Origin of the sequence: Pseudoalteromonas sp. H71, from assembly GCF_001468485.1 — a bacterium.
Classification (GTDB): domain Bacteria; phylum Pseudomonadota; class Gammaproteobacteria; order Enterobacterales; family Alteromonadaceae; genus Pseudoalteromonas.
Map to the genome: position 1 here is coordinate 1 of NZ_LODI01000013.1, position 57671 is coordinate 57671.

General features: G+C 39.1%; 52 protein-coding genes and 2 pseudogenes. 36 read left to right on the forward strand and 18 right to left on the reverse strand.

Annotated elements, in window-relative coordinates:
• Positions 1–11 precede the first annotated feature (11 nt).
• Both ATS71_RS07540 and ATS71_RS07545 read left to right on the forward strand, forming a co-directional pair.
• The gene (locus tag ATS71_RS07540; RefSeq protein ID WP_058404467.1) at positions 12–539 is read left to right on the forward strand and encodes a VC2046/SO_2500 family protein; all 528 of its coding nucleotides are present in this window, start codon (positions 12–14) and stop codon (positions 537–539) included.
• A gap of 194 nt (positions 540–733) precedes the next feature.
• Positions 734–1036: a DUF6172 family protein gene (locus tag ATS71_RS07545; RefSeq protein WP_058404273.1), complete on the forward strand. Its 303-nt coding sequence runs from the start codon at positions 734–736 to the stop codon at positions 1034–1036.
• A 316-nt stretch (positions 1037–1352) separates the two neighbouring features.
• Here the strand turns inward: ATS71_RS07545 and ATS71_RS07550 are convergent, their stop codons facing one another.
• The 3 genes from ATS71_RS07550 to ATS71_RS07560 all read right to left on the reverse strand — a co-directional run bounded on the left by ATS71_RS07550 (position 1353) and on the right by ATS71_RS07560 (position 3050).
• Positions 1353–1832 carry a YchJ family protein gene (locus ATS71_RS07550; RefSeq protein ID WP_058404274.1) on the reverse strand — a complete coding sequence of 160 codons (480 nt, stop codon included), beginning with the start codon at positions 1830–1832 and terminating at the stop codon, positions 1353–1355.
• 30 nt (positions 1833–1862) lie between these two features.
• Positions 1863–2306: a SulA-like leucine-rich domain-containing protein gene (locus ATS71_RS07555; protein ID WP_058404275.1), complete on the reverse strand. Its 444-nt coding sequence runs from the start codon at positions 2304–2306 to the stop codon at positions 1863–1865.
• 288 nt (positions 2307–2594) lie between these two features.
• Complete coding sequence (locus ATS71_RS07560; RefSeq protein WP_058404276.1) at positions 2595–3050, reverse strand: tetratricopeptide repeat protein; 456 nt, start codon at positions 3048–3050, stop codon at positions 2595–2597.
• A 119-nt stretch (positions 3051–3169) separates the two neighbouring features.
• Between ATS71_RS07560 and ATS71_RS07565 the strand changes: the two genes are divergently transcribed.
• Positions 3170–4462: an NCS2 family permease gene (locus tag ATS71_RS07565; protein WP_171034634.1), complete on the forward strand. Its 1293-nt coding sequence runs from the start codon at positions 3170–3172 to the stop codon at positions 4460–4462.
• A 151-nt stretch (positions 4463–4613) separates the two neighbouring features.
• On the opposite strand, the gene ATS71_RS07570 is transcribed toward ATS71_RS07565, so the two are convergent.
• Positions 4614–5372, reverse strand: coding sequence for a hypothetical protein (locus tag ATS71_RS07570; protein WP_058404277.1), 759 nt, complete (start codon positions 5370–5372; stop codon positions 4614–4616).
• A 293-nt stretch (positions 5373–5665) separates the two neighbouring features.
• Here ATS71_RS07570 and cysB point away from each other — a divergent pair, with 293 nt between their 5' ends.
• Positions 5666–6643, forward strand: coding sequence for an HTH-type transcriptional regulator CysB (gene cysB, locus ATS71_RS07575; protein WP_006792362.1), 978 nt, complete (start codon positions 5666–5668; stop codon positions 6641–6643).
• A 65-nt stretch (positions 6644–6708) separates the two neighbouring features.
• Here cysB and ATS71_RS07580 read toward each other — a convergent pair whose 3' ends face one another.
• The 3 genes from ATS71_RS07580 to pabB all read right to left on the reverse strand — a co-directional run bounded on the left by ATS71_RS07580 (position 6709) and on the right by pabB (position 10114).
• Positions 6709–8085: an L-serine ammonia-lyase gene (locus ATS71_RS07580; RefSeq protein WP_058404278.1), complete on the reverse strand. Its 1377-nt coding sequence runs from the start codon at positions 8083–8085 to the stop codon at positions 6709–6711.
• A gap of 101 nt (positions 8086–8186) precedes the next feature.
• Positions 8187–8762, reverse strand: a complete 576-nt coding sequence (locus ATS71_RS07585) for an NUDIX hydrolase (protein WP_058404279.1) — start codon at positions 8760–8762, stop codon at positions 8187–8189.
• Positions 8763–8764: 2 nt separating this feature from the next.
• Positions 8765–10114, reverse strand: a complete 1350-nt coding sequence (pabB, locus tag ATS71_RS07590) for an aminodeoxychorismate synthase component I (protein ID WP_058404280.1) — start codon at positions 10112–10114, stop codon at positions 8765–8767.
• 169 nt (positions 10115–10283) lie between these two features.
• Here pabB and ATS71_RS07595 point away from each other — a divergent pair, with 169 nt between their 5' ends.
• The 5 genes from ATS71_RS07595 to ATS71_RS07615 all read left to right on the forward strand — a co-directional run bounded on the left by ATS71_RS07595 (position 10284) and on the right by ATS71_RS07615 (position 18256).
• Positions 10284–11810, forward strand: a complete 1527-nt coding sequence (locus tag ATS71_RS07595) for a fumarate hydratase (protein WP_058404281.1) — start codon at positions 10284–10286, stop codon at positions 11808–11810.
• A gap of 424 nt (positions 11811–12234) precedes the next feature.
• Positions 12235–13275, forward strand: a complete 1041-nt coding sequence (locus ATS71_RS07600) for a Leu/Phe/Val dehydrogenase (protein WP_058404282.1) — start codon at positions 12235–12237, stop codon at positions 13273–13275.
• A 128-nt stretch (positions 13276–13403) separates the two neighbouring features.
• Entirely contained in the window at positions 13404–14042 is a 639-nt protein-coding gene (locus ATS71_RS07605) for a CatA-like O-acetyltransferase (RefSeq protein WP_082653609.1), read from the forward strand.
• 104 nt (positions 14043–14146) lie between these two features.
• The gene (locus tag ATS71_RS07610) at positions 14147–14971 is read left to right on the forward strand and encodes a M90 family metallopeptidase (RefSeq protein ID WP_058404284.1); all 825 of its coding nucleotides are present in this window, start codon (positions 14147–14149) and stop codon (positions 14969–14971) included.
• A gap of 99 nt (positions 14972–15070) precedes the next feature.
• On the forward strand, positions 15071–18256 hold the full coding sequence (locus ATS71_RS07615) for an amidohydrolase family protein (RefSeq protein WP_058404285.1): 3186 nt from the start codon (positions 15071–15073) through the stop codon (positions 18254–18256).
• A 279-nt stretch (positions 18257–18535) separates the two neighbouring features.
• Here the strand turns inward: ATS71_RS07615 and ATS71_RS07620 are convergent, their stop codons facing one another.
• Positions 18536–18904, reverse strand: a complete 369-nt coding sequence (locus ATS71_RS07620) for a hypothetical protein (protein ID WP_058404286.1) — start codon at positions 18902–18904, stop codon at positions 18536–18538.
• Between the two features lie 150 nt (positions 18905–19054).
• Between ATS71_RS07620 and ATS71_RS07625 the strand changes: the two genes are divergently transcribed.
• Both ATS71_RS07625 and ATS71_RS07630 read left to right on the forward strand, forming a co-directional pair.
• On the forward strand, positions 19055–19807 hold the full coding sequence (locus tag ATS71_RS07625) for a Nif3-like dinuclear metal center hexameric protein (RefSeq protein WP_058404287.1): 753 nt from the start codon (positions 19055–19057) through the stop codon (positions 19805–19807).
• Positions 19808–20051: 244 nt separating this feature from the next.
• On the forward strand, positions 20052–20630 hold the full coding sequence (locus ATS71_RS07630) for a DedA family protein (protein WP_058404288.1): 579 nt from the start codon (positions 20052–20054) through the stop codon (positions 20628–20630).
• Between the two features lie 143 nt (positions 20631–20773).
• Here ATS71_RS07630 and ATS71_RS07635 read toward each other — a convergent pair whose 3' ends face one another.
• The 3 genes from ATS71_RS07635 to ATS71_RS07645 form a co-directional block, all read right to left on the reverse strand.
• Positions 20774–21538: a YdcF family protein gene (locus ATS71_RS07635; protein WP_235591440.1), complete on the reverse strand. Its 765-nt coding sequence runs from the start codon at positions 21536–21538 to the stop codon at positions 20774–20776.
• 53 nt (positions 21539–21591) lie between these two features.
• Complete coding sequence (locus ATS71_RS07640) at positions 21592–22479, reverse strand: LysR substrate-binding domain-containing protein (RefSeq protein ID WP_058404289.1); 888 nt, start codon at positions 22477–22479, stop codon at positions 21592–21594.
• 630 nt (positions 22480–23109) lie between these two features.
• Positions 23110–25479, reverse strand: coding sequence for a bifunctional diguanylate cyclase/phosphodiesterase (locus ATS71_RS07645; protein WP_058404290.1), 2370 nt, complete (start codon positions 25477–25479; stop codon positions 23110–23112).
• A 198-nt stretch (positions 25480–25677) separates the two neighbouring features.
• Between ATS71_RS07645 and pyrC the strand changes: the two genes are divergently transcribed.
• From pyrC to ATS71_RS07690, 9 genes are all read left to right on the forward strand, one after another.
• Positions 25678–26733 (forward strand): dihydroorotase, encoded by a 1056-nt coding sequence (gene pyrC / locus ATS71_RS07650; protein WP_058404291.1) that lies wholly within the window; start codon positions 25678–25680, stop codon positions 26731–26733.
• 489 nt (positions 26734–27222) lie between these two features.
• Entirely contained in the window at positions 27223–27426 is a 204-nt protein-coding gene (locus ATS71_RS07655) for a cold-shock protein (protein ID WP_006792379.1), read from the forward strand.
• Positions 27427–28446: 1020 nt separating this feature from the next.
• Complete coding sequence (locus tag ATS71_RS07660) at positions 28447–29217, forward strand: DUF3450 domain-containing protein (RefSeq protein WP_058404292.1); 771 nt, start codon at positions 28447–28449, stop codon at positions 29215–29217.
• A 6-nt stretch (positions 29218–29223) separates the two neighbouring features.
• Complete coding sequence (locus tag ATS71_RS07665; protein ID WP_006792382.1) at positions 29224–30588, forward strand: MotA/TolQ/ExbB proton channel family protein; 1365 nt, start codon at positions 29224–29226, stop codon at positions 30586–30588.
• Positions 30588–31112 (forward strand): MotA/TolQ/ExbB proton channel family protein, encoded by a 525-nt coding sequence (locus ATS71_RS07670; RefSeq protein WP_004588135.1) that lies wholly within the window; start codon positions 30588–30590, stop codon positions 31110–31112. The genes ATS71_RS07665 and ATS71_RS07670 overlap by 1 nt, the downstream gene beginning before the upstream one ends.
• Before the next feature lie 14 nt (positions 31113–31126).
• Positions 31127–31531, forward strand: coding sequence for an ExbD/TolR family protein (locus tag ATS71_RS07675; RefSeq protein WP_006792384.1), 405 nt, complete (start codon positions 31127–31129; stop codon positions 31529–31531).
• Positions 31531–32142: an energy transducer TonB gene (locus ATS71_RS07680; RefSeq protein ID WP_010557583.1), complete on the forward strand. Its 612-nt coding sequence runs from the start codon at positions 31531–31533 to the stop codon at positions 32140–32142. Before ATS71_RS07675 ends, ATS71_RS07680 begins: the two co-directional genes overlap by 1 nt.
• An 11-nt stretch (positions 32143–32153) precedes the next feature.
• Positions 32154–33413 carry a tetratricopeptide repeat protein gene (locus ATS71_RS07685; protein WP_006792386.1) on the forward strand — a complete coding sequence of 420 codons (1260 nt, stop codon included), beginning with the start codon at positions 32154–32156 and terminating at the stop codon, positions 33411–33413.
• 61 nt (positions 33414–33474) lie between these two features.
• On the forward strand, positions 33475–34521 hold the full coding sequence (locus ATS71_RS07690) for a hypothetical protein (protein ID WP_058404293.1): 1047 nt from the start codon (positions 33475–33477) through the stop codon (positions 34519–34521).
• Positions 34522–34823: 302 nt separating this feature from the next.
• On the opposite strand, the gene ATS71_RS07695 is transcribed toward ATS71_RS07690, so the two are convergent.
• Together ATS71_RS07695 and ATS71_RS07700 are read right to left on the reverse strand one after the other, a co-directional pair.
• Positions 34824–35165 carry a TraR/DksA C4-type zinc finger protein gene (locus tag ATS71_RS07695; protein ID WP_058404294.1) on the reverse strand — a complete coding sequence of 114 codons (342 nt, stop codon included), beginning with the start codon at positions 35163–35165 and terminating at the stop codon, positions 34824–34826.
• 61 nt (positions 35166–35226) lie between these two features.
• Entirely contained in the window at positions 35227–36207 is a 981-nt protein-coding gene (locus ATS71_RS07700) for a tRNA-dihydrouridine synthase (RefSeq protein WP_058404470.1), read from the reverse strand.
• A 234-nt stretch (positions 36208–36441) separates the two neighbouring features.
• Here ATS71_RS07700 and ATS71_RS18935 point away from each other — a divergent pair.
• The 13 genes and pseudogenes from ATS71_RS18935 to adk form a co-directional block, all read left to right on the forward strand.
• A pseudogene (locus ATS71_RS18935) lies at positions 36442–36638 on the forward strand (hypothetical protein); the annotation flags it as partial.
• A 1-nt stretch (position 36639) separates the two neighbouring features.
• Positions 36640–36768: pseudogene (locus ATS71_RS19415) on the forward strand (HvfA family oxazolone/thioamide-modified RiPP metallophore); the annotation flags it as partial.
• A 72-nt stretch (positions 36769–36840) separates the two neighbouring features.
• Positions 36841–37698, forward strand: coding sequence for an HvfB family MNIO-type RiPP peptide maturase (locus tag ATS71_RS07710; protein WP_058404296.1), 858 nt, complete (start codon positions 36841–36843; stop codon positions 37696–37698).
• Positions 37699–37731: 33 nt separating this feature from the next.
• A complete protein-coding gene (locus tag ATS71_RS07715) occupies positions 37732–38484 on the forward strand; it encodes an HvfC family RiPP maturation protein (protein ID WP_058404297.1) in 753 nt (250 codons plus the stop codon).
• 71 nt (positions 38485–38555) lie between these two features.
• Positions 38556–38678 (forward strand): hypothetical protein, encoded by a 123-nt coding sequence (locus ATS71_RS19330; protein ID WP_008132255.1) that lies wholly within the window; start codon positions 38556–38558, stop codon positions 38676–38678.
• 168 nt (positions 38679–38846) lie between these two features.
• Complete coding sequence (gene apt, locus ATS71_RS07725) at positions 38847–39392, forward strand: adenine phosphoribosyltransferase (RefSeq protein ID WP_058404298.1); 546 nt, start codon at positions 38847–38849, stop codon at positions 39390–39392.
• 3 nt (positions 39393–39395) lie between these two features.
• Positions 39396–41924 (forward strand): DNA polymerase III subunit gamma/tau, encoded by a 2529-nt coding sequence (gene dnaX / locus ATS71_RS07730; RefSeq protein WP_058404299.1) that lies wholly within the window; start codon positions 39396–39398, stop codon positions 41922–41924.
• 59 nt (positions 41925–41983) lie between these two features.
• Complete coding sequence (locus ATS71_RS07735) at positions 41984–42310, forward strand: YbaB/EbfC family nucleoid-associated protein (RefSeq protein WP_006792396.1); 327 nt, start codon at positions 41984–41986, stop codon at positions 42308–42310.
• A 6-nt stretch (positions 42311–42316) separates the two neighbouring features.
• Positions 42317–42925, forward strand: a complete 609-nt coding sequence (gene recR / locus ATS71_RS07740; RefSeq protein WP_058404300.1) for a recombination mediator RecR — start codon at positions 42317–42319, stop codon at positions 42923–42925.
• Positions 42926–43098: 173 nt separating this feature from the next.
• A complete protein-coding gene (locus tag ATS71_RS07745) occupies positions 43099–45000 on the forward strand; it encodes an MFS transporter (RefSeq protein WP_058404301.1) in 1902 nt (633 codons plus the stop codon).
• A gap of 5 nt (positions 45001–45005) precedes the next feature.
• A complete protein-coding gene (locus tag ATS71_RS07750; RefSeq protein WP_058404302.1) occupies positions 45006–45713 on the forward strand; it encodes an RluA family pseudouridine synthase in 708 nt (235 codons plus the stop codon).
• A gap of 109 nt (positions 45714–45822) precedes the next feature.
• Entirely contained in the window at positions 45823–47736 is a 1914-nt protein-coding gene (gene htpG, locus ATS71_RS07755) for a molecular chaperone HtpG (protein ID WP_058404303.1), read from the forward strand.
• 154 nt (positions 47737–47890) lie between these two features.
• On the forward strand, positions 47891–48535 hold the full coding sequence (gene adk / locus ATS71_RS07760; protein WP_058404304.1) for an adenylate kinase: 645 nt from the start codon (positions 47891–47893) through the stop codon (positions 48533–48535).
• A 47-nt stretch (positions 48536–48582) separates the two neighbouring features.
• On the opposite strand, the gene tpx is transcribed toward adk, so the two are convergent.
• On the reverse strand, positions 48583–49164 hold the full coding sequence (tpx, locus tag ATS71_RS07765; RefSeq protein WP_058404305.1) for a thiol peroxidase: 582 nt from the start codon (positions 49162–49164) through the stop codon (positions 48583–48585).
• A 229-nt stretch (positions 49165–49393) separates the two neighbouring features.
• Between tpx and ATS71_RS07770 the strand changes: the two genes are divergently transcribed.
• Entirely contained in the window at positions 49394–50398 is a 1005-nt protein-coding gene (locus ATS71_RS07770; RefSeq protein WP_058404306.1) for a response regulator, read from the forward strand.
• A 3-nt stretch (positions 50399–50401) separates the two neighbouring features.
• Complete coding sequence (locus ATS71_RS07775; RefSeq protein ID WP_058404307.1) at positions 50402–51373, forward strand: sensor domain-containing diguanylate cyclase; 972 nt, start codon at positions 50402–50404, stop codon at positions 51371–51373.
• A gap of 46 nt (positions 51374–51419) precedes the next feature.
• Here the strand turns inward: ATS71_RS07775 and ATS71_RS07780 are convergent, their stop codons facing one another.
• The 4 genes from ATS71_RS07780 to ATS71_RS07795 form a co-directional block, all read right to left on the reverse strand.
• The gene (locus ATS71_RS07780; RefSeq protein ID WP_058404308.1) at positions 51420–52934 is read right to left on the reverse strand and encodes a SpoVR family protein; all 1515 of its coding nucleotides are present in this window, start codon (positions 52932–52934) and stop codon (positions 51420–51422) included.
• Between the two features lie 17 nt (positions 52935–52951).
• On the reverse strand, positions 52952–54235 hold the full coding sequence (locus ATS71_RS07785; RefSeq protein ID WP_058404309.1) for a YeaH/YhbH family protein: 1284 nt from the start codon (positions 54233–54235) through the stop codon (positions 52952–52954).
• Between the two features lie 30 nt (positions 54236–54265).
• Positions 54266–56188, reverse strand: a complete 1923-nt coding sequence (locus ATS71_RS07790; RefSeq protein WP_058404310.1) for a PrkA family serine protein kinase — start codon at positions 56186–56188, stop codon at positions 54266–54268.
• A 208-nt stretch (positions 56189–56396) separates the two neighbouring features.
• Positions 56397–56978, reverse strand: a complete 582-nt coding sequence (locus tag ATS71_RS07795) for a superoxide dismutase (protein WP_058404311.1) — start codon at positions 56976–56978, stop codon at positions 56397–56399.
• Between the two features lie 265 nt (positions 56979–57243).
• Here ATS71_RS07795 and ATS71_RS07800 point away from each other — a divergent pair, with 265 nt between their 5' ends.
• On the forward strand, positions 57244–57582 hold the full coding sequence (locus ATS71_RS07800; protein ID WP_006792409.1) for a Grx4 family monothiol glutaredoxin: 339 nt from the start codon (positions 57244–57246) through the stop codon (positions 57580–57582).
• Positions 57583–57671: the final 89 nt, after the last annotated feature.

The following is a 57671-nucleotide window of genomic DNA, read 5'->3' on the forward strand; positions in this document are numbered from 1 at the left end:
GGCTAAAGTCTATGCAAATCGATGATTTGTTAATCACAGAGCGGCAATTAAGTACTCGGTTAAACCAAAGTGTACATGCAGACCGCCGTGGTGAATTTTCATTGCTGCTGGCAATGCTTTCACAAGATGCTTTAGATTTTAGTCAATTTCATTTACCCAAAACTGAAACTGAAGATACAACCGCAGATGAAGCGCAGTTAAGAGATCAATTAGGGGCAGGACCAAAGCAACCATTAGCGCCCAGTGAATTTAATATGCTAATAGGCCAACTTAATGCACATCGCTTGAGCTTGGTAGGTGAAAATAAAGGTATGGCCGATATAAAACTAAACCAGTGTTTAAACCCCGAGCCTTTTTCGATTAGAGATGACGTAAATCACATACCCCTGACCATTATAGATAATTGTGAACTTGCTGTGCGCAGGCGAATACAAAAAAACGAAATTGAAATAGATAATCCGAAGATGGATGTAGCAGGCTTTTATAATGTATTAACAGACGTAAATCAGCGAGAACCATTACATTTGACGATGGCATAATTTACGTTGCCATAAATAATTTCCAACCATTATCGCCATCATTGATAAGATTTTATGGTGACACCAAAGCCCAATTGACTAAAATTTGATTTAATGTAAAAAAAGCATCCAAAAATTAAATGCAATTGCTATAATGGCTATAAATGGTATGACATGAATGCCGTTATCATTAAACCAAGGTAATTAGGAACGTAATGAAGAAAACATTCACGCTAAATCACGAGAAAATCAAATACCCTCGTATGGTTGATGCTGCGAAGCATGAAGTGAAAAAATATTTGAAAAGAGAGCGCAACAAAACTCTACCAGAAGATGCAGATTATTGGGCGTTTGACTGTAAGTTCGGTAAAACGGCCGAAGATGCTCAAGTGGTTCATGTGGCTGAAATCAGCAACTGCATTAGCGATATTGAAAAGCAAGAATTAACGTCTTTCTACTTAGAAATATTAGCGAGACCTGCACAGCGCCAACAGTTAGACCTTGATAACGACGAGTAATAATTAGTTTTGTGCATATCAAACTATTTAAATGGGCCCATTGGCCCATTTTTTATGCCTATAGATTACATTCAACCTTTATGCTTTTAAACCAATGCAAAACATTACATATCGTTTTAAGACGTTAACTTTTTTATTGTTAGTAATACTACTTTTAACACCAGTATAAGCCACTCAATGAATGGAATTAGTATTAAACCTTACGAGTTATAAAGGGAGTTATATTTATAAATATTGCTAAGGCTTTACATTAAATGGTTGTGATTGAATAGCTATTAAGTGAGGTGCCCAGTGCACTTTAATTAAAAGATGATTTTTATGCGCTATGGCATTTTTTATATTTTTTGTTACTACCACATGGGCAATCATCATTTCTGCCCACTTTGATATCAGCTACTGGAAATATAATACCATCGAGGTATCGCCACTGGTCTTGCTCTTTAATAAATTGAGACCGCTCGTGTAATTCACAGTAAAGATTTTGATAAAAGTAGTTTGCCTTGAACTCAACAACTCCTCTATCTCCATCATTGTTTGTATCAATAACAGATAAGCTTATAAATCGACAACTAGTTGCAAACTCTTTAATTTCTTTGACAGGGTTTTCTGCTTGTTTCTCACTCGCATAAGTTTGGTATATATATTTAGCATTTTTTTGTGCGTAAGCTGTAAATCGAGAGCGCATTAACTGCTCGGGTGTGTCTGCTTGTTTATCACCTGATAATAGTGGTTCACAGCAGTTTTTGTAATTCTGTTGACTACCACACAGGCAAGCGTTGTTATCTAATGAGTTCATAAAATTAATAAAAAAATTTAAAACGTTAGTTTAACAAGCTTGCTTTAAAGAAGGTACATCAATAACGTTAGAATTTTTAGTAAAACAATACAACTTCGTTGTTGTCTTATTTAAATCAAGAGATAAATCAGCTAACAGTTGGTTGTTCAACATGTCTGTCCACGTAATTACTGCTGCAAAATTACCGTTATAAAGTGCGCTGCGTAATACATACTCTAAATTCACTAGATGTTTTTGCCTAATAACCAATAATTTACTTGTATCTATTGAGCATGAATCAAGTAAAGCCTTGCTAGGAACATGATCCGGTGCGATTAACAAAGTCCATGCACTTAAGCTGTTGTATTGGTGTAACACCTTTAAAAGCTCAAATGTCGCAGAAATCTCATCTTCAATTTGAATAACATTTACACAATCAGATAGTTCGTCTTGCTGATAGCTCTTTACTGTTCTTACGGTTATAGGCTGTAACATGATATCTCGCTCACTGGGTTTATATACAGTACATGTATACAGTAGTTTATACAGTGTTATGGCGCAAGTGTTTTTTTGCTATTTTTTTATACAAATTCAGAATTTATTTTAAAAAATATTAGAAATAATATTTATCTTATTGATATTTATTGTTTTTTATTTTATCGAAATGCCCGTGTGTGAGTGTTTTTCGTACAGGGTGAAAGATTTTTTCATGGGTTTTTAAATATAAAGTATAGATCAGTACTGTATACAGTATCTTGAGGGGCTCAGTTTTGGAGGCTCTGGCTAAGGTGCGGAGGGAATTAAATGGGCATACTGTAACTGATGAATTTGTTCATATAGACTTGCGGCATAACATTGAGCATCTTTAAAACGTTTTGTTTCTATATATTTTCTTAAATCGGCAAGCGCAACCGTAGCAGGCTCATGACCTTGGGTGCTCGACAAACTTAGCCATGCAACTCCATGAAATACGCTTTGTGGAACGCCTTGGCCTTTTACAAAAAATAAGCCTAAATAAAATTGCCCACGATGATCACCAGACATTGCCGATAAACGCATCCATTTTGCAGCGAGGGCAGGCTGGCTATTTTTTAAATAATAGAGTGCCTTATTAAGCGTAGTTTGTTGAGAGCTATCACTTTCAGGAGGCGAACTAGTATCACTTGGTTGTGTCACAAAAGACAAAATGTTGTCTAATTGCTGTTCTAAATCCTGACCGGTTGGTGTTGTTTTTATCATATGCTGTCATTCGGTATAGTTAATTACTTCAATAGTTTAGTATATCGCAAGGTAAAATGTCCTGAAAAATATACTTTTTATGATAAAATCTTGCTACTTTTTATTGTTGTAAGTTCATTATGCTCGAAGCTTTATTTAAAATTAACGAAAATGGGTCCACGGTTCGCCGAGAATGCGTTGCGGGGATGACTACTTTTATCACTATGGTTTACATTGTATTTGTGAATCCGGCCATGTTAGCAGAAGCAGGAATGGATCAAGGGGCTGCTTTTGTTGCTACTTGTATAGCTGCTGCAATCGGTTGTTTTATTATGGGGTTGTGGGCCAATTATCCATTAGCCTTAGCGCCTGGTATGGGGTTAAACGCCTTTTTTACTTACGGCGTTGTATTAGGTATGGGATACACGTGGCAAGCTGCGTTGGGCGCAGTATTTATGTCGGGCTGTATCTTTTTATTGTTAAGTTTATTTAAGGTTAGAGAATGGATAATAAATGCCATTCCTTTAGTGTTAAAGCGGGCTATTGCGACAGGTATTGGTGCGTTTTTGGCCTTAATTGCCCTTAAAAATGCTGGGATTATTGTGGCAAGTCCTGCTACATTTGTGCAGTTGGGAGACATAACATCTCCGGGACCGCTACTGGCTATATTCAGTTTTTTTATTATTGCGGCATTGTTATATCGTGATTTTAAAAGTGGGGTTTTGATCAGCATATTATTGGTCACTGCTATCTCACTTGGTTTAGGTTTAGTTGAATACCAAGGAATTATCGCAGCCCCTCCTTCAATCCTACCTACTTTTATGCAATTGGATTTTGCTGCAGCTTTAGAACTTTCAATGCTTAGCGTTATTTTTGCATTTTTGTTTGTCGATTTGTTTGATACGTCGGGCACGCTTGTTGCTGTAACTCAAAAGGCTGGTCTTGCAGATGAAAAAGGAAACATGCCACGTTTAGGGCGTGCCCTCAGTGCTGATAGCTCAGCCACTATTGCAGGTGCAATGTTAGGTACTTCAACGACTACATCTTATATAGAGTCAGTTGCGGGTGTATCTGTTGGCGGACGTACAGGCTTAACTGCAGTTGTAGTTGGCTGCTGCTTTTTACTTATGATGTTTTTTGCGCCGTTAGCTAATATGGTACCGGCTTATGCAACAGCGGGCGCAATTTTGTATGTTGCTGTACTGATGCTACAAAACCTTAAGTTTGTAGATTGGGATGATATGACAGACGCAATTCCCGTCGCCGTTGTACTGTTGATGACTCCGCTTACGTTTTCAATTGCCCATGGTATTGCACTTGGTTTTATTTCATACACGGCGGTTAAGCTACTTTGTGGTAAACGCAGCGACATAACAATTAGCGTGTGGATATTAACTGCGTTATTCATCGTTAAATTCGCGTTTTTATCGTAAGTATTAAATTTCTATTTTGATAGATAACTATCAGTGATGTTTAGTTATGTATTTCTGTTGAAGTGTTCAAATTTCGGTTATAAAAGTTAATATAATATAAAAAGCCCATACAATGTATGGGCTTTTTATATTATTCAGTGGAAAGCAGCTGTTACCATTTCTTTTTTGGGGCAAACAGCACATCTAAATCGTCTTGTTCTTGCTCGTTTTTCTTTTTTAGAGCGCTTGCGTTAGACGCTTTTAGCTCAACGCTAATTTCCTCAAGGTAACGTTCTACTTCTTGACGTTTGGCATTTACATATTCGTCTGAATAAGGCACTGCACTAAGCGTTGCATAGGCTTTTTCAAAATATTGTCTAGCAGAGCCAACCATACTAGCAGAACGTGCCGAAATACCTCGTTTAATTTGGCTTTCAATATTTATTTTGAGTTGTAGCTTTTCAAGCTGTTTGTCTTCACCAGTAAAAACCTGGCTATTAATACGCCCTTTGCTGTGTTCAGAGCGTAGTATTACACGTAGTTTTTTTATGCCCTGAATTAACGCAACCAGTTGTTTATCGTTGCTTGGTAACGCCATTGAGTCGCTGTTAGTTCCTTGAACAGGATTAGAAAGGTGCTGTTTCATTTCCTCTAAACGGCTTTTTAATGCTTTTGAAGTTGGAGAATGAGTAACCATTGTTTTTAGTGCTTCAGCAATTCGGCTTTGTAATACTCTAATAACGTTTTCAGATAACGGAATATTAGCCTGATTCATCAATGCTTCTTCAGTTTCTTCTATGATCGCCTTTTGTTTAGTGAGTTCTTTTCGGCGCTCATTTTCTTGTTTTTCTTTGTGTTGCTGAACAGCACTTACCCAAAGTGCAATCACAACCAAAGCAACTATAAGGACAATTATAATAGACACGATCATGGTGTAATTCTCGGATTCATAACCTAATTTTTTAATCTTACATTAAATATAAGCTATCGGGGTAGTTTTGCGCGAATTAACTTTAAATTAGGTAAATTAACTGTTGTTAAATATGCGGACTATGAGATTAATTCGTCTAATCATGGCTACCTCAAGTATATTTATTATGCTAGCCTTGAGCACCACTTCGATAAATGCACGCTATATGCTTAATCAACGCTTCCAGTAAAACTGATTTAGCTTTATAGAATTTGCCTTTATTTATAATAAATTACAACGTTAAAAATGCAGCCATGAAATTACAACAACTCAGATACATCGTAGAAGTACAAAATCACAAATTAAATGTTTCAGCCACCGCTGAGAGTTTATTTACCTCACAGCCTGGTATTTCTAAACAAGTGCGTATGTTAGAAGATGAGTTAGGTGTTCAAATTTTTGGGCGAAGTGGCAAGCATTTAACGCATGTAACCAGTGCTGGTGAAGATATTATAAATATCTCGCGTGAGATACTTTCAAAGGTAGAGGGTATAAAAGCCGTCGCAAACGAACACACATTACCAGATCAAGGTAAACTCAATATAGCAACAACGCATACACAGGCACGTTATGCTTTACCAAGTGTTATTCAAGGGTTTATGAAAAAATACCCTGCAGTATCACTTCATATGCATCAAGGCACACCGCAACAAATATCTGATGCTGCGGCAAGGGGCGATGCCGATTTTGCCATTGCAACTGAAGCGCTTCATTTATATTCAGATTTAGTTATGCTGCCTTGTTATCATTGGAACCGAAGTATTGTTGTTGCTAAAGATCATCCTTTAGCTAAAAAAGCTAATAGTTTAACGGTAGCAGATATTGCCGAATACCCGCTAATTACGTATGTATTTGGTTTTACGGGGCGTTCTGAATTAGACAAAGCATTTAGCGCCCATGGGTTAGAACCGCATATTGTATTCACCGCGACTGATGCGGATGTAATTAAAACCTATGTACGTTTGGGGCTCGGCGTTGGGGTAGTGGCTTCAATGGCAATTGATGAAATTACTGATACTGATTTAGTGTGTATTGATGCAAGTCATTTATTTGAAGCAAGCACCACTAAAATTGGTTTTAGAAAGGGCAGCTTTTTACGTACTTATATGTATGACTTTATCGAACGCTTTGCACCGCACTTAACTAAAGAACGCGTTGAGCGTGCAAGTTTATTGCGCAATCAAGATGATGTAGATAAGTTATTTGAAGATATAGAGCTACCTGTAAAGTAGCGCTGAATCTGAAAACAAAAAAACCGGCTATTTTTAAATAGCCGGTTTTTTTGTTTAGGGGTGGCCTAACACTCAATAATGTTAACGGCTAAACCCCCTCGTGCAGTTTCTTTGTATTTTGTTTTCATATCATTACCTGTTTCAAGCATGGTTTTTATTACTTTATCAAGTGATACCTTTTGCTCGCCACTACCACGAATGGCCAATCGAGACGCATTGATAGCTTTTATCGCTCCCATCGCATTGCGTTCAATACAAGGAACTTGCACTAAGCCGCCGACGGGGTCACATGTCAAACCCAGATTATGCTCCATGCCTATTTCTGCTGCGTTTTCAACTTGTACAACATTACCGCCCACAATTTCAGTCAATGCTCCGGCGGCCATTGAACAAGCAACCCCCACTTCACCTTGGCAACCCACTTCGGCGCCAGAAATAGACGCATTCTTTTTATATAAAATACCAATTGCAGCGGCTGTTAGTAAGTAACGCGTGGCAATGTCACGATCTACTTCTTTTACAAATGTGTGATAATACATAAGCACAGCGGGTAGGATGCCAGCAGCACCATTAGTGGGGGCTGTTACCACTCGTCCACCGGCGGCATTTTCTTCATTAACGGCAAGTGCAAATAAGTCGACCCAATCCATTGCTCTGAGTGGATCGTTGCTCACTTCGATATTCAGTTTTAAGTATAGGCTGGGGGCACGTCGTTTTACTTTTAAACCGCCAGGTAAAATTCCTTCAGTACGCATTCCGCGCTCAATACATGCTTTCATTACTTGCCAAATATGAAATAACTCATCTTTTATAGCGCCTTCGGTTCGAAGTGTGCGTTCGTTTTTCATCATTAAGCTTGACACACTTAGGCCAGAATCTTTACACATTTCAAGTAGTTCTTTTGCGCTACTAAAAGGGTAGGGTGCTGGGTTTTCTTCTCTAATATCGAGCGCTGCTTGTTTTTCGTTTTCAAATTCTTCGTCGGTAACAATAAACCCGCCACCGATAGAGTAGTAGACTTTGCTGTAAAGCTTTTCACCATTATTTGAAGCAATAATCTCCATTGCATTAGAATGCTTTGGGAGCGTTTTACGACGATGAAACACAATAGCACCTTGCTTAGGAAAGTTGGCTTTGTGTGTTTGGTTTAAATAAATAACTTGTTCTTGTTCGATAGTTAATAAAATATCATCGACTAAATCGGCATCGATTGTTTCTGGGTCATAGCCTGCTAAGCCAAGTACAACCGCTTTGCCAGAACCATGGCCTATACCTGTTTGCCCTAATGATCCATATAGCTCTACTTTTATATCGGTAACACTTTTTAATAGCTGTTTTTCATGGAGCTCATTAACAAATAAGCGTGATGCGCGCATTGGGCCGACGGTGTGTGATGACGAAGGGCCAATACCAATGCTAAACATATCAAATGCACTGATCATAGTGTGTGTCTCTTATTAATTTACTCAGCCCGAGGCTGCTCTTTGAACGGTCGAGCATAATAACGCGGAATTGTTAGCATGTAACTATTATTAACGAAGATTTAAACTGGTAAGGCGAGTTGTTTTGTAAAGTTTTTTATAATGCTAGCGGTTGCTCCCCATAGTAACCCGTGGGGGGTAACAAATCCTTGCAGGATAATTTCTTTACCAAAACGTTGAAATGGCAAAGGTTGCCAGTTAGCTTCATTACTTAACTCACCTACAGAAAGTAAAAAGCTGGCTTGCACTTCATTATGATCGTTTATCCACTGCGTATTTTTATTCAAAACACATACGTAGGGACGAATACTAAACCCAGTCAAAGTAGCGTACTCTGGTAAATTGCCAAGGATATTGACATCTTTTTGCGCAATGTTTAATTCTTCTTTCAATTCACGTAGTGCCGTTGTGCGAAGAGTTTTGTCATTCGCTTCAAACTTACCACCGGGTAAGCAAATCTCACCTGGGTGATGATGTAGATAGGTAGGGCGCTTACACAGTAAAATATGTGCATGCCCGGCTACATCAATAATAGGCAGCATAACAGCACTGGCACGTTTATTTCGAGAATCTTTTATTTGATTTGGCGCAGCTGTTGGGCTTAATTGAAAACGTGTTTTAATGAAGTCGCTATTCAAGATCACCAACTCTCTAATAAAGGTAGAATTTTATTTACTTTATCGTATGTCTCTTGGTATTCCAATTCGACTTTAGAATCAGCCACGATTCCGCCGCCTGCCCAACAGTATATATGCTGCTCATAACAAACTAAGGTACGAATAGTAATACTGGTATCCATATTACCGCAGGCACTTAAGTAACCAATAGAGCCACAGTAAACACTGCGTTGGTGGGGTTCTAGCTCCTCTATAATTTCCATAGCGCGTATTTTGGGTGCCCCTGTAATGGATCCCCCAGGAAAAGCGGCTTCGAGTTGATCAACGGCTGTTTTATTCATATCAAGTTCGGCGGTTACTGTACTTACTAAATGATGCACGGCCGGAAAACTTTCAATTGCAAATAAAGAAGGCACTTTTACACTGCCAGGTTTGGCAACTTTACCTAAGTCGTTACGAAGTAAATCTACAATCATCACGTTTTCTGCGCGGTCTTTGGGTGAGTTTGCAAGTTTTAACGCTTGTGCATTATCTTCGCGAGCTTCTGCTTTACGTGCAAGTGTCCCTTTTATTGGTTTAGTTTCTACAATATTGTCTTGAATTGATATAAAACGTTCAGGCGAAATAGACAAAATAGCGCCTGCAGGATGATTAATAAAGCTTGAAAAAGGCGCTTTATTAGCCTCGCGCAATTTAACATACGCTGACCAAGGGTTACCGCTATATTGGGCTTTAAAGCGCTGCGCTAAATTAATTTGATAGCAATCACCGCTTTTTAAATAGTCTTCAATTACTGCAAACTTTTTGGCGTATTGGGCTTGGCTCATATTAGAAAGCCAATCAGACGTTAACTCAAACTTTGCATCATTAGGAGTCGATGCTAGATAGTGTTCGTAAAGCGAGAGTCTCTCAACATCAGGTTGTGAAACATAAAACCAAGTATTTTGCTGTCTATCAAAAATAAGGGCATCTAAATAAAGGCCAACAGCCATTTGCGGTAAGTTTATATCTTGCTCTGCTAAGGTTGGCATTTTTTCAATTGTACGACCCAAGTCGTAGCCAAAATAACCTAGCCAGCCGCCGTTAAACGGCAAATCAAAAGGAGCTTTTGTGGCACTCAGTGTGCGCAAATGGATATTCATTATTTCAAAGCAGGTTAGCTCACTTGGTTCACCATTGAAGAACGTTTTGTTGTCGCTCACTTCAAGCAATTGAGCAGGTTCTATAGCAATTATGTCATAGCGACTATTTACATGGTCGCTATCAGCTGAATCGAGGAGTACGGCATGAGGCAGGTGAGAAAAATGCGAAAATACATCAATACAGTTTTGTGTTATTGATAATTTTACACAATTATTTTTATTGTTTAGCATTTACTACCCCTATAAGAACTGGCTCCAAACGGGCTGGGAGGGTATCATAAGTCAAATTTTTTTGGCAGCGTTTAGTATAAAATCAACGTTGTAATTAAAACAGTACAAACCGCCGTCACCGGTTTGGTATAGATTACGCTTAAGCGTAAAGCTAACTTAAGGAACCATTATGAGTACAATCCGTCAGCAAGACTTTATTGATAGCATTGAAGATGCATTGCAATATATTTCGTTCTACCACCCACTTGATTTTGTTCAAGCTTTAGAAAAAGCTTATAACAAAGAACAAAGTAAAGCTGCTAAAGATGCCATCGCCCAAATTTTAATCAACTCGCGCATGTCGGCTGAGGGCAAGCGTCCGCTTTGTCAAGATACAGGTATTATTACGTGTTTTGTAAAAGTGGGTATGGATGTTAAGTGGGATAATACAGACTTAACAGTTCAACAAATGGTTGATGAAGGTACTCGTCGTGCGTATTTGAATCCAGATAACCCACTTCGCGCTTCTATTGTTGCAGATCCTGCTGGTACTCGTAAAAACACAAAAGATAATACACCTTCAGTTGTTCACATCGATTTGGTTGCTGGTGGCGAAGTAGAAGTCATGGTTGCAGCAAAAGGCGGCGGCTCAGAAAACAAAAGTAAAATGGTTATGCTAAATCCATCAGACGATGTAGCCGAATGGGTTGAAAAAACATTACCTACAATGGGGGCTGGTTGGTGCCCGCCAGGCATGCTGGGTATAGGTATTGGTGGCACAGCAGAAAAAGCAGCCGTAATGGCTAAAGAGTCATTGATGGATCCTGTTGATATCCACGAGCTTATGGAGCGTGGAGCAGAAACGACAGAAGAAAAGCTGCGCCTAGAAATATTTGAACGTGCAAATAAACTCGGTATTGGTGCACAAGGTTTAGGTGGTTTAACAACGGTTGTTGACATAAAAATTAAAACCGCACCAACGCATGCTGCATCAAAACCTGTGGTTATGATCCCTAACTGTGCGGCAACGCGTCATGTGCACTTTACTTTAGATGGGTCGGGTCCTGCTGACTTAAAAGCGCCAAAGCTTGAAGATTGGCCTGAAGTCACGTTTGAAGTAGGCGAAGGCACACGTCGTGTTAATTTAGATACGCTGACGAAAGATGATGTTCAAGAGTGGAAAATGGGCGAAACCGTTTTGCTGTCAGGTACTATTTTAACGGGCCGAGATGCAGCACACAAACGCTTGCAAGATATGATCAATTCAGGTGAAGGTTTACCTGAAGGTGTAGATTTTGATAATAAATTTATTTACTACGTAGGCCCAGTTGACGCTGTGGGTGACGAAGCAGTAGGCCCTGCTGGCCCAACTACAGCAACACGTATGGATAAATTTACCGATATGATGCTAGAAAAAACCGGCATTGTTGGCATGATTGGTAAAGCTGAGCGCGGTCCTGCAACGGTTGAATCAATCAAGGAGCATAAATCAGTTTACCTTATGGCAGTAGGTGGCGCAGCGTACTTAGTTTCCAAAGCAATTAAAAAAGCGCGTGTAGTTGCGTTTGAAGATTTAGGTATGGAAGCTATTTACGAGTTTGAAGTAGAAGATATGCCTGTCACGGTTGCTGTAGATAGCGACGGTGCAAATGCGCATACGCAAGGTCCAGCAATTTGGAAAGCTAAAATTGCTGAACTGGATAGCAAGTTAAAGTAGTTGTTATCATAGATTTCAAAGCGAGCCATGTGCTCGCTTTTTTATTTTAAATCAACCGGTGATGACTAAAAACAGATCTTACCAGTTGTGTGTTAACTGTTTAGCTAAATTAAAAGCAATGTATAACAATAGTTTACGTGTTAATAACGGGTGTATTAAAAACTTTACGAATAAATTCATGGTGACGCGAACGTAAACGTAAAGGGGGAAGTGTGATGCTTTTTTAGTTTTAACATGTGGTTTTATAATTCATTTTGAATTTTTTAGTTGTTAATTTGTTATATTTTAACTATTTAATTTAAGCACTTGGTGTTTGTTAGCTTTATCATCTTGATATGTGGCGAACACCATCTTGAAGTGATAAAGTCTCGACAATTTCCAGCGCGTACACCCTCTCACGGGTCAATTTTTCGGAGTATTTTTAGTGGCTGTGTTTAATCAAGTTGAATTTGATAATCATGAACAAGTAGTTTTTTGTTCGGACAAAGAGTCAGGTTTAAAAGCAATTATTGCTGTGCATAGTACCAAGTTGGGTCCTGCCGTTGGTGGATGTAGAATGTGGGATTACGCTGAAGATGAAGACGCAGTTTATGATGTTTTGCGCTTATCAAAAGGCATGACATACAAAAATGCAGTGGCGCGACTTCCTTTTGGTGGGGGCAAATCTGTAATTATTGGTAACGCCAAAGAAATTAAATCAGAACAACTTTTTCGTGCTTTTGGTCGCCAACTAGAGCGTTTAAACGGTAGTTACTACTCAGCAGAAGACGTCAATATTACGTGTGCCGACGTTGCTTTAATGAACAAAGAAACAAATTACGTACTTGGTCTTGAAGGCAAAAGCGGAAATCCATCTCCCTTTACTGCATACGGCACTTTTTTAGGTATTAAAGCTGCGCTACAGCATCAACGCGGTCACCAAGATTTCTCGGGTATAAAAGTAGCAGTACAAGGTTTAGGGGCTGTTGCTTACGGCTTGTGTAAGCACTTAGCCAATGCAGGTGCGCAGTTGTTTGTAACCGATATAAATCAGGTTGCAATTGATCGTGTTGTTAACGATTTTGGCGCAACAGCTGTTGGTATTGATGACATTTATGACTTAGACGTAGACGTTTATGCGCCCTGTGCATTAGGCGCAACCATAAACGATGACACTATACCGCGTATTAAAGCAACCATTATTGCTGGTTGTGCTAATAATCAGTTAGCCCAATCTCGTCATGGTGAAATTATACGTGAAAAAGGCATTTTGTATGCGCCAGATTACGTTATAAACGCAGGTGGTATTATTAATGTTTATTACGAAACTGCGCCAGAAGGTTATACTGTTGAGGCTTCTAATAAACACGTTGAGGGTATTTTTAATACACTAACAGAAATTTTTGCACGCAGCGAAAAAGAGCAAAAGTCGACGCATTTAATAGCAGATGAACTCGCTCAAGAAATTATAGAAAAAGGACTTTAAATTTAATTCAGCAAAAAAAGAGGGACGCAACTGCGTCCTTCTTTTTGTTATTAATGCTATTTTTATGAAACAACGGTACACTTTATCTTTAATTAAGTGTGGTACGTATAATGACGTTAACTTCGAATATGCAGCCTATAGACCTTGATAGCTGGCCTCGTAAACAACACTTTGAGTTATTTAAAAACTTCACTCAGCCTTACTTTAATGTGTGTGTTCAACTAGATGCAAAAACACTCTTTAGCTATTGTAAAGCGCAGCGCATTTCATTTTTTCAGGCTTATGTTTATTGCACATTAAAAGCATGCCATGCGTACGAACCGATAATGTTGCGCATCATTAAACAAACACCTTGGTTACTTACAAGCACTCGCGCAAGTGTTGTAGAGCTTGATGAGGAAGAGTGTTTTATATTTAGTTACTTTGACTATATGGGCTCTTTTAAAGAGTTTTCAGCCCATAGCGAAAAAGTAAGCAAACAAGCTAAGTCAAACCCGCTATTTAGCGACGCATTTGCAAACACAGAGGGGCAGGCTGACTTAATTCATATATCTGTTTTACCTTGGCTAAATTTTAGCGCTTTTTCACATGCATTTAGCGAAGGGCAAAGTTTAGGGATCCCTAAGTTTGTATTTGGCCAGTACAATAAACACAGTGGCGCGATGCCACTTGCTATTGATGTGCATCATTCTCTAATGGACGGCCTGCACGTCGCTCGCTTTATTAAAATATTACAAACTGAAATTGATAGTTTTAAGTGTCTTTAGGGTTGGTAATATAAGCGCTAAAAATCGTTAAATTTATTATGCCTGTTGAAAACCCATAGCATTGGACCTATTTATAGAAACATAAGCAGGATTAAGGTGTTGCCATGATAAATGGATTGTTAATTAGCGTTTTGGTGTTGTTTGTAGTGATATTTTGGCAATGGCCTTCTATTCAAGCCTACCTTTGGCGCAATAAGTATCAACCTATGGGTTTAAGCTCTCAGCAAAAAGATATTTTACTGCGCTGTATGCCTATCTACCGAAAAATGACAGATGCTGACAGAGCCAAACTTGAGAGACATATTGTTTGGTTTTTAAATGAAAAACGCTTTGTTGGCTGCGATGGATTAAAACTCACACCTGCGATGAAACTTATCGTAGCTGCTGATGCCTGTGTGCTCGTGCTCAATAAGCCGTGGCCACTTTATACCAATGTAAAAGAAATATTATTGTACCCAAGTGCTTACTACGCACCACAAACCACGCGTGATAGTGCCGGTTTAGTAAGCTATCATAATACGGTGAGGCAAGGTGAATCTTGGCCAGGAGGTACGCTAGTATTAAGCTGGCATGATGTACTTGAAGGAAGCCGTTTACCCAGTGATGGGCACAACTTAGTGTTTCATGAATTCGCTCATCAGTTAGATCAGGAAACAGGTAAAACAACCGGTACGCCACTTTTAAAAAGCTCGGCTGATTATAAAGAGTGGGGCAGAGTATTTAGTCGTGCCTTTACGCAGTTAAAAAGTCATGTAGCGTATAGCATGCCTCATGTTATTCATAGCTATGGCGCCACAAACGAGGCCGAATTTTTTGCGGTGATCACCGAAACCTTTATCGAAAAACCTACAGAGCTGCGACGCTACGATCCAGAAATTTATAGACTGCTGGTTAACTACTACCAATTTGACCCTATTTCTTGGCATTAAACGTAATAAACTGCGCTTTATCAAATAACGCTGGTAACTTTTGGTTGTTTTTGTTGCAGGCGGTTAAAACACACAGCAACAATAATAAGTGAGAAAGTTATGAAGAAATTGCTGCATACGGCGTTGGCTTTGTCAGTGTCATTAGCCCTTGGGCAAGCATATGCTGAATCGACCGATAAAAAAGATGAAAAAAAATGGCAAGTAGATTCTCCTAAAGGGCAATTTGTTGACGCTAAAATTAGCGTAGAGCAAGGCACATGGATGAATATTGATATCAGCCCAGATGGAAAAACCATTGTGTTTGATTTACTTGGTGATATATACACAATGCCAATGAGTGGCGGTACTGCTAAACAATTAACTTCAGATATAGCATGGCAAATGCAGCCTCGCTTTAGTCCCGACGGTAAACACATTGCGTTTACTTCAGATCAAGGTGGCGGCGACAATATTTGGGTTATGGATTTAAACGGTGAAAACCAAAGTGCAGTAACTAACGAAACGTTTAGACTATTAAACAGCCCAGCATGGAGCCCCGATGGTGATTTTTTAGTTGCCCGTAAACACTTTACGGCAAGTCGTTCTCTCGGTGCTGGTGAAGTATGGCTATACCATAAAGCGGGTGGTAAAGGCATTCAACTCACTAAGCGCGAGAACGATCAAAAAGACTTAGGTGAGCCAATGTTTTCACCTGATGGGCGTTATGTGTATTTTTCTCATGATGCTACACCGGGTAAAACATTTCACTATTCAAAAGATTCTGTAGCGGGTATTTATAAAATTAAACGCTATGACCGAGAAGCAGGTGAAATAGAAACAATTATTGACGGTATGGGCGGCGCAATTAGACCAACCCCGTCACCTGACGGAAAAACGCTTGCTTATATTAAGCGGGACGACTTTCAAACTAGTTTGTATCTTTATGATTTAACGACAGGTGAGCACACTCAGCTTTACAATAAGCTCGAGCGCGATATGCAAGAAACATGGGCAATTCACGGTGTTTATCCAACCATTGCCTGGACACCCGATAATAAAGAATTGGTATTTTGGGCAGGCGGTAAAATTCAATCCGTTGACGTGACAAACAAATCAGTCAGCCCAATTGCATTTAAAGTAGAAACCACTAAAAAAATTCAACCAGCACTTCGTTTTACTCAAAATTTAGACACTGATGAATTTGACGTAAAAATGCTGCGTAATGTACAAGTAAGCCCCGACGGTGAGACCGCTATTTTCGAAGCGTTAGGTTATATTTATAAACGCGATTTAGAATCTGGAAAAATTAAGCGCTTAACAAAACAAACGGATCATTTCGAATTATTTCCGCAGTATTCTCGCGATGGTAAAAAAATAGTTTACACCACGTGGAACGATGAAAAGCAAGGCCAAGTTCGTGTTGTATCTTCTCGTAGTGGTCGAGGCGACACGATTACACAAGAGCCTGGCAAGTATGTAGAGCCAACGTTTAGCCCTAATGGTAAAACGGTTGTTTATCGCAAAGCCAGCGGTGGCAGTATTTTAAATCCTAAATGGTCATTAAACCCGGGTGTTTACAGCGTTAGCGCAAAAGGCGGCAAAAGTGAATTAATTTCAAAAAGTGGATACCAACCACAATTTGGAGCTAATAACGAGCATGTTTATTTAATGAGCCCATGGCCAAAACCTTCGCTAAGTGTTGTTGAATTAGAAAGTAAAAAAGTATCAAAACTTTATGAATCTGAGCATGCCACTGAATTTAGAGTGTCTCCAGATGGGCAATATATCGCTTTTGCTGAGCGATTTAAAGTGTATGTAACCCCATTAGTTGAAAGCGGAAAAGCTATAAATATTGGGCCTAAAGACAGTAAATTCCCGATAGAGCAGTTATCTGTTCGTGCTGGTGAAAGTATTAGCTGGAGTACCGATAGCAGCAAACTTTATTGGTCATTAGGCCCTGAGCTTTATCATGCAAGTTTAAACGGTGTGTTTGCGATTAACAGTAAAAGCGAGGCTGATTTTAAAGTAAAAAGTGGCGAAAACATCGGTTTTAGTAAAAAAATGAATGAGCCAAAAGGCATGTTCGCTTTAACTGGCGGTAAAATTATTACTATGGATGGTGACAAAGTCATTGAAAATGGTGTAATAATTACTGATGGCAAGCATATAAAAGCCGTAGGCTCAGCCTCTGAGATAAACATACCTAAAGATGCTGAAGTAGTTGATGTTACTGGCAAAACTATTATGCCGGGTATTGTTGATGCCCATGCTCATGGTTCTCAAGGTAGCAGTGAGATAATTCCTCAGCAAAACTGGAAGAACTTTGCAGGTTTAGCCTTAGGTGTTACCACTATTCACGACCCTTCAAACGACACCACTGAAATATTTACTGCCAGTGAAATGCAAAAAGCAGGGATGATTGTTGGTCCGCGTATTTTTTCTACTGGTACTATTTTGTATGGGGCGAATATGCCGGGTTATACCTCGCATATTGATTCTTTAGAAGATGCTAAATTTCACTTAGAGCGTTTAAAGAAAGTAGGTGCGTTTAGTGTTAAATCATACAATCAACCCCGTCGTGAGCAGCGACAACAAGTAGTTGAAGCAGGCCGTGAACTTGAAATGATGGTCGTGCCAGAAGGCGGCTCGTTATTACAGCACAATTTGAGTATGGTTGTTGATGGACACACAGGTATTGAACATTCAATTCCTGTAGAAAACATATACGATGATATTAAACAACTATGGTCGCAAAGTGATGTGGGATATACACCAACGCTTGTTGTTGCCTATGGTGGCATATGGGGTGAAAACTATTGGTATGATAAAACTGACGTGTGGAACCATCCACGTTTAAGTAAATTTGTACCTAAAAATCAGCTGTTACCGCGTTCTATGCGTCGTGTTAAAGCACCCGATCACCACTACAATCATTTTAACAACGCACGTGTGTCGGCTGAGCTACAAGACTTAGGTGTATTAGTTAACTTGGGTGCTCACGGCCAACGTGAAGGGTTAGGTGCACACTGGGAGATGTGGATGTTTGCCCAAGGCGGTATGACGCCTCTTGAGGCCATACGCGCATCAACACTCGATCCAGCTAAATATTTAGGCCTGAATAAAGACATAGGTTCACTTGAAGTAGGTAAACTGGCTGACTTAATGGTAATTGATGGCGATCCGCTAATTGATATTCGCAGCTCTGATAAAGTCGAGTATACAATGATTAATGGTCGTTTATTTAATGCAGAAACGATGAATGAAGTCGGTAAAAAAGCACGCCAACCGCTTTATTTTGAAAAGTAACAACTCAAATTAACTTTGTTGAAAAGCGGCTTTAATGCCGCTTTTTTATTTTATGGATTATACCAATCTGTAATAATACTTTATCATTTTTCGGTGCTAAGCGTGTCGTTACCTGCGTGAAAATTCTCATTTAAAGCAAGTGAATAGCAAATTTCTCGTTGCTATTAACACGTTTTTTCAGCCTCAAAATAGATCATTTAATTAAGCGAAATTGGTATTGCAAAGAGCAGGCATAAAAAAACCGCTTAACGCGGTTTCTTTTAAAATCATTAATGTTGATTAAACAACACCGCGCGGTAGGCGACAGTCATGATCTTTACGCGCTAGGATTACAATCCACAATTCTTCAGCGGTGTAACCTTCTTCACTTTGTGTAACAACAGTGAACGGCGCTTTTTTCTGAGCAGTAACAGGTGCAGCTTTTTTGGTTTTAGTTTTTTTAGCGGGCGCTTTGTCAGCAGCTGCCGGTGTGGCTTTACCACTGCTTAATTCTTTAGTTAGCTCAGCTACGTCAGCTAGGCGTAAGTTTTTTCCGCCATCGATGCTGTACCAGCCTGGTTTAGTTGTAATTTCAGGTTTTTTACCATTGGCAGCTTCATACGCTGCTTCAAAGGCAGATAGTACTTCTGTTTTGTCTAGTTTGCTCATCAGAGACCCTATACGTTGTGAACACAGATAAAGAGAAGGTATTTATACCTATTTTGAATCAGTTTTTCAATTTTTTGCGATTTTCCTTCCATTTTTAAGCAATAAACGCCAAAATTTGCACAAAATTCAGTGCAAAGTAAGGTTACACGTATGCAACGTCAAGAATTTAACCAGTTATTAAATGACATTTTAAAGCCTCATAGTATTAAAGATTTTTGCCCAAATGGACTACAAGTCGAGGGTAAAAATGAAATTAAAAAAATTGTTACCGGAGTGACAGCAAGCCAAGCTTTAATTGACGCTGCAATTGATGAACAAGCAGACGCTATTTTGGTTCATCATGGTTATTTTTGGAAAGGTGAGTCTCAGCCTATTACCGGAATGAAAAAGCGAAGAATAGCCGCTTTATTGGCTAACGACATTAATTTATTTGCGTATCATCTTCCTTTAGATATTCACCCAGAGATTGGTAATAATGCGCAACTTGCAAAACTATTAGATATTGAAATACAAACAGGCCTTGAACCTGTGGCTAACAGTGTTGCAATGAAAGGATACCTTAAAACACCACTCAATGGAGATGAATTTGCAGCTAGAATAGCTAAGGTGCTAAACCGAGCACCACTGACTAGCTTAGTTCGCACAAGTAAAATACACACCATTGCGCTGTGTACTGGTGGTGGCCAAGGTTATATTGATTTAGCTGCTGAGCAAGGTATTGATGCATATTTAACAGGTGAAGCGTCAGAGCAAACTATTCATAGTTCACGAGAACAAAATATTGATTTTTTTGCAGCAGGGCATCATGCAACTGAGCGCTACGGTATCAAAGCACTGGGTGAGCTGCTTGCCAAGGAGTACGGTTTTGAAGTGAGTTTTATTGATATTGATAACCCTGTGTAAACTAAAACAAGAATGGTTCAATAGTTTGCTCGTGCTGTTCTAGCAAACTTTATCTATTTATTTTAAAACTGGTGTGAGTAGAGCTACGACGCTGTTTCGGCTTTACACATACGTTATTTGAATATCGGCCAATTAAATGGCTCTGTTATAAGTTAAGCTGTTTTACTCCTAATAACGATCTTTTAAATTACCCAATTCGTTATATATCACTGGTTTTATAAAAAATGACTTTATAAGGATAACAATGGAAGGGGTTTTGGCTCTACTCGAGCAGTACGGCTTATTTGTTTATCTGTTACTCTTTGGCTATTGTGCATTGAAAAGTGGCTGGCTGCCTTTATTTGCAGGCTACGCTGCTCACACAGGTGCGCTTGATATTAATTTAGTTATTGTAGCTACTTTTATGGGCGGCTACGTGGGTGATGAAATACGGTTTGCCCTAGCAAGAGCCTACGGTACTTCATGGCTAGAAAAACCAAACAAAATAGGTCAGCTATTTAAAACAGCAAGCGCGCTCGCAAATCGTTATGGCCTGGCTTACATATTTTTATACCGATACCCCAAAGGTTTGCGCACAATAGGGGCACTCCCGATAGGGTTAACCAACATATCTTGGCGCCTATTTAGCACCTTAAATGCTTGTTCAGCTTTTTTATGGGTCACTATTTTAGTCGGTGGAGGGTATACTTTTGGAGCAGCTTTTGAGTCTTTAGGTGTAGAGAACTTAACTGCGCTGAGTATATTACTGTTAGGCGTGTTTTTAGTCGTATTTTATCGGCTTTGGACTAAACACTCATTAGTAAGCACTGATACAGTGAAATAATGTTAGTGTTTGAAAATAAATCTAGCTAAGACGTTACTCACATAATTACTGTATTGATATTTGAGTTTGCTTCTCTCAAGCGGCAAACATTAAGCGCAAGCCAGTCAAACTTGCGCGTTAAAAGCTGCCCGATAGCACGGTATTTAAAGTGCCTCAGGGTCTAACCATCGACGTACTGCTATCCACGCAGTTCCTATCATTTCATGGCAGTATTGCGTTACAGCTAGTAATGCTTGAGCATTTGGAACGAACTGTTTATGAAGAGGAAACGCGGCAAAATTGTGAAAGTCAGTTGCTGCAGGAATGCTTGTTATACCTTCTACTGAAAACAAGCTTTGGGCTCTGGGCATATGCAATACCGAAGTTACTAACGCTACTTTAAAATCAACTAATTTTGGCGCAAGCAGCGCAGCTTCTTGTGCTGTGTCCATGGCATATGGATTTTGTATAAGCCTATTTTTATCGATGCCTAAGTCAATGGCAGTTTGATGCATCAAACTGCTGTTAGTAATATTCTCATAACCGCCGCCAGAAACAATAAGCTGCGATTTTGGGTAGTGTTTGGCCAATTTGACCCCTTCAACCAGACGGGTAAGTGCGCAATTACCTAATTGATTATTGGCACTTAATGCAGGATTGGGATTTATATCGCAGCCCAGCACAACAATCTTGTCTAATTCTGGATGTTTTGATGGGTGAAAAGAAAGAGTTGCTGGCTCGTTGTTTTTTAAAATCAGGTTAGCAACAAACGGTGTACTTATTGCCAACAATGTTGAAAGACCTAAACATGCAATTACTAGAGAAAATTTGCGGCCTTTGAATGCTGAAAACAAAGCGAGAAGTGTAAAAAGACCAAGCAAAGGGAGTGGCATAAGCAAGCTACCAACTAACTTTTTTAAAGCGAACATAATGAGCAACATAAAAGCAATAATTAAAGTAATGTTACTCACTAATGAATGATTTATCGACCGTTATTTAGTTTGCATGTATTTAAAAAGTGACGATATACGGGGTTGTCTTTCATGTCTTTTTTCATTGCTAAGTACATTGGGCGAGTTAAACCAAGTGCACCCAGTGGAATCGATTTTATCAGTCCTTGGCTTTCGTATGGTGTAACCAACCAATCAGGTAATGCTGCTACTCCCATTCCAGCGCTCACTAGCTGAAAAATTAATAAGCCTTGATCAACATTTTTAAGTGTGCCGTCAAAGCGGGCGTTTTGAATAAAGTGCTTAAATATATCTTGGCGCTCACGCGGAATAGGGTATGAAATAATGGTTTCGCTTTTTAAATCAAGTGCGGTTACATACGCTTTTTTAGCTAAATCGTGATCAGGTGCAACAATTAACTTTAACTTAAAGTCGAATAAATGAGCATACTCTAGCTTATCGGGTTCACGGATGTCTGATGTTAGCACTAAGTCTAATTCATCGTTCAGTAAATCTGGAATAGCGTCGTAACTAAAACCACGTTCATAATCAATTTTTATATCTGGCCAAAAGTTATTAAAATCTTTGATTGTTGGAAGTAGCCAGTGAAAACACGCATGGCATTCAACGCTTAGTCGTAATTGTGAAATTGGCTGATTTAAACTTTCTTTTAAACGGCACTTTGTGGCTTCAATTTTAGGTAATATCTCATGGGCTAATTCAAGCAATAACATTCCTTGTGGCGTAAACCGAACAGGTTGTGTTTTACGTTCGAACAGTTGACAGTCTAGCTTGTTTTCCAAATCTTTAATTTGATGCGACAGCGCAGACTGAGTTAAAAATAATTCTCTCGCGGTATTAACTAAAGACCCTGTTTCTTTGAGAGTTGCAATAGTTTTTAAATGTTTTATGCCAATCATCTTTAAAAATTCTCATGAAAAAATTGAGCGGTACTTATTGTTATTTAATACTACGCCTAAATAAAAAACGTTTCAACGTCTAGACGTCCAAAAGCTGCTAATAATTATACTTTCTTTAATTAAAAATTTTACTTTTAGCGTAAACTGCTAGATTAAAGCTGGTTTTTTATTGTTTGTATTAATTTACTTCATGATGAAAAGTTAATGTGTCTGTTTTAAAAAATTTTTAGCTGCTTTAGGTCTGTTAATCTTTCAAGGTTGAATTTGCAGCAGCCTGTATGGTACTTGGCAAGGCAGAGCCTATGTAGTGTGGTTGTTTTCCATAAATTAGCGTTAACGTAGTAATAATGCCAAACAGGTTCAGCCTAAAGCGCTCTGCCTAAAGTTTATTTACGCTTTTTTGCTTAGATGGCTGAAGGAAAGGGGGCGTGAACAGGACGCGAAAGCTTTGCTTAGCTTTTACTTATCCTTAAATAAATGTAAGCCAATAAAATAACGCAGGGGCAAGTTATCGAGCCCGCTAGGTTTCAAACCCCAAAGGTCCTCTAGCTTGAACAAGCTTTAATACATAAAGACCTACATCACCTAGCTGCTAGGCTTAATATCTATCGGTGATATTATGTATTGAGGCTAAAGTGGTTTATTAATTAGTAATATAGCTTCATGTGCGGTAACTGGCTTTGATTTTAAGTAACCTTGTCCGTATTCACAGTGCGTAGCTTGTAAAGTTTCTAACTGTCCAATAGTCTCAATGCCTTCAGCAACAACTTCAAGTTTTAACGACTTAGCGAGTGACAAAATAGCCTCAACCAGAGGGTTTGTTGAATCTTGTACGTGGTCAATAAAGCTTTTATCTATCTTCAGAATATGAATTGGCAGCTGATGTAAGTAGCCTAGTGCAGAGTAACCTGTTCCAAAATCATCAAGACACAGTTTTACTTTAAGCGGCGAGAGCCCTTCAATGATTTGTGTGGCAAGCTCTAAGTTTTCTATTAATCCAGACTCTGTTATTTCTAAGCACAAAGACCCTAATGGCAACTGGTATTTGTTATAAATAGCATGGATTTGAGCTACAAAATCTAGGCTTGCAAAATGACGCGATGATACATTCACAGTGACTTTTAAAAAACGGTGTCCTTGTTGATGCCATTTTGAAATATGCTGTGCGGCTAAATCGAGTAGATGTAAATCGAGGTTAATTATTTGGCCTGTTTTTTCTGCGATAGGAATAAAGTCATTGGGAGAAACAAATCCTTTTTTAGGATGGTGCCAACGAACAAGTGCCTCAAAGCCAATAACGTGGCTTTCTAAAATAGTAAAAATGGGCTGAAAATAGAGCTCAAATTCATTTTGTTCAATACCAAGTTGTAAATCATTTTCGATGTCGGCGTGGGTTTTGAGTTTTTTTCTCATTGTATTGTTGAAAAATTTAACTTGCCCACGCCCTGTTGATTTAGCCTCGTACATAGCAGCATCTGCTTGTTGCAATAAGAGGTAGGCTTTATCGTCAACGTTATCGGTATAGGCAATCCCTATACTGGTTGAGGCTTGCAATAAATGGCCATCAACATTTATTGGTTGAGAGAGCGCTTCTTGTATACGGTTGAGCGCTTCTTTGACTTGATTACGATGAGTTATGTTTTCCATTAAAATAGCAAACTCGTCGCCACCCAAACGTGAGAAAGTATCAGTGTTGCGAACGGTGCCTTTTATCAATTCACAAATTTTAATTAAAAAATGGTCGCCAACTTCGTGGCCGAGCGCGTCATTAATGCTTTTAAATCGATCAAAGTCTAAATAAAGTAGGGCATGAACAGTGCCTTTTTTTACACGCGTTAAGCGTAAAATTGCATGCTTAATTCTTTCTATCAGTAAAGAGCGATTAGCAAGCCCTGTTAATCCATCATGTAAAGCTTTGTGTTCAAGCTCCTGCCTAGCCAACTGTCTATCAATTGCCATGCTTATTTGCCTACTCACGTAGGTAAGCAGTGAACTATCGTGTTCATTATAATGATGTGCTTCATGGTAACTTTGCACAACAATTACCCCACTCATACGTTCATTGGCTTTAAATGGTACGCCTAACCAGGATTCAGCCTGGCGACCAATTAATTTGAAATTACCTTGCTCGATATGATCAATATAGTCTTGTTTTGTTAACAACATGGCTTGATCTGTTTGCAATAGAAAGTAAGACGCGGTGTCTTTAAGCTGCTCTTTGGAGATTTTTTGATGTGTGTTTGTTTGTATTCCGGCTTCAACAATGTAAACAATATCGAGAATGTCGATTTGCTTATCGTATAGCCCAATAAAAAAGTTATCGGCTCGTAATAAGCTATTAATAATAGTGTGTAAAGATTCAAAAAATGTATCTAAGTCACTGGCTTTATAGGTTAAGTTAGCTATTTGAAGAAGACTGTTTTCAAGCTTTTGTGCATCGTTCAATTGTTCTACAGTCGATTGAAGGCTGTTGACAATGTTGACTTGGTTTATTTTAGCGCTTAAAAGATGTGCCACTGTTGTTAATATTTCGAGGTGCGCATTAGTAAAATAGTTCATAGCCGGGTGTTCACAATCAATAACACCTAGAATACGGTCTTTATGTACTAGAGGCACGCAAAGCTCTGATTGAGCAGGGCGTTCGTCTGCAATATAGCGGCTATCTTTTGTGACATCGCCCAGAATTATTGCCTTTTTTGTGGTTGCTACAAACCCTGATATACCTTCATTAAAATTGATTACTTTACGTTGGGCTTTGTATTTGTATCTTTGGCGATCGACTCCCATAGACGCAACAAGGATTAGCTTAGACGCAGAGTCATCAGCGAGGTAAATAACACAGTCAACAAATCCAAGACGATTCACAACTTGAGTCGTTACATATTCAAATAGCTCATCTAATGTGTCGAGTTGTAATAGGCTTGATGAAAACTGATTTATGATACTGAGTTGATCTGTTTTTAATTCAAGCGCTTTAGAGGTATCGATATCGTTCGACATAGGTAAATTATTTATTCTTTTTATACACACATAACTACGTTAACCTAATATTAACGCTTCTACAAAATAAAACGATAAACGTTTTAACAAAGCTGTAAATAATATGGGGCAAATCAGTCATTGATTATTTTTAATAAAATCTTTACTCGAAAAGATCATATGCCTATGATCACATAAATTCAGCTGTGGAATGAAGTAATGACCAGTAATAATACAACCCCTGTAACAACGTTAACAATTACCCGACCTGACGATTGGCATGTGCATTTACGCGATGGTGATCAGCTTAAAGATACGGTGCGAGATATTAGCCGCTATATGGGGCGTGCTATTATAATGCCAAATCTGGTTCCTCCAGCAACCTGTACTGATACTGCTTTAGCGTACAGAGACCGTATAATGGCAGCTAAGCCACAAGGGAACTTCGAACCATTGATGGTTTTATATCTTACAGATAAAACAACACCTGAAGAAATAATTAAAGCTAAGGCATCAGGCAAAGTCTTTGCTGCTAAACTTTATCCTGCTGGCGCGACAACCAATTCTGATTCTGGCGTAACTTCTGTCAAAAATATATATTCAGTGCTTAGTGCTATGCAAGATGTTGGTATGCTTTTACTTGTTCACGGTGAAGTAACTGATTCATCAATTGATATTTTTGACAGAGAGAAAGTATTTTTAGAAACCATTTTAGGGGATGTAGTTAACGACTTTCCAGAGCTTAAAATTGTACTGGAGCACATAACAACGAAAGATGCGGTTGATTTTGTGAATAATGCGCCGAGTAATGTAGCGGCAACGATTACTGCACACCATTTATTGTACAACCGTAATCACATGTTAGCAGGGGGAATCCGTCCTCATTATTACTGTTTGCCAATATTAAAACGTAACATTCATCAACAGGCACTTATGGCTGCAGCTATTAGTGGCAGTAAAAAGTTCTTTTTAGGTACTGACTCAGCGCCTCATTATAAAGACAAGAAAGAAGCTGCGTGCGGTTGTGCGGGAGCTTACACGGCTCATGCTGCTATTGAGCTTTACGCAGAAGCTTTTGAAGAAGCAGGTGCTTTAGATAAGCTTGAGGGTTTTGCAAGCCACTTCGGCCCAGACTTTTATGGTTTAGCGCGCAATAGCGATACAATTACATTGCAAAAGTCGCCTTGGACTGTGCCTGCAAGTTATACGCTTGGTGATTCTGAAGTAGTACCGATAAAAGCTGAATCTGTAATTGATTGGGCTGTTTTAAAGTAAAATTAAGCACTTGAAATAAGAGCCGCTTTCTACAGCGGCTTTTTTGTATGTAAATATTTAGGCTCAAGGCTTGTATAAAAAGCTGCAAATTGGCTTGTTACTCAATAATTATTTCTTGTTTGTTTTAGTATGAACAGTAATTAGCCTGTAAAGGGTTAGCAATTGCTGTATTTTTATTAGGGTTTTGTAATAAATATTACAATAATATTTTATTTTAATCAGAGTCTTATCTGTTTTTACTCACGGGGTAAGTTTTTTTAGAAATTATTTTCAATTAATAGAGCGAAAAAAAATAGAATGTGTTAATCTTACTTTGCTTTGAGTTTTTATGAATTGAATTTACGGATATTGTGCTGCGTTTAAGGTTACCAGTTAGGTTATTACTTGTTCCTGTACTATACCTCTATTTTTATGAGCATTGACTCAAGGAGGCTATTGCCACAATAACGTGGCAGAATTTTTAATTATTGACTTACAGGAAAATTTAGTATGTCGGTTTCTGGTAAAGTAAAGTTTTTCAACGAAGCTAAAGGCTTTGGTTTCATTGAACAAGAAAACGGTCCTGACGTGTTTGTACACTTCAGCGCAATCTCTGGTTCTGGTTTTCGCACTCTTAGCGAAGGTCAAGCAGTGACATTCAGCATCAAACAAGGTCAAAAAGGCCCTGAAGCTGAGAACGTTGAAGCAGCATAATTTTAATTATGTGAACTCATGTTCATCTTGGTGAAGCAGGTCTCTGTTTCACCATCATCCCTTAAAACGCTATCATACTAAAAAAGCTCAATACCTCCAATCATTAATAGCGCTCATTTCTTATATCTAAATCCCAAAAGACCACTATATGTCTTAATTTTGTTAGAAACCTGATTTCAATTTAAATATGCTAAACAGTATTTATGCATTATTAATTTTGTGCTTCCTATAAAGTTCTAATATTTTCGTAACTCTTCTAGGTTAACTTGTAAGTTTTAAAGTATTAATATTTACAAAACTCAGCTTTAAACTAGATTATATGGTTAATCGTCAAAACTTTGAGTTTGGATAGTGAGCTAATAAGTAATATACAGTCAACATAGATAAAGACTCGGTTTAAGCTTCATGAAAATAATTAACTAAAGAAAGTCTGTTTTAATTTTGATTTAGCCGAAGCCATTAATGAGATTTTATTTCGTCCATCAGTTTAGAACGCTGCTTATAGTTTTTGAGTGCGAAAAAACCTTCACAAATTCGATATTGAATTCCCTCTATTAGCTTTACAACTTTCAATATGTGTAACGTTTGATTTTTGTGCGTTAAACCGTTCTTTTTCTGAGTTAAAGTGCTAAAAAATGATAAAAAAACGTCAAATAGAGCCTCTAAAAGAGTTTTTTTTTAAATGTTTTTATTTTTTTTTTACATATATCTAGTTTGAACTAAATGTTGCATTTATGTTGTTTGTTTAGAGGTCTATCCAGTCAAACATCAACCTTATTGGGGTTTGCTAGGAGTGTTGATAATACAGTTGGTTGCAATAATGTTAACATTTTATTGGTGCTACTTTAATGTGGTCCATCGGTAGGTGATTTATTTGCTAATTACCTCCAACATCAAGTTGACAGCGCTTATTGCATTTAGCATTATTGAAAGGTTGATATCTATTAAAAGATATCAGGGTTGTTCTCTTCGGAGGATAATTAAATTATAAAAGTAACATTACTTAATTGGTTGGGAACTATGTCTGTTAAAATCAGAAAGAGTCTTGTAGCAACTGCGTTGGTTGGCGCTTTTGCATTTGCAAGCAGCAATGTGATTGCAGATCCTTTGAATGACGTGCAAAAAGCAGGTCAAACAATTCAAAAGGCTGCTGTTAAGTCTCAAACTAAAATTGACAATGTATACGGTCAAACTCAAGAGCTAATCGCTGAGTACCGTAGCATCGTTGATGAGACTGAACTTATGAAAGTGTACAACGATCACGTAGCACGTTTGGTCGCTGACCAAAATGCATCGATTGAATCGTTCGATCGTCAAATCGCGACTATCGATAACACTAAACAAAACGTTGTGCCTTTGATGTATCGCATGATCGATACGCTTGAGCAATTCATCAAAGCGGACGTTCCATTCAATCTTGAAACGCGCCTAGGCCGTGTTGAAAGACTTCGTGACATTATGGCATCAGCTTCTGTTACTACGTCTGAAAAATTCCGTCAGGTTCTTGAAGCTTACACAGTTGAAACAGCATACAGCTCTGCAGTAACTGCTTCTCAAGGTACGCTGGAAATTGATGGCAAAAACATCAACGTAGATATCGGTCGTTTAGGTCGTATTACTTATGTTGCTCAGTCTTTTGACTTGAAACATGCTTGGGTATGGGATAACAACACTAAACAGTGGAAAGAATTAGGTGAAGAATACCTAAAACCTGTTAAAGAAGTGATCCGCATGGCACGTAAGCAAGCGACACTAGAACTTGTTAAACTACCAATCTTTGGCGCGGAGTAATCAATAATGAAGAAACTATTTAAAGGTTTTGCTGTTGCAGCAGTACTATCTGTTTCTGCAGGTACCGCGCTTAACGCACACGCAAACACTGACGCTTTAGACAAAATTCTTGAGCAAGTTAAGCAAGAGCGTATCTCTGAAGGTAAAATCAACAAGCAACGTGAGCAAGAGTTCTTATCAGAGCGTGCTGACAAGCAATCTTTACTTAATAAAGCGAAAAGCCAACTAGCTGCTGAAAAAGCACGTGGTGACTCTTTAGCTAAGCAATATGCACAAAACGAAAATACTTTAGCGGAAAAAGAGCAAGCTCTACAAAACGCGCAAGGTACGTTAGGTGAGATGTTTGGTGTTGTACGTCGTGCAGCGCAAGACGCAATTGGTTCAATTGAAGCATCTTTAGTAAGTGCTGAAAAACCAGGCCGTGCTGAAGTACTTCGTTCACTAGCAGCCGCTAAAGAACTTCCAACAGTTCGTGAGTTAGAAGAGCTTTGGATTTCACTTCAAACAGAAATGACAGAGTCAGCAAAAGTTTCTACTTTTGAATCTGAAGTTGCTGGTCTTGACGGAAACACTGCGGTTAAGAAAATCACTCGTATTGGTAACTTTAACTTAGTTGCTGACGAAGGTTACTTAATCTATTCACCAGAAACAAAGTCTATCCAGCCTTTAGGTAAACAACCTGATAGCTACATTCTAGATGGCATTTCTAACCTAGAAGCAACGTCTTCTGATAGCTACGCGGGCGTTTACATTGACCCTACACGCGGTGCTATCTTACGTATTAATACGCAGAAGAAAACGTTAATGGAATACTACGAGCAAGGTGCTGAAGTTGGTTACATCATCACTGTATTACTTGCTGTAGGCCTATTAATCTTCTTAGTTCGTTTCATTGACTTAGCGCTTACTACTTCTAAGATCAAATCACAACTTAAGAACTTGTCTACACCGAATACAAACAACCCTCTGGGTCGTATTCTTAAAGTGTATCATGACAACAAGTCTCAAGATGTTGAAAACCTTGAACTTAAACTTGATGAAGCGATTCTACGTGAAACTCCACGTGTTGAAGCTGGTATCAACATCATCAAGATCCTTGCTGCTATCGCACCATTACTAGGTCTACTAGGTACAGTAATCGGTATGATTTTAACGTTCCAAACAATCACATTGTTCGGTACGGGCGATCCGAAGATCATGGCTGGTAACATCTCTCTAGCACTTGTAACTACAGCGCTAGGTCTAATTGCAGCACTACCACTTATCCTATTGCACTCTATTGTTGCAGGTCGTAGTAAGTCGGTATTACATATCCTTGATGAGCAAAGCGCTGGTATCATCGCTACTCACGCGGAGAAGGAGAAAGCCTAATGCTAGTCCTGATGGAGATATGGGAATCTATCAGGGATTTTGTTGGCACAGGCGGCCAGGTTTTATACGTGGTCGCGATAGCACTCTTTCTGATGTGGGTTTTAATGATTGAGCGCTATTGGTTCTTACTTGCAGAGTTTCCTCGTTTAACGAAGGATATTGTTGCAAAGTGGGATGCCCGCCAAGACACTACGTCTTGGTACGCACACAGAATCCGTGAAGCATGGATTTCTGAAGCGTCTGAAAAATTAGATCAGCGTATGTTGTTGATTAAAACATTAGTAGCTGTTTGTCCTTTAATAGGCTTACTTGGAACTGTAACGGGTATGATCGCGGTTTTTGAAACCATGGCAACTCAAGGTACTGGTAATGCACGTTTAATGGCATCAGGTATTTCAATGGCAACAATCCCAACAATGGCTGGAATGGTTGCGGCACTATCTGGAGTTTTCTTTAGCTCACGCCTTGAGGCAAGAGCGAGAATGGTGAAAGCCAAACTTGTAGATAGCATGCCTCATCACTAGAGAGAGAATTAAATATGGCACGTAAACAACGTTTTCGTGAAGAAGAAGAAGCAGCGGTAGATATGACACCAATGCTTGACATCGTATTTATCATGCTTATTTTCTTTATCGTAACTACATCGTTCGTTAAAGAGGCTGGTATCGAGGTCAATAAACCTAAAGCTGCCCAAGCTACGAAGCAAAAAAATGCTAACATTTTTATTGCTATACGTAGTGATGGCGCAATCTGGATTGATAAGCAGCAAGTTGACGTTGAACGTGTTTCAGCGAAGATTGAAAGCTTATTAGCAGAACAACCTACTGACGTTGTAATTTTGCAAGCTGATAAAGAAGCAAAACACGGCACAGTGGTTAAAGTTATGGACCAGATTAAAGCGACGGGCGATAACCTAAGAATTTCAATAGCTGGAGATCAGTAATGATTCGTTTTCTGTTTTCACTGATTGCAGGTGGGGCAGTTACTTTCGGCTTGTTCTACTTCATGGCTTACCTCATCTCTGGTGGGGCTGACCGTAATACGGAACAAAAAGAGCAGATCATAGTCGAAATTATGACGAATCCGCCTGAATCTAAGGTGCAGGAGAGGAAGCGTGTACCGCCTCCGCCTCCGCCACCGCCAAAGCAGCCGCCTAAACCGCAGCCGCCACAGCCGGATACTAATCCCAACCCAGGTGCAATGTCATTTAACATGCCAAGCATCGACGTAGGGAGTTCTGCTGGTGGACTAAGTGGTCCAGGTGCATTTGGACGAGATGGTGATGCGACACCTATCGTTCGTATTGAACCAAAATATCCAACGCAAGCAGCGCGTGATGGTAAAGAAGGTTGGGTACAACTTTCGTTCACAATTGATGAGTTAGGTGGGGTTATTGATGTTGATGTAATCGACGCAGAGCCTAAACGTATCTTTGACCGTGAAGCTAAACGTGCACTTCGTAAGTGGAAATACCGTCCGAAAATCATTGACGGTAAGCCACAAAAACAAGTTGGTTTACAAGTTCAACTAGATTTTAAACTTAACCAAGGCTAAGGAGGCGAGTAATGAGAAATTTATCTAAAGTAACTGCTCTTGCAATTCTTATGTCTGTGTCAGGTGCAACTTTAAGTTCATCTGTATTAGCGGCGCCAGATTACGCGAAAATTGAAGAGCGTAAGAAAGCAAAAACTAAGATCATGGGCGAGCGTACTGGTAAAAAAGTAATTAAAGCGTTTGACTTGTATAACGAAGAAAAAGTTGACGAAGCGATTGTATTGCTGAGAGAGATTGACCCTTCAGATGAGTTTGATAAAGCGACTGTAAATCGTTACTTAGGTAGCATGTACGCGCAGAAAGAAAACTACGCTGATGCAATCAAATACAGCAAGCTAGCAGTAGCGCCTGATATTTTGAACTTTGCAGACCACGAACAAACACTTAAGTTATTAGGTGATTTGTACGCGGGTACTGAAAAATACAAAGAAGCAAAAAAAGCATACACAGCATGGATGGACTTCACAGGTGAGGAAGATCCAACTGTATATACTCGTATTGCGCAAGCTAACTTTCAGTTAGAGCAATTCAGTGATGTTTTTGAGCCTGCTAACAAAGCAATAGCGCTTCAAAAAGAGCCTAACAAAGGCCCTTACCAGCTTAAACTTGGTGCATACTTTGAAACTAAAGATTATGCAAATATGGTTAAAGTGGGTGAAGAAATTGTTAAAGTTTGGCCTGATGATAAGAAAGCTTGGGTTGGTTTAGGTAAATACTACCTACAAACCGAAGAATATCAAAAAGGCCTTGCAACAATGGAAGTGGCTTTCAAAAACGGTTACTTTGAAAACGAAGTTGAATATAAAGTACTTGCTAACTTTTATTCTTTAAATGAAATTCCTTACAAAGCGGCTGTAACGCTTGAAAAGGCAATTAAAGAAGAAAAAGTTAAACGTACTAAGCAAAATGTCAACGCGGTTGCAAGTAACTATCATCGCTCTAAAGATATAGAGAAAGCTGCTAAGTATTATGAAGAAGCTGCTAAATTTGATGACGACGCTGAGCTTTACCGCAAAGCAGGTTCATTACTTTTACAATCTGAGAAGTTTAGTGCTGCCGTTGTTCGCTTGAACAAGGCGTTAGAGCTTGGCTCTGACAAAAAAGGGACTATATATTCAGATTTAGCTGAAGCGTATTACTACCAAGGCAAGTATAAGCAAGCTTATGCTGCTATTGTTAAAGCTATGGATGACCCACGCACACGTAAGTTTGCAAAAGGTTGGTCTACCTACATTAAAGATAAAGCCGCTCGCAACGGTGTTAAAATTTAATTTTAGCTAACATTAGCAACTTTTAAAAAGCCCCTCTGGGGCTTTTTTTATTAGGATTACTATGTATAAAACGTTTTTTTTATCATTATTATTGTGTGCGTTTCTGATTGGCTGTACTGATAAGAGTGATAGTTTTAGTTCTTTTGATGAGGCACGAAGCGCCTTAAAGTCTTTAAATACTGCGTTGGTATTAGAAGAGGGAACAAATAATAAAAAATTTACAGATGAAAATATCGTTTATTCGAACGAATATCTTGATAACCGTCATGCTATTTATCAGCAATTGATGACGATGAAGTTAACACCTAATCAAATTACTCAAGTTAATTATTTGGTTATTGCAGAGCGGTTTCCTGAGCGGTTTTTTCCTTGGCCAGCCCAAGTAAATGTTTTAAATAATATGAGCTTATTTAAACACTCCACTAGCACTGTTGAGCAGACTATAAAGTGGCTTAAATTTACCCAAGCTAAGTTAGAAATTGCTAAGCAAAGTAATTTAAAACTAAATAAGTTAGAGTATGCTTTACTACAGGAATATGTAGCGCAAGCTATTGAAAACAAGGCTACACAAGGGGCAATTAAAAGCCACATCAGGGCCTTTTCTAACTATTTGGCCAACTATAAGCCTCGAGGAAGTGTTGGTTTAAGAGGGCTTTCTAATGGTTCAGAGTGGTATCAGAGTAAACTCAATTATTATGGTAGTGCAGTTAATTCACCTCTAGAGTGGGTTGTTATTATTAACGAAAAACTTAAAGTTCTGGAAAGTGCAGTTATTAATGCCAAATTTGCACAAAATCATATTAAATCGTTTGTAGTGCAGTATTTATCTGAAGAGCCATTGATTAATGGACTTGACTGGCAAGCACATTACTTAGATTTGCCCGCTATGGCTAGCAAAGCAAAATTGTCTAATAAGGATAAGTTGCTCATGCTTGCAATGATGGAAACAGATATAGGTATTCATTACCACGCATGGACGATTGCTCAGGCTAAAGTTAATTTATCAAAGCGTCTTAAAGTGCCAGAACAGACCGCGCAATACTTAGTTGAAGATATTATTCTTTATCCAGGTCAATCGTTTAGTTTTTGTGGACAGGTTTGTCATTAATCTAGGATTTTTTATCTGCCGAGACTTTTGGTAAGGCAAAGCCTTGGGTGAAGATACCTATCATTTAATAGGTAATTACGCAGCGTATATTTTAAACATGGGTTGCTTCTTTTTTTTAGCCCGTCCTAGGGCAGCTTATTATTAGTTGCCTTAAGTACAATTCGTTAACTGGCATGAGTAGGGTACAGAGGTTTTACTTTGCCTATAGGCCAATAAATTTCGTACCCCGTTTAAACAAATTTTAACCTCAAAAGCTCAGCAGGCACCAACTAAAGAGGGTTATAGCTTATGACTTTCAATAATTAGTTCGATGTCCTTTTAATGTCGCACGTTGTACAACGTTGTGTTGCTGGGTCTTCTTGAAGCAACGCCGTTGCGATTTTTTCTTCACAATCACAACAGTAGCCATACTGACCTATATCAATTTGACTCACTGCGGCCTCTAGCATAGTCATACGGTTAATTAAGTTAGCATACTCAGGACCGAGCTTCTTTGCAGCAAGGTCTAACCATTCATTATTTGCTGTATGTCTTAATGTTGTGATTAAACCTTGGTGGTCAGGATGAGACGATTTAGAAAGCATAACAAGTATGTTTGATTTAACTTGTGTTAGTTCATCATATAAGCGCTTTTGGTGGTTCATTATCAGCATAACCCTTTTACATTAACTGCTCGTTATACTGTTATTATCTAATTGCATTTAATTAACTGTCATGATTTGAATCAAGTTGTGGTGCTTTTGCATATTTTTTTAAAACTGCAGATACGTCTTCTTTGGTTTTTAACCTACGAATTTCATCAAATAACGTTATTGCCTGTGGGTATTGACGCTTTAAATAACCTAGCCATTGTTTAGTTCTAGATGCAAAATATTTTTCATCTTTAGCTGGATCATGATGAATAGCTGAGTGAATTAAGTGATAGAGAACATGCTCCCACTCTAAACCCTCATAGTGCTCATTGTTGACATGCGCTTTTATTTTTTTTGCTAAATCAGGGTGAGATAGTGCGCCCCTGCCAAGCATTAAGTCACTGCAACCGCTTCTTTTTTGGCATAGCATTGCGTCTTCAACTTGCCATATTTCACCATTTGCAACAACAGCAATATTTTTTCCTTTTATTATAGGCGGTATCTTTTCCCAATATGCTGGCGGGTTGTATCCATCGCGTTTTGTTCTGGCATGAATCGCAACGCTATTAGCACCAGCACTTACAACCGCATCAATAATTTCTTGGCTTTTACTGTCGTCATCAAATCCTAAACGTATCTTTGCACTCACTTCATGTTTTGAATCTACCGCATCTCTAACTGCTTTAATTATGGTATACATATGCTCGGGATCTTTAAGCAAAACGGCACCACCGCGGCTGCGGTTAACTGTTTTCGCAGGACATCCAAAATTAAGGTCAACACCATGAGAACCCAAATCAATCGCCCTGACTGCGTTTTCAGCTAATGGATTCGCCTCTTGGCCAAGCAATTGTATACGCACCGGGGTGCCTGCTCGGGTATAGCCATTATTATTTAGTTCTGGGCAGTATCGATAAAATACTTTTTCAGGTAAGCGTGCTTGAACCACTCTTACAAATTCGGTCACGCATAAATCAAACCCACCGAGGTCAGTTAACAATTGGCGCATTTTAAAATCTACAACACCTTCCATAGGTGCTAAAACAAGTTTCATAAAGCGATTATATTTTAAAAATAAGGTGCTTAGTTTACCTGTAAATTGCATATTGATAAATCTGTAATTGTTACTCATAGTTAAAGCGAGAACGCATGATGCAAATTTTTTCGATTAAATAAAATAAAAATGAAAGTTTTTATTTCATCACAGGTCTACTTAAACATACACGCAATCTAAAACGATATTTACATTGCGATGATTTACACACATTGAGTATAGAGAGCAAATATAATGAATACAGTAAAAAATAATACAATCGCATTAACATTAGGTGCAGTAGTCGTGGGTTCTGCGAGTTTTGTATCTGCCGATGTACAAGCAAACCCGTTTGAATTTCAGCAACTTGTTTCTGGTTACCAATTAGATGCTGCCGAAGGAAAGTGCGGTGAAGGCAAATGTGGCGGTGACGCAAAAGGTAAAAAAGAAGGNAAGTGCGGCGAAGGTAAATGTGGCGGCGACGCAAAAGGTAAAAAAGAAGGCAAGTGCGGCGAAGGTAAATGTGGTGGCGACGCAAAAGGTAAAAAAGAGGGCAAGTGTGGCGAAGGTAAATGTGGTGGCCGTTAATTTCTTAATTTAATTAAGTTATGCTAAAGGGCCAATGGCCCTTTTTTGTTAATATCAGAGGCACTTATGACACAAATGCATAGTACTGAATTTGGAATGGTCGGCCTAGGTTTGCGCCGCGAAATGCTAGATGAGTTATTAGAACACGTCCCACAGCCAATTGACTTTCTGGAAGTCGCGCCTGAAAACTGGCTAAAACTGGGCGGCCGATTTAAAAAGCAATTTAAAACATTAACCGATGCTAATAATTTTGTGTGTCATGGCTTGTCTTTGTCAATTGGTTCGCCAGAGCCGCTTGATATTGAGTTTATTAAATCGTTAAAAGTTTTTTTTGATCAGTATAACATTAAAATGTTTAGTGAGCATTTGAGTTATTGCTCTGGTCAAGGACATATGTATGATCTAATGCCCATCCCTTTTACCGAAGAGGCAATTGCGCACGTTGTGCCCCGAATTAAGCAAGTACAAGACATGCTTGAACGACCTATTGCGATGGAAAATATATCTTATTACGGTGCGCCAGGCCAAGAGTTAACTGAACTTGAATTTACTAATGAAATTTTAGAGCAAGCAGATTGCAAATTGTTGCTTGATGTAAATAATATTTATGTTAACTCGATAAATCATGGTTATGACGCAAATACTTTTTTAGCCGGCTTACCTACAAAGCGAATAGCTTACGGGCATGTCGCGGGGCATTATAATGAGGCTGATGACTTAATTGTCGATACCCATGGTGCTGATGTGATTGATCCCGTATGGGAGCTGCTCGATAAAGCGTATAGCGTTCATGGTGTATTTGCGACTCTCCTCGAGCGTGACTTTAATATTCCTTCAATGCATGCATTAACTAAAGAGCTTGATATTATTTATCAATTACAACAAAAGCATTTGAATTATGGGCGTTCAAAAAAACATGCTTAAAGCGAATTTTAATTAAGCAGTGGGTACTCAGCTATGAGCTTTACAGATGTACAAAATGAATTTATGGCGCACATACGTGAGCCAAAAAAAAATAAAAAGCCAACTGATATTGAAGATAGACGTATGGCTATATATCGCGACCTGTTCTTTAATAATATTGAAGGATTCATTTCTTCTGGATATCCGGTCTTAAAAACCCTCTACAGTGACAAACAGTGGAAAAAGCTGGTCAGGCAGTTTTTCAGTGAATATGATTGTCAATCACCCTATTTTTTAGATATTGCAGGGGAGTTTATTCATTACTTATCCGGTAATTATAAAATGAAAAAATATGATCCTGCTTTTATGTTAGAGCTTGCGCATTATGAATGGATAGAGCTTGACGTCTCAATAGCAAACGAAGACCCTAACGAGAAAAAACTACAACAAACAGCTTTAACTAAAAGTCCATTATTTTTATCAAGCTTAGCGAGAAATTTGAGTTACCAATTTCCAGTGCAAACTATTAGCGCTCAAGTCCGGCCAAAAGCGCCATCGGTTGTACCTAACTATTTTGTTGTTTATAGAGATGAAGAAGACGATGTACAATTTTTAGCAACCAATGCAATGACGGCTTTATTACTCTCTATCATTGAAAGCGTTGAAGGCATTACATTTGATAACCTGTGTCAACAGGTCATTAATCAGGCACCTCAGTTTAACGAAGAGCAAATAACACAAGGGGCACTTGTGACAATCAATGCGCTGATTGAACGTGGTGTAATCGTGACAAAAAATCAAGATTAAGGCCTTTATTGATGTTTTTACATCGTCTATCATGGCAGCCTTATTTATCGTGCTTAATAAAAGGTTGTACCATGTCAGATGATAAAGACTTTAAAGATCCGTTTAACGCTACTTATTTTATTGCTTTTCTAGCGGTATTTGCAGGTATTGGTTGTTTAAATGCAATTTTAGGTTGGATCACTAGCTTAACCTAAAACGTATTTATAGCTTAAGGCTGTTGTCAACATCAGCCTTAATGCTTTGCCTCTCTATCCTCTATAACCCTTCAATTTTTTGTTAAAGTCACAGCAAACTCGCAATTAAAGTTCACTTAAGGTTATAATCACCTGCTTTGTAATATCAACCATTGAGCAGCAAAACTTATGACTCAAGTAACACCAGCAATTATTAAAAACAGCATTACCACAATTGCTGATTATCCAAAAGCGGGCATTATGTTTCGCGATGTAACTACATTAATGGCAAATCCTGAAGCGTTTAAAGCCACTATTGATGCGTTCATAACCGAATATAAAGACCAAGGTTTTACAAAAATTATTGGCACAGAATCTCGTGGCTTTATTTTTGGAGCGCCTTTATCTTATGCTTTAGGTATTCCTTTTATTCCTGTGCGTAAGCCTGGCAAATTACCGCGTGAAGTTATTCGCCAAGATTACTTGTTAGAATACGGTGAAGACACGCTAGAACTTCATGTTGATGCAATTGTACCCGGTGACAAAGTGCTTCTTGTTGATGATCTTTTAGCAACAGGCGGAACAATTGAAGCGACCGCTAAACTAGTTAATAAACTAGGTGGTGAAGCGACTGATGCTGCATTTGTTGTATCACTGCCTGAATTAGGTGGCGAACAACGCATTGAGAAAATGGGTATCAAAATCTTAAAGTTGGTTGAATTCGAAGGCGAATAATCGATGAGTTATCAGGTTCTAGCGAGAAAATGGCGTCCACAAACCTTTCATGAATTGGTTGGGCAGTCTCATGTTAAACAAGCGCTTGTAAACGCGCTGACACAAAATAGACTGCATCACGCGTATTTATTCACTGGAACCCGAGGTGTTGGTAAAACAACTATTGCGCGTATTTTTGCAAAAAGCTTAAATTGCGACGAAGGTATTTCGGCATCTCCTTGTGGACAATGTAGCAGCTGTACAGATATTGAAGCAGGGCGCTACATTGACTTACTAGAAATTGATGCTGCCTCTCGTACTAAAGTAGAAGATACGCGTGAAATACTTGATAATGTTCAATACGCACCTACGCGTGGGCGTTATAAAGTATACCTAATAGATGAAGTTCACATGCTTTCAAAGCATAGTTTTAATGCGCTTTTAAAAACGCTCGAAGAACCGCCAGAGCATGTGAAGTTTTTACTTGCAACAACCGATCCCCAAAAGTTACCCGTCACTATTTTATCGCGATGTCTACAGTTTAATTTAAACGCTTTGTCGCAAAGTGAAATTAAAACACAGCTCCAACACGTATTAACGCAAGAGCAACTCAGCTTTGATAACGATGCACTTAGCATTATTGCAAAAGCTGCTGATGGCAGTATGCGCGATGCACTTAGCTTAACCGATCAAGCTATAGCACAAACGAATGGTGATATTAATAACCAAGCGGTTCAAGCAATGCTTGGTTTAATGGATACACACTACAGCCAAAGTTTATTAGCGGCATTGCTGAGCCAAGATGGCGCAGCGCTCATGAGCGAAATAGCCAATGTGGCGAGCAAAAATCCAAATTATATAGCGTTACTTGATGATTTAATTTCATTAACGCATTTAATTCAGCTTACCCAATTAGTGCCTCAAGCCGCTGGGCTTGATGAAACCAATGCTGATTACATAAAACACGTCGCAGAGCACACCAGTGCAAAGCAAGTTCAGGTTTATTACCAGTTACTGTTAAATGGTAAAAAAGATTTACAATGGGCCCCTGAGCCACGTTTAGGTTTTGAAATGATCTTACTGAGGTTGCTTGCATTTCAACCTGCAGGAAACGACACTCAGCAGAGCGTGATAAATACGCCTCAATCATCGGTAAGTGATACTGAAAGCCGAGCTAATGCACTGCGTGATATTTTAAGTAAAAAAAAACCTGAAAACAGCAATAACCCTGCTGAACACAGTGACACAAGTAATATTCAGCAATCAGCCGAAAAATCGCTTGTAACTATCGATCAGCAAGCGGAAGTGACACCGAGTGTCATCGACAGGCCTGTTGATTCTGAGCAAGTAGAGCATGTACAGGTTAAAACTGAAGAGGCTCAAACTGAAGCGAGCCAAAACACGCCTAAAGAGCAATTAAGCGACGATCAAGCACAGCGTAACAGCGAAAATGAAGCTTACATGCAGCACAGTGATGTGGAGCAAACATTATCTGCACAATTTGATGACGTAATGAGCAGCGCGCTAGACCAAGGCTTTAATCCTCACATTCACAGTGATCAGCAGGTAAACGAATCACCTCAAAGCGCATCGCAACAGGTTGAATCGCAAAGCGAACAATCATCTACCGATTCATCTTCACTGCATGATAAAGAGTCTCAGGCACAATCAGCCATTGCGCGAATCTTACGTGACAGAAATATATCAGGTTCAGGGCGGTTATCGGGACATAACATAGCCCAGCCGCCAGTTCCCAAAAAACCAGAAATTGACACTAGGGAGCAAAGTAATAGGCCGGTTAGTTCGCCAATTGCACAGCAAAGCGAAGCCACTAATAAAGATAGACAAAGCCATTTTGATAATACAGAACAACAAATCCCTGCGCCTCCAACGGGATCTGCTAACCCACCGCCGTGGGATAACTACAATATAGGCGAGCATGAAAAAAAGCCTGAGCTCCCTGTTAGCGGGAGCCAAATACAACGCCCAAGTGTAGTCGCTGCAAACGCACAGAAAGTTGATTTTAAAGCTAAGCATCAAACAATCACTGAAAATTTAGCGCCTGAATTATTGGAACAAATTAATCCTCAAAGTGTGCCAACTCCAGCTCCGCAAGAGGAAAGTATTCCAGTCCCCGACGATTTTCAAAGTCCTATAAGTGAAATAAAGTTTGCTCATCAGCAAGATGAGTGGGCTTATTTAATAAAACGCATGGGGCTGGGCGGACGAATGCGCCAATTTGCGCTGCATTCAATTTTTACAAAGCAGGGAAGTAATTTACATATAGATGTTGATGAGTCGCAAAAACATCTCGATACTCCCATGCTTCGTCAAAAACTTGATGCCGCACTATCGAGTATTTACGATCACAATGTATCGCTGAGTATAAACTTTGCTCAAGGAGTTATCGATTCGCCTTACTTAATTCAGCAAAAAATAGATGCAGGGCGTCATCAGCAAGCAATTGATGTGATCACTAGCGACGAAAATATAGTACAATTTCAACAACTATTTAGTGCCGAAATTGACGAAAACAGTATTCAGGCATTGTAATTCTATACAATCGCCCTTATCTTCATGACAATTAAAGATTAAAAGAAAGAGAGAAAATTATGTTTAAAGGTGGAATGGGTAACATGATGAAGCAAGCGCAGCAAATGCAAGAGCGCATGCAAAAAGCCCAAGACGAAATTGCAACAATGGAAGTTGTTGGTGAAGCGGGTGCAGGCTTAGTTAAAGTAACCATGCTTGGTAACCACAATGTTCGTCGCGTTGAGCTTGATGAAAGCCTAATGGAAGACGACAAAGACATGATTGAAGACTTACTTGCAGCAGCGTGTAATGATGCTGTGCGCCGTGTGGCTGAAGAAACACAAGAGCGTATGAGCAAAGTAACTGGCGGTATGCAATTACCACCAGGTATGAAAATGCCGTTCTAAATAATAATGCAACTTTCAGATAGTTTAAACCAGCTTATTGAAGCATTACGTTGCCAGCCAGGTATTGGCCCTAAGTCTGCACAACGCATTGCATTTCACTTGCTTGAACGTGATCGTAAAGGCGGTGCGCAATTGGGTAACGCATTAACAAAAGCGATGACAGCCATAGGTCATTGCCAGTCTTGCCGTACCTTTTGTGAGCAACCACAATGTGATATTTGTCTAAGCACAAAACGCCAAGACAGTGGTATTTTGTGTGTCGTCGAGTCGCCTACTGATGTGCTTGCCATTGAGCAAACCGGTCAGTACTTAGGTTTATATTTTGTGCTTATGGGGCATTTATCACCGATTGATGGCATTGGTCCTAAAGAAATAGGCTTGGATGTTTTAGAGCAAAAACTTTCTCAAGGTGGTATTAACGAGGTAATATTAGCAACTAACCCAAGTGTTGAAGGCGAGACTACAGCCCACTACATTGCTCAGCTTTGCCACAAAAATAATGTGGGTGCCTCGCGAATAGCGCACGGTATTCCGGTTGGAGGCGAACTTGATTTAGTTGATGGTAGAACCCTAATGCATGCATTTAGTGGTCGCCGCGTGGTTACACAAGAATAGTTCATTAAAGCGACTGTTTGAAAAGATATGTAAAAGCCTACGTAATTAATTTATGTAGGCTTTTTTGTTTTTAAGGTAAGCTAGCTAAAAATAGTATGCAGTTAATTTGACGGCTAAGTAATCAAAGCCCTTTTTGAGATAGGTTTATTTAGAGTTAAAACGTAAGGATCACAATGAAAACGCATTCAACAAATCAAAGCGGTTTACTCAATAGTAAACGGTTTTTACCTCTGTTTATTACTCAGTTTTTCTCTGCCGTTAACGACAATGTATATAAACAATCGGTCCTTATTTTATTAGTTTTTCAAGCCGCCACGCTTGCCGATGGCGCGCTCTATTCTAATATTGCTGCCGGGCTATTTATTTTACCGTTTTTTTTATTTTCGGGTATGGCAGGGCAGCTTGCTGAAAAAACAGAGAAATCAAAATTAATCAGATGTGTAAAACTGTGCGAAATACCGATTATGGTTGTGGGTGCACTATCAATTTATACCCAGTCCATATGGCTTATGCTCACAACCATATTTTTTATGGGGTTTCAAAGTACGTTCTTTGGCCCCTTAAAATACTCTATTTTACCTCAGCACGTTGGACCAGAGGAGTTAACAAAAGCGAATGGCTTAGTTGAATCGGGCACCTTTGTTGCTATTTTACTAGGGACAATTTTTGGCACTTATTACATTACGCAAAACGTAGGCCCTGCAATTATTAGTATTGCTGTACTTGTGCTCGCTGTAATGGGGTATTTAAGTAGCCGCTTTATTCCTATGAGTGCAGCCAATGAACCTAATTTAGCGTTTACTTACAATATATATGCTTCTACAAAAAATGTGTTTTCAGCCCTTAATTCACAAACAGAGTCTGTGGGTAAATCAGTATTAGGAATAAGCTGGTTTTGGCTAATTGGCGCCATAGTGTTAACCACATTGCCAAACTATGTTAAGCACGTTATGGGTGGGAATGAATTGGTGGTTACGAGTGCGCTGGTAGTGTTTTCGTTAAGTATCGCTGTAGGTTCTTTATTATGTGAAAAGCTGTCGCGTTCGCGAATAGAATTAGGCATTGTGCCTTTCGGCGCCATTTTAATTACTCTATTTTTATACTTACTTAGCCAAGAGCCCGACATTATAAGTTATGGCATGCAAAGCGATGAATTATTAACTTTAAAACAAGTAATAAATACCGGCGATATGCAGTGGCACTTTGTTTGGATGGCAGGCATTGGAATAGCATCAGGCTTTTACACTGTTCCCTTATATGCATTGATACAGCAAAGAACAGAAGAAGCCTGTCGGTCTCGGGTTATTGCAGCTAATAATGTACTTAACGCGTTGTTTATGGTGTGTAGTGCGATTTTAAGTATTGTGACATTGTCTATTTTACAGTGGAGTATTTCGGAGCTACTGCTTTTACTTGCGGGGTTAAATTTACTGATCTCAGTGTATATTTATACCAAAGTACCTGAGTTTTTCTTGCGCTTTATTATCTATATTTTAGCTATTTGTATGTATCGCGTGAAAACCAGAGGCGAAATAAACATTCCAGAGCAAGGTGCAGCGGTTATTGTTGCAAACCATGTCAGCTTTGTTGATTGGATGTTTATTTTAGCCGCATCACCAAGGCCAATTCGTTTTATGGTTTTTGCGCCCATTTATTATTCTCCTGCGTTGCATTGGTTATTTAAAATGGCCAAAGCAATTCCCATTGACAGTGAAAAAGCAAACCCTGAAGCCTTTAAGAAAGCGTTTGACGATGTTGCAGAGGCACTTGAACGCGGCGAGCTTGTGGGTATTTTTCCTGAGGGTAAACTAACCGATGATGGTGGCATTGATATGTTTAGAAGAGGCATAGAGCGAATAATTGAGCGAACACATGTTGCTGTTGTGCCTGTGCATTTAGGTGGGTTATGGGGCAGTATGTTTAGCCGTAAAACTAAGTGGCAATTACCCCGCTTGAAGTGGTCGTTAGTATCGGTGTCAGTTGGCGAGCCTGTTTCAGCAAATAAAGTAAAAGCTGATAACCTGCGCGAACGTGTACTTGATTTAAAACAACTTCATTCTAAAAATAACGATTAATAGGCATGAATAGTAGCCAAACAAACCCTATTATCGACAATTTTATAGCGCCAAAATGTATAGATACGTTTAGTATTTTGTATGAAGATGACGATATTTTAGTTATTAATAAGCCCAGTGGGTTACTGAGTTTATCAGGGAAAAATCCAGTAAACTGGGATTCAGTACATTATCGCTTAGTAAATGGACAAAAAGGGTTAACGCCGCCCTTTTTAAACGCTAAATTAGTTCATCGATTAGATCTAGGCACATCGGGAATAATGCTTGTAAGTCTTAACGATTTGGCGTCAAAGCGCTTAAATAAACAGTTTCAACTACGTAATGTAGAAAAGCATTATGTGGCAATGCTAGAGGGATGTATTAGCGCTGATGAAGGGCAAATTGATGCCCCTATAGCTAAAGATAAACAACTATTTCCGCGTGTAAAAATCTGCAAGCTAGAGGGGAAGCCTGCTGTTACCGAGTTTAAGGTTATAGAGCGCCTTACTAACCCTGTTAGAACTTATGTACGCTTTTCTCCTTTGACTGGGCGTACTCATCAGCTACGCATACATAGTCATTTTATAGGCCACCCTATTTTAGGGTGCGACCTGTATAAGAATGCACAAAGTGAAAAGCTATCAAAACGTCTACAGTTGCATGCAAGCGATCTGTTTTTTGAACATCCCACTACAAATCAAGCAATTCACATCCATTGCCCAAGCCCATTTTAGTGTGAATTAACATTACATTTTTATTTTTTAATTTTTTCCCTTGAAGTTCTATTAGCTCCCCCCATATTAAGTGCATAACGCAGACACTTTGCTAATTGGAGATATATAAATGACTGCAGCACAAAAAGAAACATTAGGCTTTCAAACAGAAGTAAAACAACTATTAAACTTAATGATTCATTCTCTTTATTCAAATAAAGAGATCTTTTTACGTGAGCTTGTATCAAACGCATCAGATGCAGCCGACAAGTTACGTTTTTTAGCGCTTTCAAATGGTGATCTTTACCAAGGCGATGCAGACCTACGCGTTCGTATTAGTGCAGATAAAGAGGCCAATACCGTCACTATTTCAGATAACGGCATCGGTATGACCCGTGAAGAAGTTATCAACTCTTTAGGTACTATTGCAAAATCGGGCACCGCTGAGTTTTTCAAAAACTTAACGGGCGATCAAAGTAAAGATTCACAACTTATTGGTCAGTTTGGTGTTGGTTTTTATTCTGCATTTATTGTTGCTGATTTAGTGACTGTTCGCACACGCAAAGCTGGCGAAACAACTGCTTATGAGTGGGAGTCACAAGGTGAAGGCGAGTACACGCTGCAAGAAATTGAAAAAGAAGGCCGTGGTACCGAAATTATTTTACACCTTCGTGATGACGAAAAAGAATTTGCTGACGAATTCCGCCTACGTGGTATTGTGACTAAATACTCGGATCATATTTCTACGCCTGTACAAATGTACAAAGCAGAAGTACCAGAATCTGAAGGCGAAGATGGCGAAAAAATTCCAGCAGTACCGGGTGAGTGGGAAAGCATTAACCGCGCAACCGCATTATGGACACGTGATAAGTCTGAGCTTTCTGATGAAGAATACAAAGAGTTTTATAAGCATGTAAGCCATGATTGGGAAGATCCACTTAGCTGGGCACATAATAAAGTTGAAGGTAAAACAGAGTACACCAGCCTTTTATATATCCCTAAAAAAGCACCTTTCGACTTATGGAACCGTGAACGCCAAAGTGGTTTAAAACTTTACGTACAACGTGTATTCGTAATGGATGATGCTGAGCAGTTTATGCCAAGCTACTTACGTTTTGTAAAAGGATTATTAGACTCAAACGATTTACCATTGAACGTATCGCGTGAAATTTTACAAGATAACAAAGTAACGCAAGCGATTCGTAAAGGGTGTACCTCGCGTATTATTAAAATGCTTGAGCGTATGGCGAAAAACAAAGCTGACGATTACCAAGTATTTTGGAATGAGTTTGGCCAGGTAATGAAGGAAGGTCCAGCGGAAGACGCAGCAAATAAAGAAGCGATTTGTAAGCTACTTCGTTTTTCTTCAACTCATACTGATTCGCAAACGCAAGATGTGTCGCTTGAACAATATGTTGAGCGTATGAACGAAGGCCAAGAAAAAATATACTACGTGGTAGCTGATACCTTTACAGCCGCTAAAAATTCGCCGCATTTAGAGATTTTCCGCAAAAAAGGCATCGAAGTATTATTGCTAAGTGACCGTGTTGACGAGTGGATGATGAGCCACCTAACTGAGTTTGCAGATAAGCAACTACAGTCAATCACACGTGGTGACTTAGACTTGGGTAAGCTTGATGATGAAGAGACTAAGAAAGCCCAAGAAGAGTCTGAAAAAGAGATGGCAGGCTTAGTAGAGCGCATTAAAACAGCGTTAGGTGAAGATGTTAAAGACGTGCGCTTTACGCATCGTTTAACCGATTCTCCAGCCTGTGTTGTAAGTGATGAGAACGACATGAGCTCGCAAATGCAAAAGTTAATGGAGTCTGTTGGCCAAGCAGCACCAGAGGCTAAACCTGTGTTTGAATTAAACCCAGAGCACCAACTTGTTAAGCATTTAAATGACGAGCAGGATGAAGATAAATTTGCACAATGGTCACATGTATTATTAGACCAGGCATTACTTGCAGAGCGCGGAACATTAAAAGACCCAACAGGATTTGTTACACGCCTAAATAAATTAATGTTAGAGCTAAGCAAATAAAAGTATAAATTGTGTACATATTTAAAAAGGAAGCCTAGGCTTCCTTTTTTTATACGCTACAAAGTAGGCAATTAGTATAAGTTGCTTGAGTATCAGCGGCGCTTATGGAAGAATTCAGGCTTTAAAATAAACTCTCATACTAGGGGACAATGATATGCGCATTATTCTTTTGGGCGCGCCGGGTGCAGGTAAAGGCACTCAAGCTCAGTTTTTAATGGACAAGTACGGTATTCCACAAATTTCGACTGGCGATATGCTACGTGCTGCTATTAAAGAAGGCACTCCACTTGGCTTAGAAGCAAAAAAAGTAATGGACGCAGGTCAGCTAATTTCTGACGATATCATTATTGGTTTAGTGAAAGAGCGTATTGCTAAAGCTGATTGCGAAAAAGGTTTTTTACTAGATGGTTTCCCACGTACTATTCCACAAGCAGATGCAATGAAAGAAAATGGCGTAGTGGTCGATCACGTTATTGAATTTGATGTAGCTGATGAAATTATTGTAGAACGTATGGGCGGACGTCGTGTTCACCCTGGTTCAGGTCGTGTTTACCATGTTGTTTACAACCCACCAAAGGTGGAAGGTAAAGATGATGAGACGGGCGAAGAGTTAATTGTTCGCGCCGACGACACTGAAGAAACAGTGCGTAAACGTCTAGGTATTTACCACGAGCAAACGATGCCATTGGTTGATTACTACCAAGCAGAAGCTGCATCGGGTAACACCCAGTACCACAAACTAGACGGTACACAAGCCGTTGAAGCAGTAAGCCAACAATTAGGTGAGCTGTTAGGCTAAGCCTAATAACAAAAAAACCGCCAGTTGGCGGTTTTTTATTTAGACACTTATAAAGTTTTAAGTTTTTCTATTACGCTGTCGTATTCGGGCTCGGTAGATAGGTTATTCACCAATTGCTTATAAACCACTTTATGGCTCTTATCGAGTATAAAAATAGAGCGCGTTAGAAGCCCCATATCTTTTATAATCACACCATATTTTTGGCCAAAATCACGCCATACCGAATCAGATAATGTGATAACTTTATCTATGTTCTCTGCTTTACAAAATCGTTTTTGGGCAAACGGTAAATCAGCACTGATAGTCAATATTTCAATACTTGGAAATTGCAGCGCCACTTTTTCGTTAAAATGCTTTGTTTGTAAACTGCACACGCCTGTATCTAAACTTGGTACTACACTAATTAGTAAAGCTTGCCCTTTATAATCGTTAAGTGTTACTGGCGTAAAATTACCATCAACTACTTTAAAGTCAGGAGCGTTATCCCCTATAACTACGCCTTTGCCCATTAAAGTAATTGGTTTACCTTGGACCGATACTTTACCTGCATCGAGGATATTTTCTGGGTAATCGGCTGCAAAAGCAACGGAGCAAAATGCACTCAGCACAAACGCGAGCGAACGAAACATAAGGTATTTCCTTTTAAATTAACGCAATGGGTGACAGTGTATTATACTGCGTATAAGTAACCAAGAGATTATACGTTCTTGCTCAGTAAGAATTAATTATGAGATTTTAAATTGTAAACGGCTGAAACTTTGATTAACATATAGTTACAAAAAATATCTTAAATAATAAAAATAAAAAGCCACTATCATTTTTTGATGTTAATACTTGGTTTAAAAATAGAGAGATAGTATGCCAACATCAGTATTAGTATGTGATGATTCCAAATTAGCGAGGCGTCAATTAGCTCGCTCATTGCCGGAAGATTGGGACATAAAAGTTGAGTTTGCAATTAACGGTGTTGATTGTATAAAGCAAATAAAAGCTGTTGAACCAGAAATTCTATTCCTTGATCTTAATATGCCTGAAATGGACGGGTATGAAGTGTTAATGGCAATGAAAGAGTTAGGGTTAAATTTGCTCACCGTTGTTGTGTCTGGAGACATACAACCTAACGCTCATCAGCGTGTACTAGACTTGGGTGCTATCGATTTTATTCAAAAACCTTGCTCACCAGAAAAGCTTGCCGAAATAATAGAGCATCATGGAATTAAAGATAAGGCCATGCGTGAGCGCTTATCTCACTCATTAGGCGAGCAAGTTGACCCTGATGTTAGAGATATTTACCAAGAACTTACAAACGTTGCTATGGGGCAAGCAGGCGACTTGCTTGCAAGATTACTCAATGTGTTTGTTGAATTACCCATTCCAAATGTCAATATTTTAGAGGTGAGCGAACTTGATATGGCGCTTCGCTCCATTGATAATAACGCCTCTACATCTGGTGTGTGCCAAGGCTTTATTGGCGGTGGTGTATCGGGAGAGGCGCTTTTATTATTAAATGATTCCAGTTTTAAAGAAATTGCGTCTTTGATGAACTACGACGGTGTGCTTAACGATAACGTAGAGCTTGAGTTACTGATGGACATTAGTAACATTTTAATTGGTGCTATTTTAACTGGGCTTTCAAAACAACTCGACATGTCGTTTAGTCAAGGCCACCCAATTGTTTTAGGCCAACACAGAGATGTTTCTGAACTTGTAAAAGCAAACAAGTCTCGCTGGCAGCGAACACTTGCAATTGAGATTAGCTACGGCATTGAAAATCACGATATAAACTGTGATTTAATGTTGTTATTCACCGAAGACTCACTCAAAACTTTGAAATACAAAGTTGCTTACCTATTAGAAGATTAAGTTATGGCTGCTGATTTAGATATGAATGAGATCCATTGGTTAATGGATATGTTTAATACCGTTGATGTGGGTTTGGTCGTTCTTGATAGAGATTACAAAGTATGTGTGTGGAATGGCTTTATGGAAAACCATTCAGGCCTGTTGCCAAGTGCGGTAAAGCATAAAGATTTATTTGATTTGTTTCCTGCAATAGATGAGAAGTGGTTCAGAAGTAAGTCTGAATCTGTATTCGTTTTAAAAAATCGCTCATTTACTATTTGGGAGCAACAGCCTTACATATTTAGATTTAAAAATTACAGGCCTATTACCGGCAAAGCCGAATATATGTATCAAAATGCCACATTTATACCATTGACTAATATTCGTGCTGAAGTGAGTCACTTGTGTATTATTTTGTACGACGTAACCGATATTGCTGTAAATAAAAAAGAATTAGAAGATTTAAACGCACGTTTAGAACAAGTAAGCCAAACAGATAGCCTTACTCAATTGTATAACCGTGGTCATTGGGAATCGACGCTTAAACAGGAGTTTTTGCGGATTAAGCGCAATGGTGGTTCTAGCGCTTTACTGATGTTTGATATAGACAGGTTTAAAGTCGTTAATGATGAGTATGGCCATACCTGTGGTGACGAAGCATTGCGCCACTTGTCAAAGTTATTAAAAACAACACTGCGCGAAACAGATATTGCAGGAAGGTACGGTGGTGAGGAGTTTGTTGTAACCTTACTTGATACTGACGAGAAGGGGGCCGAGATTTTCGCTGAACGCTTAAGGGTATTAATTGAGCAAAGTCCTGTTTTATACAAACAACTTGAAGTGAAAGTGACCGTGAGTATTGGTTTTGCTTGTTTTAGTAATGAGTTCAAGGACCATGAGCGCTGGATAGAAGCTGCAGATAAAGCCATGTATCAATCTAAAAAGAATGGGCGAAATAAAGTCACCGCCTATGCTGATATGAAAAATGACGCTTAAGCGTCATTTTTTATTAATTATTTTTAGTCTGCCGCTTTGATTTTAATTACTCGGTTGTATGGCGAAAGTCGTCTTTAGGGCATTGGCCAACTGTTGTTACTTGTTCATTATTGTCGAGTTCTTCAAGTTTTACTTTAAATCCCCATAATCTATAAAGATGCTTAAGTACTTCCTCATGTGTATTTGCTAAAGGTATATTATTGTGCGGCACATACCTAAGCGTTAACGAGCGATCTCCTCTGATATCAACATCGTACACTTGAATGTTAGGTTCGTGATTACTTAAGTTATATTGAGCTGAAAGCGCTTCTCTTACAGCTTTGTAGCCACTGTCGTTATGAATTGCACCTATTTCTAAATGCGGAGCGCTTGCGTTATCAATAAGTGTAAATAGCTTAAAGTCGCGAATTAATTTAGGGGATAAAAACTGGCTTATAAAGCTTTCATCCTTAAAGTTTTGCATAGCAAAATGCAGGGTATCAAGCCAATTACTTCCAGCGTATTCAGGAAACCACCTTTTATCCTCCTCAGTAGGGTGTTCGCATAGTCTCCTTATATCAACCATCATATTAAAACCCAAGGCATACGGGTTTATCCCCGAGTAATACTGACTATTGTAAGGTGGTTGGTAAACAACATTTGTGTGGCTTTGTAAAAATTCCAGCATAAATGAATCAGTAAGTTTACCTTCATCATATAGGTGATTTAAAATGGTGTAATGCCAAAAGGTGGCCCAGCCTTCATTCATTACTTGTGTTTGTTTTTGGGGGTAAAAGTATTGTGATATTTTACGTACTATACGAATAACTTCACGTTGCCAAGGCTCTAAAAGAGGGGCATTTTTTTCTATAAAGTACAAAATATTTTCTTGTGGCTCTTTGGGAAAGTGGCGTTCTTTCTTTTTAGCTTCTTGATGGTTTTCTGGGATTGTTCGCCATAATTCGTTCACTTGAGATTGCAAATAAGCCTCGCGTTCTTCTTGGCGCTTTTGCTCTTCAAATAACGAAATTTGTTGCGGGCGCTTATAACGATCAACGCCATAGTTCATAAGTGCATGGCATGAGTCTAGTAAGGTTTCTACTGCCGTCACACCGTATTTCTCTTCGCAGCGGCTGATATAATTTTTAGAGAATACAAGGTAATCAATGATAGAGCTGGCATCGGTCCATGTTTTAAATAAATAATTACCTTTAAAAAAAGAGTTGTGGCCATAACATGCATGCGCCATAACCAGTGCTTGCATAGGTAACGTATTTTCTTCCATTAAGTATGCAATACAGGGGTCTGAATTAATCACTATTTCATACGCCAAGCCCATTTGCCCGCGTTTATAGTTTTGCTCTGTTTGGATGAATTTTTTCCCGTAAGACCAATGGTTGTAGCCAATAGGCATCCCAACGCTTGAGTATGCATCCATCATTTGTTCGGCGGTAATCACTTCTATCTGATTAGGGTAAGTGTCTAACCGGTAATGATCTGCAACGCGGGCTATTTCTGTTTGATACTCATTTAACAAATCAAAAGTCCAATCAGGGCCGTCACTCATTCGTTTAGTATTCATATTAATACCTCGCTTAGTTATGCAGCGCCTTCTTGTTGCCGACCTTTTTTAAATAGCTCCCTAAATATAGGGTAAATGTCTTCAACACTTTGAATGTGCTGTATGGCAAAGTTAGAGTGTGTTTGCGTAATATTTAGATATTCTCGCCATAGGCTTTGATGAGCACGCGTTGTGATTTCAATGTAGGCAAAATAGCGAACAGCACCTAAAAGGCTATTACGTAATATTTGCCCGCAATGCGGAGTATCGTCAGCCCAGTTATCACCGTCAGATGCTTGTGCTGCATATATATTCCATTCGTCTGCGTTGTATCGCTCTTTAATTATTTTATCCATTAATTTAAGTGCGCTGGATACGATAGTTCCGCCAGTTTCTTGAGAGTAAAAAAACGTTTGTTCATCTACTTCAGTGGCTTGCGTATGATGACGAATATAAACCACCTCAATGTCTTTATAGCTGCGAGTTAAAAATTGATACAACAAGATGTAAAACCGTTTTGCCATGTCTTTCGTGGCTTGGTCCATAGAACCCGACACATCCATAATACAAAACATAACTGCTTTACTGGTGGGATGAGGGCGCTTCTCGTAATTTCTAAATCGCAAGTCGTAGTTATCAATAAATGGCACAGCTTTAATTTGCTGTTTAAGTAGGCTTATTTCTTTTTGTAAAAGTGCAACAGCTGCTTTATCGCTATGTTGTTCATGTATTAATATTTTTAACTGGGCTTCTAACTCGGCTAAGCGGCGCTTTTTACCTGCGCTCATAGCAACACGTCGAGCTAGTGAACCCTGTAGCGAACGTACAATATCAATATTACTTGGCATGCCTTCACTGCAAAAACCGGCACGGTGGGTTTTCATTTGTACAAGTTTATCAAGCTGATTTTCTTGAAGGTTGGGTAGTTCTAAGTCTTCAAAAAGTAGATCGAGGTATTCATCTTTTGAAATAGAGAATACAAATTCGTCTTGACCTTCACCAGAGTCGCTTGCCTCTCCTTGACCTGAACCATCAGCCTGACCGCCTTTTGGGCGCTCTATTTTATCACCAGTTGCAAATTGATCGTTACCCGGGTGTACTTGTTTTTTATTACCGCCTTTACCTTGGTGAAAGCTTGGCTCACTAATATCACGTTGCGGAATAGAAATACTTTCACCCGATGTAGAGTCGGTAACACTGCGATTATTTATTGCATCGGACACCGCTTCTTTTATCTGTTTTTTATAACGCCTGATAAAGCGCTGACGATTCACGGTACTTTTATTTTTACCGTTTAAACGCCTGTCTATAAAATGCGCCATATTTACCTCCTAAAATCACAACTATGAAGGTTATTGCGATTTTCTAACACGTAGGTACCACTCAGATAACAACCTGACTTGCTTTTGCGTATAGCCTTTCTCGACCATCCGATTAACAAAGTCTTCGTGCTTTTGCTGATCTTCAGCGGAGGTCTTTGTGTTAAACGAAATCACAGGCAATAGATCTTCTGTGTTCGAAAACATTTTTTTCTCAATCACAGTGCGTAATTTTTCATAGCTCGTCCAGAGCGGGTTTTTACCATTGTTGTGAGCCCGTGCGCGCAGTACAAAATTGACTATTTCGTTACGAAAATCTTTAGGATTAGAAATGCCAGCTGGTTTTTCAATTTTTTCAAGCTCAGCATTAAGCGCAGCTCGGTCAAATAATTGGCCTGTATCGGGGTCACGATACTCTTGGTCTTGAATCCAAAAATCGGCATAAATAACATAGCGATCAAATATATTTTGCCCGTATTCTGAGTAAGACTCTAAATACGCGGTTTGTAGCTCTTTACCAATAAATTCAACATAATGAGGAATTAAATAGCCTTTTAAAAAGCTCAGGTAACGTTCTTCAACATCGCTACTAAATTGTTCACGTTCTATTTGTTGCTCAAGTACATAAAATAAATGAACGGGGTTTGCGGCCACTTCAGTGTTATCAAAATTAAATACTCGAGATAAAATTTTAAATGCAAAGCGAGTAGAAAGACCTGTCATGCCTTCATCCACCCCAGCGTAGTCGCGATACTCTTGATACGACTTTGCCTTTGGATCTGTGTCTTTGAGTGTTTCACCATCGTACACTCGCATTTTTGAATAAATGCTTGAGTTTTCTGGCTCTTTTAACCGCGAGAGAGTTGTAAATTGTGCTAAAGCTTTAAGGGTACCCGGCGCGCAAGGGGCGCTATGAAGTTCACTATGCTGAAGAAGTTTGTCGTAAATTTTAATTTCTTCAGTGACACGCAAACAATAAGGTACCTTGACTATGTACACACGGTCTAAAAAGGCTTCATTATTTTTGCTATTTTTAAAAGTTTGCCATTCGGATTCGTTTGAATGCGCGAGGATCATGCCATTAAAGGGGAGAGCGCTAATACCTTCAGTCCCATTGTAATTACCTTCTTGTGTGGCAGTTAGTAGTGGATGGAGCACTTTGATAGGGGCTTTAAACATTTCTACAAATTCCATCAAGCCTTGATTTGCCATACAAAGTGAACCTGAATACGCATAAGCATCGGGGTCATTTTGGGCAAAATGTTCAAGCTGACGTATATCTACTTTGCCGACTAATGCGGATATGTCTTGGTTGTTTTCATCGCCTGGTTCTGTTTTAGCAATACCTATTTGATTAAGAATTGAGGGGTAGCGTTTTACCACTTTAAATTTACTTATATCGCCGTTAAACTCTTTGAGCCGTTTACCTGCCCATGGTGACATAATTGTTTTTAAATAACGCGGCTTAATTCCGTATTCTTGCTCTAGTACATTTGCGTCTTCAATGGGATCAAATAGAGATAGTGGATGATCGTTTACCGGCGAGCCTTTAATTGAATAGATTGGTACTTGTTGCATGAGGTACTTTAGTTTTTCAGCAATAGATGATTTACCACCACCTACAGGACCTAACAGGTAAAGAACCTGTTTACACTCTTCGAGTCCTTGGGCTGCATGTTTTAAATAAGAAACAATTTGTTCAATGGCATCCTCCATACCATAAAAATCGGTAAAGGCAGGGTAGCGTGCAACTACTCTATTAGAAAATAACCGACTGAGGCGTGCATCCGTTGCGGTATCGACCATGTTAGGTTCACCAATGGCCATTAAAAGGCGCTCTGGTGCACTGGCGTAGGCAGACTTATCGGTTTTACATATTTCAAGAAACTCGGCGATACTGTACTCTTCTTCTTGTGCCGCTTCGTAACGTGCTTGGTAATGCTCAAAAATCGTCATAATAACCTCCGAAACCCGCTGTAAAAGGTGCTTACATTTTAAAGTTTAGTCGCGAAAGTGTATGTTTGTGTAATAAAAATAAAAATTTAAGTGAAAAAAGATCATGTTGGAGAAGGTTATTTTGTCAAATTACAGAGTGTAAAAGTACAAATAACAGGCACAAAAAAAGACGCTGAAGCGCCTTTTTTAAATTAGTGGTAAGTACTAATTAAGCGAAGTTTGCGTTTGCAAATTCCCAGTTAACTAGTGACCAGAAACCTTTAAGGTAATCTGGACGCACGTTACGGTAATCTATGTAGTATGCGTGTTCCCATAAATCCACTGTAAGAACAGGTGTAACGCCTTCGTCAGTTAATGGTGTCGCAGCGTTAGATGTATTAACGATGTCTAATGAACCATCAGCAAGCTTTACTAACCAAGTCCAGCTTGAACCGAAGTTGTTTACTGCTTTGTCGTTTAATGCATCTTTAAACGCATCAAAAGAACCCCATTTAGCGTTAATTGCATCTGCAACTGCGCCAGTAGGCTCGCCGCCGCCATTTGGAGATAAGCTGTTCCAGTAAAACGTGTGGTTCCAGATTTGCGCTGCGTTGTTAAATACACCGCCTTCTGATGAACATACGATTTCTTCTAGAGATTTGTTTTCAAACTCTGTACCAGGGATCAAACCATTAAGCTTTACAACGTAAGTGTTATGGTGCTTACCGTGGTGAAACTCTAATGTTTCTTTTGAAATATGTGGCTCAAGTGCGTCGATTGCATATGGTAGTGACGGTAGTTCAAATGCCATTTTTTATCTCCATCTTTTTTAGTTGATAGTCCATTTGGTAATACGTAATGCCTGTTGAAACAGACCACTTACCTATACCAAGCGGGAATATAGTGTTACTATAATTGTTGAGTATTTTACTCAAGTTTAAGCAAACAGCAATGCTATTGCGAAAGACTATTTCAATTGTGGCTTTATTTGCCCATTTTAAGTTATATATTTATGGTCACGATGAGTTATTTTCAAGACCTAAGTATATTTAGCTATCGTTACTTTGAGGTTGTAGATGGAAACCATTGATAAAATTAAACAGCAAATTTCAGAAAACCCAATTATCCTTTTCATGAAAGGGTCACCTAAGTTACCAAATTGTGGTTTTTCTTCACAAGCTTCACAAGCACTTATGTCGTGTGGCGAACCGTTTGCATACGTTGATATTTTACTAAACCCAGACATTCGTGCTGAACTTCCTGCGTACGCAAATTGGCCTACATTTCCACAACTTTGGGTTGAAGGTGAGCTAATTGGTGGGTGTGACATCATCATCGAAATGTTTCAACGTGGTGAATTACAACCGTTAATCACAGAAACAGCGGCTAAGTACAAAGAAGCTGACGCTGAGTAATCTTACTTTGCGAGTGCTATTTTTATAGTGCTGTGATGATAAAAGCCACGTTAAGTGGCTTTGTTGTTTTTAGCTGTTTTTAACAACAT

What these genes read in the sequence shown, in the direction of transcription:
- ATS71_RS07540 (WP_058404467.1), top strand. Translation starts at nt 12, where the DNA reads ATGCAAATCGATGATTTGTTAATCACAGAGCGGCAATTAAGTACTCGG.
- ATS71_RS07545 (WP_058404273.1), top strand. Translation starts at nt 734, where the DNA reads ATGAAGAAAACATTCACGCTAAATCACGAGAAAATCAAATACCCTCGT.
- ATS71_RS07550 (WP_058404274.1), bottom strand. Translation starts at nt 1,832, where the DNA reads ATGAACTCATTAGATAACAACGCTTGCCTGTGTGGTAGTCAACAGAAT.
- ATS71_RS07555 (WP_058404275.1), bottom strand. Translation starts at nt 2,306, where the DNA reads ATGTTACAGCCTATAACCGTAAGAACAGTAAAGAGCTATCAGCAAGAC.
- ATS71_RS07560 (WP_058404276.1), bottom strand. Translation starts at nt 3,050, where the DNA reads ATGATAAAAACAACACCAACCGGTCAGGATTTAGAACAGCAATTAGAC.
- ATS71_RS07565 (WP_171034634.1), top strand. Translation starts at nt 3,170, where the DNA reads ATGCTCGAAGCTTTATTTAAAATTAACGAAAATGGGTCCACGGTTCGC.
- ATS71_RS07570 (WP_058404277.1), bottom strand. Translation starts at nt 5,372, where the DNA reads ATGATCGTGTCTATTATAATTGTCCTTATAGTTGCTTTGGTTGTGATT.
- cysB (WP_006792362.1), top strand. Translation starts at nt 5,666, where the DNA reads ATGAAATTACAACAACTCAGATACATCGTAGAAGTACAAAATCACAAA.
- ATS71_RS07580 (WP_058404278.1), bottom strand. Translation starts at nt 8,085, where the DNA reads ATGATCAGTGCATTTGATATGTTTAGCATTGGTATTGGCCCTTCGTCA.
- pabB (WP_058404280.1), bottom strand. Translation starts at nt 10,114, where the DNA reads ATGCTAAACAATAAAAATAATTGTGTAAAATTATCAATAACACAAAAC.
- ATS71_RS07595 (WP_058404281.1), top strand. Translation starts at nt 10,284, where the DNA reads ATGAGTACAATCCGTCAGCAAGACTTTATTGATAGCATTGAAGATGCA.
- ATS71_RS07605 (WP_082653609.1), top strand. Translation starts at nt 13,404, where the DNA reads ATGCAGCCTATAGACCTTGATAGCTGGCCTCGTAAACAACACTTTGAG.
- ATS71_RS07610 (WP_058404284.1), top strand. Translation starts at nt 14,147, where the DNA reads ATGATAAATGGATTGTTAATTAGCGTTTTGGTGTTGTTTGTAGTGATA.
- ATS71_RS07615 (WP_058404285.1), top strand. Translation starts at nt 15,071, where the DNA reads ATGAAGAAATTGCTGCATACGGCGTTGGCTTTGTCAGTGTCATTAGCC.
- ATS71_RS07620 (WP_058404286.1), bottom strand. Translation starts at nt 18,904, where the DNA reads ATGAGCAAACTAGACAAAACAGAAGTACTATCTGCCTTTGAAGCAGCG.
- ATS71_RS07625 (WP_058404287.1), top strand. Translation starts at nt 19,055, where the DNA reads ATGCAACGTCAAGAATTTAACCAGTTATTAAATGACATTTTAAAGCCT.
- ATS71_RS07630 (WP_058404288.1), top strand. Translation starts at nt 20,052, where the DNA reads ATGGAAGGGGTTTTGGCTCTACTCGAGCAGTACGGCTTATTTGTTTAT.
- ATS71_RS07635 (WP_235591440.1), bottom strand. Translation starts at nt 21,538, where the DNA reads ATGTTCGCTTTAAAAAAGTTAGTTGGTAGCTTGCTTATGCCACTCCCT.
- ATS71_RS07640 (WP_058404289.1), bottom strand. Translation starts at nt 22,479, where the DNA reads ATGATTGGCATAAAACATTTAAAAACTATTGCAACTCTCAAAGAAACA.
- ATS71_RS07645 (WP_058404290.1), bottom strand. Translation starts at nt 25,479, where the DNA reads ATGTCGAACGATATCGATACCTCTAAAGCGCTTGAATTAAAAACAGAT.
- pyrC (WP_058404291.1), top strand. Translation starts at nt 25,678, where the DNA reads ATGACCAGTAATAATACAACCCCTGTAACAACGTTAACAATTACCCGA.
- ATS71_RS07655 (WP_006792379.1), top strand. Translation starts at nt 27,223, where the DNA reads ATGTCGGTTTCTGGTAAAGTAAAGTTTTTCAACGAAGCTAAAGGCTTT.
- ATS71_RS07660 (WP_058404292.1), top strand. Translation starts at nt 28,447, where the DNA reads ATGTCTGTTAAAATCAGAAAGAGTCTTGTAGCAACTGCGTTGGTTGGC.
- ATS71_RS07665 (WP_006792382.1), top strand. Translation starts at nt 29,224, where the DNA reads ATGAAGAAACTATTTAAAGGTTTTGCTGTTGCAGCAGTACTATCTGTT.
- ATS71_RS07670 (WP_004588135.1), top strand. Translation starts at nt 30,588, where the DNA reads ATGCTAGTCCTGATGGAGATATGGGAATCTATCAGGGATTTTGTTGGC.
- ATS71_RS07675 (WP_006792384.1), top strand. Translation starts at nt 31,127, where the DNA reads ATGGCACGTAAACAACGTTTTCGTGAAGAAGAAGAAGCAGCGGTAGAT.
- ATS71_RS07680 (WP_010557583.1), top strand. Translation starts at nt 31,531, where the DNA reads ATGATTCGTTTTCTGTTTTCACTGATTGCAGGTGGGGCAGTTACTTTC.
- ATS71_RS07685 (WP_006792386.1), top strand. Translation starts at nt 32,154, where the DNA reads ATGAGAAATTTATCTAAAGTAACTGCTCTTGCAATTCTTATGTCTGTG.
- ATS71_RS07690 (WP_058404293.1), top strand. Translation starts at nt 33,475, where the DNA reads ATGTATAAAACGTTTTTTTTATCATTATTATTGTGTGCGTTTCTGATT.
- ATS71_RS07695 (WP_058404294.1), bottom strand. Translation starts at nt 35,165, where the DNA reads ATGAACCACCAAAAGCGCTTATATGATGAACTAACACAAGTTAAATCA.
- ATS71_RS07700 (WP_058404470.1), bottom strand. Translation starts at nt 36,207, where the DNA reads ATGAAACTTGTTTTAGCACCTATGGAAGGTGTTGTAGATTTTAAAATG.
- ATS71_RS07710 (WP_058404296.1), top strand. Translation starts at nt 36,841, where the DNA reads ATGACACAAATGCATAGTACTGAATTTGGAATGGTCGGCCTAGGTTTG.
- ATS71_RS07715 (WP_058404297.1), top strand. Translation starts at nt 37,732, where the DNA reads ATGAGCTTTACAGATGTACAAAATGAATTTATGGCGCACATACGTGAG.
- ATS71_RS19330 (WP_008132255.1), top strand. Translation starts at nt 38,556, where the DNA reads ATGTCAGATGATAAAGACTTTAAAGATCCGTTTAACGCTACTTATTTT.
- apt (WP_058404298.1), top strand. Translation starts at nt 38,847, where the DNA reads ATGACTCAAGTAACACCAGCAATTATTAAAAACAGCATTACCACAATT.
- dnaX (WP_058404299.1), top strand. Translation starts at nt 39,396, where the DNA reads ATGAGTTATCAGGTTCTAGCGAGAAAATGGCGTCCACAAACCTTTCAT.
- ATS71_RS07735 (WP_006792396.1), top strand. Translation starts at nt 41,984, where the DNA reads ATGTTTAAAGGTGGAATGGGTAACATGATGAAGCAAGCGCAGCAAATG.
- recR (WP_058404300.1), top strand. Translation starts at nt 42,317, where the DNA reads ATGCAACTTTCAGATAGTTTAAACCAGCTTATTGAAGCATTACGTTGC.
- ATS71_RS07745 (WP_058404301.1), top strand. Translation starts at nt 43,099, where the DNA reads ATGAAAACGCATTCAACAAATCAAAGCGGTTTACTCAATAGTAAACGG.
- ATS71_RS07750 (WP_058404302.1), top strand. Translation starts at nt 45,006, where the DNA reads ATGAATAGTAGCCAAACAAACCCTATTATCGACAATTTTATAGCGCCA.
- htpG (WP_058404303.1), top strand. Translation starts at nt 45,823, where the DNA reads ATGACTGCAGCACAAAAAGAAACATTAGGCTTTCAAACAGAAGTAAAA.
- adk (WP_058404304.1), top strand. Translation starts at nt 47,891, where the DNA reads ATGCGCATTATTCTTTTGGGCGCGCCGGGTGCAGGTAAAGGCACTCAA.
- tpx (WP_058404305.1), bottom strand. Translation starts at nt 49,164, where the DNA reads ATGTTTCGTTCGCTCGCGTTTGTGCTGAGTGCATTTTGCTCCGTTGCT.
- ATS71_RS07770 (WP_058404306.1), top strand. Translation starts at nt 49,394, where the DNA reads ATGCCAACATCAGTATTAGTATGTGATGATTCCAAATTAGCGAGGCGT.
- ATS71_RS07775 (WP_058404307.1), top strand. Translation starts at nt 50,402, where the DNA reads ATGGCTGCTGATTTAGATATGAATGAGATCCATTGGTTAATGGATATG.
- ATS71_RS07780 (WP_058404308.1), bottom strand. Translation starts at nt 52,934, where the DNA reads ATGAATACTAAACGAATGAGTGACGGCCCTGATTGGACTTTTGATTTG.
- ATS71_RS07785 (WP_058404309.1), bottom strand. Translation starts at nt 54,235, where the DNA reads ATGGCGCATTTTATAGACAGGCGTTTAAACGGTAAAAATAAAAGTACC.
- ATS71_RS07790 (WP_058404310.1), bottom strand. Translation starts at nt 56,188, where the DNA reads ATGACGATTTTTGAGCATTACCAAGCACGTTACGAAGCGGCACAAGAA.
- ATS71_RS07795 (WP_058404311.1), bottom strand. Translation starts at nt 56,978, where the DNA reads ATGGCATTTGAACTACCGTCACTACCATATGCAATCGACGCACTTGAG.
- ATS71_RS07800 (WP_006792409.1), top strand. Translation starts at nt 57,244, where the DNA reads ATGGAAACCATTGATAAAATTAAACAGCAAATTTCAGAAAACCCAATT.